The organism is Tardiphaga sp. GW821-FHT12E02, from assembly GCF_058807155.1.
Map to the genome: position 1 here is coordinate 4,557,164 of NZ_JBXAQK010000001.1, position 55,478 is coordinate 4,612,641.

Sequence of the window (55,478 nt, forward strand, 5' to 3'; positions counted from 1 at the left end):
ACCTCGGCAATCTCCGCAGCACTCATCTGCGCAAAGTCTTTCTTCTGCAGCACTTCGCGATCGGAGACGGAGAGCTTGATCTCCTGCTCCTGCGGCGCTTCCCGCTCCTCACCTTTCGACGGCTGCGCCATCGCCTCCTGAACACGACGCGAGGCCGGCGGCGGCTTGCGCTTGGCATCATCCGGCAGCGGCACGGAATCGAGCATCTGCTTCCAGTCTTCCTCGGCGCGGAAGAACAGGTCGAAGGCCTGCTGGAAGATCAGCGCGTGGTCGTGGCGCTTGACGAAGATGGTTTCGAGGGTAGTGAAGACATCAGCGCGCTTGCCGATCTCGATCAACTGCAACGCCGCAAGCGCATCGATGGCAGCACCGGGGCCGACCGGGAGACCTGCCTTGCGAAGCGCGCGGGCAAAGCCGATGACATTGTCGGCCATCTGCCCGGTCGGTGGATTGAGATGATCGATGGGCATGGCTTAGCTCTCTGACACTCCATCCAAAACTCCGCCCTCATGGTGAGGAGGCGCCGACTTCGGCGCCGTCTCGAACCATGACTGCACCTGGCGCCATCCTTCGAGACGCGGCCGAAGACGGCCGCTCCTCAGGATGAGGGCTGAGTGTGCGGTCGGCATAGCCTAGTCCGCCGTCGCTTCCTTGATCACCTTCGCCAGCGCATCGCCCTGCATGCGCTGGATGTCGTCCTGATATTTGAGCAGCGCGCCCAGCGTATCGCCCACCACCTGCGGTGTCAGCGAACGCGCGTCGAGCTCGGTCAGTGCCGTCGCCCAGTCGATGGTCTCGGCCACGCCCGGCGACTTGTAGAAATCCTGATCGCGCAGCTTCTGCACGAAGGACACCACCTGCTGCGACAGCTTTGCGGAAATGCCGGGCACGCGCGATTTGACGATGGCGAGCTCGCGATCGGCCGCGGGATAATCGACCCAGTGATACAGACAGCGCCGCTTCAGCGCGTCGTGAATTTCACGCGTGCGGTTCGAGGTGATGATGACGATCGGCGGGGCCGGCGCTTTCACGGTGCCGAGTTCGGGGATCGTGACCTGGAAGTCGGACAGGATTTCGAGCAGATACGCTTCAAAAGCTTCATCGGCGCGATCGAGTTCGTCGATCAGCAGCACCGGCGGCCCATTCACATCCGGCTCCAGCGCCTGCAGCAGCGGGCGCTTGATCAGATAGCGATCGGCAAAGATGTCGCTGGCGAGCTGGTCGCGATCGCGCTCGCCGGCGGCTTCCGCCAGCCGGATCGCGATCATCTGCGAGGCGCTGTTCCACTCATAGACGGCGGAGGAAACGTCGAGGCCTTCATAGCATTGCAGGCGGATCAGCTTGCGGCCGAGGGCGGCCGACATAACCTTTGCGATCTCGGTCTTGCCGACGCCGGCCTCGCCTTCGAGAAACAGCGGCCGCCCCATGCGCAGCGACAGATAGGCCACCGTCGCCAGCGAGCGCTCGGCAAAATAATCGCGCTTGGTGAGCAGATCGAGCATGCCATCGACGGAGGTGGGAAGCGCCGATGGTGCAGTCATGAAGAACCCTATCTCAAAAGTGCGGACCTGATGGATCAGGCCCGGTTGTTGGCATCATCGACCGCGCGCTTGGCCAGCACGCCGATCAGATGCGCACGATACTCGGCGCTGCCGTGCAAGTCACTGTTGAGGCCATCGGGCGAGACCGCGATGCCATCCAGTGCCTTCGGCGAGAAACGCTTCTGCAGCGCCGCTTCAAACGCTTCCACGCGGAAAACACCATCCGAACCTGCGCCGGTTACCGTGACACGCACGCCCGACGGCAGTCGCGCGACGAACACGCCGACCAGCGCATAGCGCGAGGCCTGGTTGCGGAATTTCTGATAGGCCGCCTTCTTCGGCAGCGGGAACGAGACCTTTGTGATGATTTCGTCCGGCTCCAGCGCCGTGGTGAACAGGCCCTGGAAAAACTCTTCCGGCTTCAGCTTGCGCTTGTTGGTGACGATGGTCGCACCAAGCGCCATCACGGCCGCGGGGTAATCTGCAGTCGGATCGTTATTGGCGAGCGAGCCGCCGATGGTGCCCTTGTGGCGCACGGCCGGATCGCCGATCAACGCGGCGAGTTCGGCAAGCGCGGGGATGGCTTCGGCGACGGTCGCCGAACTGGCAACGTCTGCATGTTTGGCGAGTGCGCCAATCACCAGCGAGCGCCCCTTGATCTCGATGCCGTCGATGCCCTCGATATGGGAGAGATCGACCAGATGCGGCGGGGCTGCGAGACGCTGCTTCATCACCGGCACCAGCGTGTGGCCACCAGCAATCAGCTTGGCATCTTCATTCTTGGCGAGCAGATTGGCAGCCTGCCGCACGGTCGACGGGCGATGATATTTGAATTCGTACATGAGGAGATCCCTGGGCGCGCTTCGCGTTTATCGTTGAACGTTCTCAGGCGAGGTCGGACTTTTCCATCGCCTTGGCACCCGCGGCGATCGACGCCACGATGTTCTGATAACCGGTGCAGCGGCAGAGATTGCCTTCGAGTTCTTCACGGATCACATGATCCTCGAGATCGTGACCCTTGCGGTGGACGATATCGATGGCCGTCATGATCATGCCCGGCGTGCAGAAGCCGCATTGCAGGCCATGATTCTCGCGAAACGCCTCCTGCATCGGATGCAGTGGCGCGCCGTCCGCAGCGAGGCCCTCGATGGTCTTCACCTCGTGGCCATCGGCCATCACGGCGAGTGTGGTGCAGGCCTTCACGGCCTTGCCGTCGAGATGCACGACGCAGGCGCCGCATTGCGAGGTGTCGCAGCCCACATGGGTGCCGGTCAGCCGCAGTTCTTCGCGCAGGAATTGCACCAGCAGGGTGCGTGGATCGATATTCTTGGCAACGGGATTGCCATTCACGATCATCGAGACTTTTGCCATATGCACTCTCTGTCATCCCTGCGGGCCATCGCATGGCTGCACGGTTCTTAAAATCGTTCCAAATGCATCATATGGACGAAGTTTTGGCTCCGCAACCGCGGGGGAACGCGGTGAGATGCGCGTTTTACGCGGACATCAAGAGAGTGTGATCGGGTGCGGTGCACCTGAAGCTCGGTGTCGTCCCCGCGCAAGCGGGGACCCATAAACACCGTAGCCGAAATAGACCCGCAGTCGTCACGACAGCGATTCCGCCATCTCGACAGCGGGTATGGGTCCCCGCCTTCGCGGGGACGACAACAGGCAGGTCTTACCCCTGCACGGCCTTGGCGAAATTGTTGAAAAACTCGTCGGCGATCTTCTTGGCGGAGCCATTGATCAGGCGCTGGCCGAGCTGGGCGAGCTTGCCGCCGATCTGAGCTTCCACATTATAGGCGAGTAGCGTGCCGCCATCCTTGTCGGTCAGCGCCACCGTAGCACCGCCCTTGGCGAAGCCGGCGACGCCGCCCTCGCCTTCACCGGAGATCTTGTAGCCATTCGGCGGATCGAGATCACTCAAGGTCACCTTGCCCTTGAAGCGGGCCGAGACCGGGCCGACCTTGATTTTTGCCGTGGCGCGGAAACCGCCCTCCTCGGTGGTCTCCAGCTCCTCGCAGCCGGGGATGCAGGATTTCAGCACGGCGGGATCGTTGAGCTTCTCCCACACCACATCGCGGCTTGCGGCCAGTTGCACTTCGCCGCTCATCGTCATGGCCATGGGCAATCTCCTGAATGTCTTGGAATTTAAAAGAGGCTTATCCCAAGTAATGCACGGATCGAGCAAAGGAAAGACCGGCCCGCAAACGGCCTGCTGCCTATTCGCAGTGCAACAGCCGCGCGGCTGCGGGCCTCTTCCGCAGCCTCTTGGAGACTCCGGCGGGAATGGCTAGGGTCCGGCCAAATGAGTACAGCCCTTTCCCCTCTTCTGGCACCGTTACTCTCGAGCGCCGCGATGCGCGCGATTTGTGACGACGCCACCACGCTGCAGCACATGCTGGATTTCGAGGCCGCGCTGGCGCGGGCGGAAGCCGCTGCCGGCGTGATTCCCGCTGATGCCGTCAAGGCCATCGAAGCCACATGTCGCGCTGATCGATTCGACACCGGCGCATTGGCCGATGCGGCGACGCGTTCGGGCAATCTGGCGATTCCGCTGGTCAAGGCGCTGACGGCCCTTGTGGCCAAGGCCGATGCGGATGCCGCACGCTATGTGCATTGGGGCGCCACCAGCCAGGACGTGATCGACAGCGCAACCATGCTGACTTTGCGCGCCGCGATCGATGCGCTGCTCGCTGATTGCGACCGCGCCATTGCTGGCTTTGCGAAACTGGCAGAGACACACCGCAACACAGCGGTGGTCGCGCGCACCTGGCTGCAGCATGCACTGCCGATGCCGTTCGGGCTCAAGCTCGCGGAATATGCCTCGGCGCTGCATCGCTCGCGCCAACGGCTTGCCCGGCTTCGCGCTGACGGACTGGCGCTGCAATTCGGCGGTGCCGCAGGCACGCTGGCGGCGCTGGGCGACAAGGGTCTGGCTGTCGCGGAGCAACTCGCAAAAGAACTGGACCTGCCGCTCCCCGACGCACCCTGGCACACGCATCGCGACCGCATCGCTGACTTTGCCTCGGTACTCGCCATTCTGTCCGGCACCTGCGGGAAGATTGCCCGTGACGTCTCGCTGATGATGCAGACCGATGTGGGCGAAGCCTTCGAGCCATCCGGCGAAGGCCGCGGCGGTTCATCGACCATGCCGCATAAGCGCAATCCGGTGGCCTCCGCATCAGCGCTTGGTGCCGCGACAATGGCGCCGAATCTCGCGGCCACGATTTTCGCGGCTCAGGTGCAGGATCACGAACGCAGCGCCGGGCCATGGCATGCGGAATGGCCGACGCTACCGACGCTGCTGCTGGTCACATCCGGCGCCCTCGCCGCCATCGTCGATATTGCCGAGGGACTTGAGGTCGATGCCGCGAAGATGCGCAGCAATCTCGATACCGCGCATGGGCTGATCATGGCCGAGGCCGTGACCTTTGCGCTGGCCGAGACGCTCGGCAAGAGCGACGCCCATCATCTGGTGGAAGCGGCCAGCAAGACCGCCGCTGCCGAGAAGAAGCATCTGCGCGATGTACTGACTGCAGATCCGAAAGTGACTGCGCAGCTCAGCACGGATGCGATCGCCAAATTATTCGAGCCGATGGATTATCAGGGCGCCTCGCAAGCCCTGATCGATCGTCTGCTCGCCTCACTCACGCATTAAGAACGACGGAGATTTCCGATGCCCATGATCGATGCCGACGGCTGCCTGCTCAATGTTTCCGTCGAAGGCCGCGACGGCGGGCCGACGCTGATGTTGTCGAACTCGCTCGGCTGCACCATGGCCATGTGGGAGCCGCAGCTGCCGGTGCTGACAAAACTGTTTCGCGTGATCCGTTACGATCGCCGCGGCCATGGCAAATCCGGCATGAACGGCCCGGTGTCGATGGAGCGCTATGGCAAGGATGTGCTGGCCATCCTCGACGATCTCAATATCGACAAGGTGCATTGGTGCGGATTGTCGATGGGCGGCATGGTCGGGCAATGGCTGGGCGCCAACGCGCCGGATCGCTTCAACAAGATGATCCTCGCCAATACCAGCTGCTACTATCCGGACCCGACCAACTGGCACAACCGCATCAAGGCCGTGCGCGAAGGCGGCATTGCGTCAGTGGCGGATGCCGTGATCGGTGGCTGGCTGACGGCGGATTTCCGCGAACGCGATCCGGACGCGACCGCCAAGATGAAGGCGATGCTGCTGGCGACGCCGGTGGACGGCTATCTCGCCGCCTGCGAGGCACTGAGCACGCTGGACCAGCGCGCGTTGCTGCCCAACATCAAAAGCCCGGTGCTGGTGATTGCCGGCAAGCAGGACAATGCGACGCCGGTGTCCGCCGGTGAATTCATCCGCGCAAATATCCCCGGCGCCAGCATGACGCTGCTGGATGCCGCGCATATTTCGAATGTGGAACAGAGCCACGCCTTCACGGAAGCCGTGGTTGGCTTCCTGACGCAGAGGTAACTACGTGTCGTCCCCGCGCAGGCGGGGACCCATAGCCTCCGACGAGGCGGTTGAAGCGGCAGAGTTACCACCATCCGTGTTTAATTTATAACCCTCGCGTGTATGGGTCCCCGCCTGCGCGGGGACGACGGCCGAGATGACGGAGCTTCACACATGGACGAACAACAACGCGCCGCGAACGGCACCGCCAAACGCCGCAAGATTCTCGGCGATGCGTGGGTCGATAAATCCGCCGCCGGCAAGAACAGTTTCAATGCCGACTTCCTCGACCTCATTTCGCGCTATGCCTGGGGCGAGATCTGGACGCGGCCGCAATTCGACGATCGCACACGCCGTGTGCTCGTGATCGGCACCATGGTGGCGCTCGGCCAGTGGGATGAGTTTCGCCTGCATGTGCGCGCCGCCCTCACCGAAGGCGGCTTCACGACCGATGACATCAAGGAAATCCTGCTGCAGCAGGCGATCTATTGCGGCGTTCCGGCTGTGAACCATGCCACCAAGGAAGCCGGTGCCGTGATCAAGGAACTGGGGCTGTCGATCTAGAATGCAGGGTGGGCAAAGCGTTACGCTGCGGTCGCCTTCTGCACGGACGGCGCTTCGCCCGGATCTTCGCTCGACCACGTCTGCGCCTGCGCCACGTCCCGGCGCAGCGGGGGCTCGAAAGCCATCACCACGGCCACGCCGAGGATCAGCAGCAATTCGGTGATGTGTAGCCGCATGGCGGCAAGCTCGCCGACCTTCCAGGCCATCACCATGCCTGCGAATGAAATCGCCCCGCCGATGCTGAGCGCCACGGCCAGCGCTTCGTCGCAGCCGCCCGCCTTGCGGATCTTCGGCTGCGTAATGAACACCAGAAAAACCGCAAAGAAAGCCACAACGGTCAGTTTGGCGAGCACCAGCAGCCACGCATAACGCACGGTGCCAAAGCTCGACAGTTGCAGATAGTCGTTCAGGAACAGCGCCAGCGAGATATTCGGCCGCTCGTAAAAGCCCTGGATCGGCGAGACCATGATGCGGAACGCATAAATGGTCCAGGTCGGGATGAAATAGCAGGCCAGCAGCGCGCCGGTGAAGGTGCTGATGCGCCAGCTCTGCACCGTGCCTTTGGCCGACAGATTGTCCTGGAAAATGCCGTTCTCTGCCATGCCGTCGCGGTCCATCGCTCATCTGCGACTCGCGGGCGAGCCGATATGGTTGACGCAGAGCTAACGCTCACGCCGTCTCTGCGACAACGTAAACCATTTGGTAACCTTAATTTTCAAAAGGCGTGGATATCGGGGCCAGCCGCCCGATTTGCGCTGGACAAAAGAAAAGCCCCGCCTTTCGGCGGGGCCTTCCTCAGGGGTTGCTGAGAACAACCCGCTCTAACGCTGCTGCTGATGACCCGGCGGGTTGCCCTGACGGCTCGGATCCTGATGCTGATCGGGCCGCTGCTGACCGCCCTGCTGGCCCTGATTCTGGCCGGGGTTTTGGGTCTGCTGGCCCTGATTGTTCTGGCTCTGGTTCGATTGGCGTTTGGACATGTATCCTTCTCCTGTGTTGAACCATCCAACGCACTGACAACGCCTCGCTAACGCAAGCGTTGCATTTCCGCCGTGGAGATTGCAGGGCCATTGCGCGGAGCAAATGTGACGGCGGAACCGTTTGCGCTGCAGCGAAAAACGGCAGGGACAGCACAACTTAGCCGCACGTCTGCCTGTTGCTGTTCCCGCATATGCACTGTTAGAAAATGGAACAGTGATCGCGAGATTCCGGCTGTCGGGGTTTTGGTATCGATTCACACGGACACGGCAGCACGATACGGGGTCTATGGATTATTTCGCCCAGCAACTGATCAACGGTCTCGTGCTCGGCTCGATCTACGGCCTGATCGCCATCGGCTACACCATGGTCTATGGCATCGTCGGCATGATCAATTTCGCCCATGGCGATATTTTCATGATCGGCGGGTTCATCGCGCTGATCACCTTCCTCATTCTCGTTTCCATCGGCCTCACCGCGGTGCCGGTGATCCTGTTGCTGGTGCTGCTGGTCGCGATGGCCGTGACCTCGCTCTATGGCTGGACCATCGAGCGCATCGCCTATCGGCCGCTGCGCCACTCGTTCCGCCTCGCCCCGATGCTGTCGGCGATCGGCATGTCGTTCGTGCTCACCAACTTCTCGCAAGTCGCGCAAGGCGCGCGCGTAAAACCGGTGCCGCCGATCATCACCGGCGGCTATACGCTGCATGAAGGCGCCGATGGCTTTGCCATCCGCATTTCCAACATCCAGATCATCGTTGTCATCACCACCGTGCTGCTGATGGCGCTGTTCACCTATCTCGTCGCGCGCACACGGCTTGGCCGCGACATGCGCGCCTGCGAGCAGGACCAGAAGATGGCGTCACTGCTCGGCGTCGATGTCGATCGCACCATTTCCATGACCTTCGTCATCGGTGCCGCCCTCGCCGCCGTCGCCGGCATGATGTACCTGCTCTATTACGGCCTCGTGGATTTCTTCATGGGCTTCGTCGCCGGCATCAAGGCCTTCACCGCCGCCGTGCTCGGCGGCATCGGCTCGCTGCCCGGCGCGATGCTCGGCGGATTGCTGATCGGCTTGATCGAAACGCTGTGGTCGGCCTATTTCTCGACCGAATACAAGGACGTCGCCGCCTTCTCGATCCTGATCGTGGTGCTGATCTTCATGCCGACCGGCCTGCTCGGCCGTCCCGAAGTCGAAAAAGTCTGAGACGGGACCCGGCGTGGCAGCGGTAGCGACATCAATCAAACCCACCCGCGGCCTCGATGTCGCATTTATCTTCAAGAAAGCCGTGATCTCCGCGCTCGTCGCGCTGGTGCTGTTCTCGCTGATGATCGGCGTACGCACCGAAGCCGGTTCGGACGGACAGCTCACCTACTGGACGCGCTTCGGCGATCTCGCCGCCATGGTCGCCACCGTATTTGTCGGCAGCATCGTGATCGAGCTGCTGCGCCACTGGTGGGGACCGGTGGACACCGTACGCATCGTGCCGCCTTCGGCCACCAAGGCGCTGTCGCTCGCGGGCCGCGCGCTGGTGCCGGTGCTGCTGATCTTTGCCTTTCTCGTGCCGGTGATCTTTTACAACGAGCGCTACATCCTCGATCTCGGCATTCTCGTGCTGACCTATGTGATGCTCGGTTGGGGCCTCAATATCGTGGTCGGCCTCGCCGGCCTGCTCGATCTCGGTTATGTCGCCTTCTATGCCGTCGGCGCCTATTCCTACGCGCTGCTGGCGACGACCTTTGGCCTGTCGTTCTGGATCTGCCTGCCGCTGGCCGGCATTCTCGCGGCGTTCTTCGGCATCCTGCTCGGCTTTCCCGTGCTGCGCCTGCGCGGCGATTATCTCGCCATCGTCACGCTGGCCTTCGGCGAAATCATCCGCCTGGTGCTCCTGAACTGGCAGTCGCTCACCGGCGGGCCCAATGGCATCTCGGGCATTCCGCGTCCGACCATGTTCGGCATTCCGCTGACGCCGGGTGATGACGGCCTCGCTGCCCTGCTCGGCATCGAATTCTCGCCGACCCACCGCATCGTTTTCCTGTTCTATCTGATCTTCGCGCTGGCGCTGATCACCAACTGGGCCACCATCCGGCTGCGCCGCCTGCCGATCGGCCGCGCCTGGGAAGCGCTGCGCGAGGACGAGGTCGCCTGCCGCGCACTTGGCATCAACACCACGACGACGAAACTCACGGCTTTCGCGATCGGCGCCATGTTCGGTGGCTTTGCCGGCGCTTTCTTTGCCACGCGGCAGGGTTTTATCAGCCCGGAGAGCTTCACATTCCACGAGTCGGCGCTGGTGCTGGCCATCGTCGTCCTCGGCGGCATGGGCTCGCAGCTTGGAGTCGCGCTTGCCGCGGTCGCATTGATCGGGGGCTTCGAGCTGTTCCGCGGCCTCGAACAATTCCGCATGCTGGTGTTCGGCATGGCCATGGTGCTCTTGATGATCTGGCGCCCGCGCGGGCTGATCGGCCACCGTGCGCCCACCGTCTATCTCGAGCGCAATCAGGCGATCTCCTCCGACCTCGTGAAGGAGGGCGCGGGTTGATCAACACCATTCTCAGCGTCGAAAACCTGACCATGCGTTTCGGCGGCATCGTTGCCGTCAACGACCTCTCCTTCACCGCGGATCGCGGCAAGATCACCGCGCTGATCGGGCCGAACGGCGCCGGCAAGACCACGGTGTTCAACTGCATCACCGGCTTCTACAAGCCGACCTCGGGCACCATTCGCCTGCGCCATACCGACAGCGAATGGCAGCTGGAGACGCTGAACGATTTTCGCATCTCGAAAGTGGCGAAGGTCGCGCGCACCTTTCAGAACATCCGGCTGTTTCCCGGCATGACCGCACTGGAAAACCTGATGGTGGCGCAGCACAACGCGCTGATGCGCGCGTCCGGCTACACCTTTCTCGGCCTGTTCGGCGTGCCCTCCTATCGCAAGGCGGAGAACGACGCGATCGATCTCGCGCGTTACTGGCTCGACCAGATCGGCCTGCTGCCCCGCGCCGATGATGCGGCGGGCAACCTGCCTTACGGCGACCAGCGCCGTCTCGAAATCGTGCGCGCGATGTGTACCGAACCGGCCCTGCTCTGCCTCGACGAACCCGCTGCCGGTCTCAATGCAAAGGAGAGCGGCGAGCTCAATGAACTCCTGCTGCGCATCCGCGCCGACCACGGCACTTCGATCCTGCTGATCGAACACGACATGTCGGTGGTGATGGAAATCTCCGACCACATCAATGTGCTCGATTACGGCGTCAAGATCGCCGACGGCACGCCGCAAGAGATCCGCGACGATCCGAAGGTGATCGCCGCCTATCTCGGCGCCGACGAGGAAGAAGCGATTGCTGTCATGGAGGGCGAGACGTGAAAACGCCGTTCTCTCAGCCGTCATTGCGAGGAGCCCTTGCGACGAAGCAATCCAGCTCTTCCTTCACTTGGCTTTCTGGATTGCTTCGCTGCGCTCGCAATGACGGCGAGGCCATCGCATGACCACCTCCCCTATGCTCGCCATCACCGGCCTGCGCGCCTCCTATGGCAAGATCGAAGCGCTGAAGGGCGTCGATCTTGCGATCCAGCACGGCGAGATCGTGGCTTTGATCGGCGCCAATGGTGCCGGCAAATCGACGCTGATGATGACCATCTTCGGCAAGCCGCGCGCACGTGCCGGCAGCGTCATCTATGACGGCACCGATATCACGGGCCTGCCGACCCACGAGATCGCGCGCATGCGCATCGCGCAGTCGCCGGAAGGCCGCCGCATCTTCCCGCGCATGAGTGTGGCGGAAAACCTGCAGATGGGCGCCGATGTCAACGAGATGACGCCCGCGCAATACAGCGAAAGCCTCGACAAGGTGCTGACGCTGTTTCCGCGCCTGAAGGAGCGCATGACCCAGCGCGGCGGCACACTCTCCGGCGGTGAGCAGCAGATGCTGGCCATCGGTCGCGCGCTGATGAGCCGTCCGCGTTTGCTGTTGCTCGATGAACCCTCGCTCGGCCTCGCGCCACTGATTGCCAAGCAAATCTTTGACGCCATCCGCGTGCTCAACAAGCAGGACGGCCTCACGGTGCTGATCGTCGAGCAGAACGCCAATCACGCATTGCGGCTCGCCCACCGCGGCTATGTCATGGTCAACGGATTGATCACGCTGTCGGGCACCGGCGCAGAGCTGCTGAAGGCACCGGAGATTCGCTCTGCCTATCTCGAAGGCGGACGGCACGGCTAGTTTTGTAGAGTGGGCAAAGCGCAGCGTGCCCGCCACCTTTCGCGACTTGTGCTGGTGGGCACGTCGCTTCACGCCTTTGCCCGCCCTACAGGTCTAGAGCGATACTAAACTGCGACATGGTGGACGTCGCACATCCGGCGCGGCGCGTAGCAAGCTGTTTTCGCTGCGCTTTCGACCGCTCTGCCGCAGCAGGCCGACTGCAACGCCCCAGTCATGCATCTTCACGTTCGTTGCCCGGGAACGGTACTCGCCATAGGCCACGATGGCTTCATCCTCGAGCGAGTTTTTCAACATGATCCTCACCACCCGCGCCTGCGCGGCATCGCTGGCCTTTCTGGCGCTGGCCGCGGCCCCGCCGGCAATCGCGCAGACCTTCACGGTCGATCCCGCCCTTCCCGCCTACGCGCCCAGCAGCGCAAAGCCCGCAGCCGGTGCGCCTTATCTCAGCGCCGATGGCGCGATCCGCATCGGTGGCGCGGTCCATGCCAAGGTCGCCGTCGAGCGCGCCAATGCGCTCTATGCCAAAACCCATCCCGGCGCGAAGCTGGTCGATGTCTCCGCCGGCGCGGAAACCGCAATTCCCAATCTCACTTACAACCGCATTCTGGTCGGCTCGATGGGACGCCCGATCAAGCTGCTGGAAGCCGCCGGCTTCAAGAGCGCGTTCGGCTCCGAGCCGGTCGAGATCAAGGTCGCCAATGCCGCCAATGACACGTCGCAGAAACTCGCGACCTCGCTGGCCGTCTATGTCCATCGCGACAATCCGCTGACGCAGCTCACCACGAAGCAAGTCGCGAAGATCCTCACCATCGGCAATGAGGGCGGAGACTTCTCGCGCTGGGGCCAGCTCGGCCTGACCGGCGACTGGACCAAGCGCCTGATTCATCCGCTCGGCACGCCGCAATATAGCGGCTTCGGCACCTGGATGATGGCCAACCGGCTGGACGGCAAGCCCTACAGTGCCGCTTACGAGGAATATTCCTCGACGGACGAATTGCTGAAGCGGCTGGAAAACGAGCCCGGCGGCATCACCGTCGCCGCGATCGGGCGCGGGACCGACAAGATCAAGCAGCTCGCCGTATCCGAAAAACCGGAAGGTCCATTCATCAAGGGCACGCCGGCAGAAATCCAGGCCAACGCATATCCCTATGGCCGCTATCTGTATTTCTACGCGCGCCGCGAAGCGAACGGCAAGGTCGATCCCGTCGCTGCCGATTACCTGAAGCTGCTGCTGTCAAAGGAAGGCCAGCAGATTTTTGCCGCCCAGTCCAACGGCTATATCCCCCTCAGCGCCGCCGACGCGGCTATCGAACGTGCAAAGCTCGACCAATGAAACAGACCCTTCCTCTTCTCGCTTTGCTGATCGCTGTCTCAGGCGCGCAGGCCCAGGATGCCAAGACGAAGCCAGCCGCCGCACCGAAGGATGCAAGCTATCTGCTGCCCGACGGCCGCATCGCGCTGCATGGCGATGAAGCGCTGGCGCCGGTGATCGATGCGCTGAATGCCAAATTCGCCGAGACGCATCCCGGCACAAAATTCGCTCCGATGCTCAAGGGCTCTGCGACAGCGTTGCCCGCACTGGCGGCCGGTGCCACGGCAATCGGCTTCGTGGTCGGCGAAGCCGCACGCCCCGACGTGCGCGCTTTCAAGGCGATCAACAAGCACGATCCGCTCAGCATCAAGATCGGCTATGCCGGCCATGGCCCACGCGCCGGCGGCAAGACGCCACCGGCCGTCTATGTTCACAGCTCCAATCCGCTTGCGGGCCTGACGCTGGCGCAGCTCGCCGGCCTGTTCACCTCGGGCTCGCCCGCGGGCGACATCAACACCTGGAACCAGCTCGGCGTCACCGGCGCCTGGGGCACCCGCCGCGTCCATCTCTACGGCCAGCGCGACGATGGCGACTTCTCCACCAGCCTGCGGCTGGCCCGCCTCGGCGGCATGCCATTCGCCGGGCACTACGAAGGACTGGCAGACGATGCCGCGGTGCTGCAGGCCGTGGCGCAGGATCCCTACGGCATCGCTATCGTCGACTGGGCCGAACAGAAGCCGTCGTCGGAGGGCGTGCGCATCGTTCCGCTCGCCAACGAGGCCGGCAAGCCATTCGCCGTGCCCGGCAAAGACGACGTCGCCAAAGGCGTCTATCCGTTGACGCCGGCGATCACGCTCTATGCGGCGCATCCGCCGAAACAGCCGCTGGATCCTGTGGTGAAGGACTATCTGGCACTCGCGCTGTCGGACGAAGGCCAGGCGATCATCGCCCGTTTCACGGACAATGCGACGGGATTTCTGCCGCTGGCGGCGGATGATCTGAAAGCACAGCGCGCAACGCTGAAGGATTGAAGCTCGCAGCTTGTCGCGATGCTCACCAACCTCTCCCTGCCCTTTCACGGGGAGAGGTTGGAAACCCGGCGGCGAAGTGACGCAGTCGGCCTTGGGGGCACCTTAAAATTGCCGATGACTTCGCGCGAAAATCGCCCCACACTCCGGTGTCATCCACCCGGCCGCACGGCCCCGTTCTGGATCATCGCGAGGATCATATGAAACCCATCAAGCTCATCGGTCTGGCATTCGCCGCATCGCTGCTCTCCTCCGCAGCGTTTGCGCAGGACATCAATGTCGCGGTGGCCGGCCCCATGACCGGCGGCGAATCAGCTTTCGGCCGGCAGATGAAGAACGGCGCCGACCAGGCCGTGGCCGACATCAATGCCGCCGGCGGCGTGCTCGGCAAGAAGCTGGCGCTGCAGGTCGGCGACGATGCCTGCGACCCCAAGCAGGCGCGCTCGGTGGCCGAGAAACTGGCGTCGTCGAAGGTGCCGTTCGTCGCCGGACATTTCTGCTCGTCATCGTCGATCCCGGCGTCGGAAGCCTATGCCGACAGCAATGTGCTGCAGATCACGCCGGCCTCCACCAATCCGCTGTTCACCGAGCGCAAGCTCGCCAATGTGCTGCGCGTCTGCGGCCGTGACGACCAGCAGGGCCTCGTTGCCGCCGACTACATTGCCAAGAACTACAAGGGCAAGAATGTCGCGATTCTTAACGACAAGACCACTTACGGCAAGGGTCTCGCCGACGAAACCAAGAAGGCGCTCAACAAGGCCGGCTTCACCGAAAAACTGTTCGAGAGCTACAACAAGGGCGACAAGGATTTCAATTCCATCGTCTCGCGCCTGAAGCGCGACAATATCGATCTGGTCTATGTCGGCGGCTACCATCAGGAAGCCGGCCTCATCCTGCGCCAGATGCGCGACCAGGGCCTCAAGACCGTGCTGATGGCCGGCGATGCCATGAACGACAAGGAATTCGCCTCGATCACCGGCCCTGCTGCGGAAGGCACGCTGTTCACCTTCGGGCCGGATCCGCGCAACAAGCCGACCGCCAAGGCGATCGTCGAGAAGTTCAAGGCGAAGAACATCGATCCCGAAGGCTACACGCTCTACACCTATGCCGCGTTCCAGGTCTGGACCCAGGCCGTCGCCAAGGCCGGCTCGACTGATCTGAAGAAGGTCATGGATGTGATCAAGGCCGGCGAATGGGACACCGTGCTCGGCAAGATGGCGTTCGACGCCAAGGGCGACATCAAGGCCATCGACTATGTCGTCTACAAGTGGGACGCGAAGGGGAATTATGCGGAGCTTGGCAAGGGAAGCTGAGCTTCACCGCCCTCTTCCCACTCCGTCCTCATCCTGAGGAGCGCGCCCCTTGGCGCGCGTCTCGAAGGATGGATGCGATCACCAATCATGGTTCGAGACGGCGCCGAAGAGGCGCCTCCTCACCATGAGGGCTGAGTTTCAGGCCTTAACCACTGCTATCCAAAATTCTGCAGCGCCGGAAACGTCTCCAGCAGCCAGATGCTGGCATTCGCGATGCCGCCGGTGAGAAACGCGATACCGGTGATGATCATCAGCACGCCCATCGCGCGCTCCACATGCACCAGATGCTTCTTCATCCGCGCGAACACGCTGGAGAAGCGCTCCACCATGAAGGCCGCGATCAGGAACGGGATGCCGAGGCCGAGCGAATAGACGGCAAGCAGCCCCGCCCCTTTGGTCACCGTCGCCTCTGCCGCCGCCACCGACAGGATCGCCGCCAGGATCGGGCCGATGCACGGCGTCCAGCCAAAGGCGAAAGCGAGGCCCATCGCATAGGCGCCCCAAAGCCCGACGGGCTTCGGCATGGTCATGCGGCCTTCGCGCATCAGCACGCCGATCCGGGTCAGGCCGAGGAAATGCAGGCCCATCAGGATGATCAGCACGCCGGCGACCATCGAGAGCTGCGCCGCATAGGCACGCACCAGGCTGCCGATCAGGCTGGCGCTGGCGCCCAGGATCACGAACACCGTGGAGAAGCCCAGCACGAACACCAGCGCGGAAATCATCACCGCGCGGCGGGACACCGCCTCCTGCTCGTCATTGGCGACATGCTCGATGGTGGCGCCGGTGAGATAGATAAGATAGGGCGGCACCAGCGGCAGCACGCAAGGTGACAGAAAGCTGACAATGCCGGCAATCAGGGCCGCTGGGATCGTGACATCCGTGATCATGCGGCTAGATGCACCGTGGGCGCGCCGACATGCAAGCGTGTTAGATCAAGGATGATGCAGTTGATACGGTTGTGATCGCACGTGATCGCGATCGCAGCATGGAATTTGCCGGGAGGAACCGCATGAAGAACCTTCTCACCGATATCGACGGCGTCCGCGTCGGCCATGCCGACGACCCTGCCCTCGCCTCCGGCGTCACTGCGATTCTGTTCGATCGACCGGCCGTCGCATCCGTGGATATCCGCGGCGGCGGTCCCGGCACGCGCGACGCCAGCCTGCTCGATCCCGTCAACACGGTGGACGCGATCCACGGGCTTGCGCTCTCCGGCGGCTCCGCCTTCGGCCTGGAGGCCGGCGGCGGCGTGCAGGCCTGGCTGGCCGAACAGGGCCGCGGCTTCCGGATCGGCAGCGCCGTCATCCCCATCGTGCCCGGCGCGATCCTGTTCGACCTCATCAATGGCGGCGACAAGAACTGGGGCCGCTTCCCGCCCTATCGCGATCTCGGCTACGCGGCTGCCGTCAATGCCAGCGACAGCTTTGCTCTCGGCAGCGTCGGGGCGGGGATGGGCGCGACCACCGTCAATCTGAAGGGCGGGCTCGGTTCGGCCTCCGCTGTCACGCCCGCTGGCGTGCGCGTGGCCGCGCTGGCTGCTGTGAACGCTGTCGGCAGTATCACCATGGGCGACAGCGCGCATTTCTGGGCCGCAGCCTTCGAGCAGAATGGCGAGTTCGGCGGCCGCGGCTTTCCCGGCACGATCACGCCAGACATGCATGCGCTGCGCATCAAAGGCGGGCCTGCGGCGAACGCCATCGAGAACACCACGCTCGCCGTGGTCGTCACCGACGCTATCCTCACCAAGGCGCAGGCGCAGCGCCTGGCGATGATGGCGCAGACCGGGTTCGCGCATGCAATCTATCCCGTCCACGCGCCGCTGGATGGCGACATCGTGTTTGCCGCAGCGACCGGCGAGAAGGAGATCGATCCCGTGGTGGGACTCACCGAACTCGGCATGCTTGCGGGCAATGTGATCGCACGGGCCATTGCGCGTGGCGTCTATGAAGCGACCGCCCTGCCCTTCGACGGCGCGCTGCCGGCATGGCGCGATCGCTTTCCAAACTAGCCATCACAAGCTCCTCCCTCATCCTGAGGAGCCGCGCAGCGGCGTCTCGAAGGATGGCGGTAGGCTCCGAGCCAGGCCAACTCATGGTTCGAGACGGCGCTTTGCGCCTCCTCACCATGAGGGTCCGAGAAATCCAAGGTATACTTCTAACCACCAAAGTAATTAACTACCGAATTTCATGTATTTGATCGTATAAACTTGCCTCCTTTAAGGTAAAAATTCCCTTTCGATTGCAGAGCTAAATTGAACGGCGCATCTTCACGCGTGTCCAAACAAGGGCACACAACAGTGGAGAGAACGTCATGAAGAAGATCGCTATCCTTGCCATCACTGCTGCCGCTCTCATGAGCGCACCGTCTGCAAACGCCAAAGGCCTCAATGTCGGTCTCGGCCTTGGGGTCGGCGTCAATGCCGGCGGTCTGCTCGGCGGCGTGCTGGGTGGCCGTGGCGGCCTTGGTGTCGGCGCTGGTGTCGGCGTTGGCGTCAATGCCGGCGGTTTGCTCGGCAAGCACGGTCTGGTTGGCGGCCTGCTGCGCAATGGCCTCCTCGTCAATGTCGGCGCTGGCGTCGGCCTTGGCGGACGTGGCGGGTGCGGCTGCTGATCCACAGCATCACACATGACGGCTGAGGGATCTCACTCTTCCCTCGGCAGCGAACGGGGGTACGCCCCCGTTCGCCCTCCAACGGATCACATGAGAGGGATCACATCGCCGGCTTCGCCACGAGATCGCCCTTCGGCTTCGTCGCTGTCGGCGCAAAGCTCTTCGACAGCGATGACGCGACGATATAGCCCTGCGCCTTCTCGCCATCGAGCAGCGTGCCGGTGATGCGGGTGAGATCGAAGCCGAGCTTGTAGCCGCTGCCGAGCTCACGCACGGCACCGATACCGTAAGTGTAGGTCGTCGCCCGATAGGGCGAGTCGAGATAGACCGAATCCGTATAGCCAGCCGCCGCCGTCAACGACCACTTGTCGTTCACCTGCCAGGTGCCCTTCGCCGTCAGCAGCGTATCGATGGTGATCGGCGAGAGCGGAAAGGTGGTTTCGCCGGCACGCCGCACGGCTGCCAATTCCAGCGTGAACGGCTTCGGGCGCCAGGTCAGATTGGCATCGAACAAAGTCGTATTCACATTGGTGAAGTCGATATCGTGCCAGATCCCATAGAGCTGCGACACCGACGCGAACATGCTGAGATCGCCATCGGCATAGCGCGCGAACAGGAATGGCTGGATGCGCTCATTGTTGCGGCGATAGCCGAACAGATCCAACTCTTCCGCATAGCGCCGCATCGACAGGTTCAACGAGACGCCGACCTCGCCCTTGCTCAGGATCACGCTGACACCGGGAATGATGGTGCCGCGCAGGACCTGATGCGGGATCGGCAGGAAATCCTGATAGATGATATTGGTCTGGTTCAATCGCGACAGACCGATCTCGCCGGTCACGAACCACTTGATCTTGCCCTTGATGCTTTCGAGCTTCACTGCCTGCGCGAGATCCATCGACTTGGTGTTGTAGGTGTCGATCTCCGAGAAGGACGTCGTCGAGATCACGCGAAAATCGTCGTCGCCCATGATGCCGCGCAGACCGAGCTTGACCACAAGCGCGGGATCGATGCCCGGCGCGATGTAACGGGTCGCATTCGCTTCGGCCGTTGCATTCCAGGTGATGTCATCCTGCTTGCCCGCTGCGATCAGGCCGACCTCGGTGCCGATGAAGGCGCTACCGATACTGCCGCTGCCGCGGCCACCACCGGTCGAGAACAATGGGTTGCTGTCATAGCCGCCGCGCAGCCGCATGGAGGCAAAAAGCTCGTCCTCCGCCCGCGCCGGGACGCTGAGTAGATAACTACCAATAGCGATAACAACTACTATGATACGCAACATACGACACCAGAACTACTTACAACTACTGGAAATCGTGCCGCGTTAACGTTAGCGAGAAATGAAGACCGGGCCGCCGCTGCCACATATGCGGCAATCTGGCAGCGAAAAGTCCGGACGCGCGCAGGCTGCTACCTACGGCACGAGCAGCGCAACGAAATGCAGCGGTATGAGTTTCTGTAGTTGATCAACAACGCAGTGACCGTGATGCCCTCGACAGCGATTCGCCATCTCAGCTACAGCCCCGCGACACGTGAAATGCGCGTCACGTTTACCAGCGGGCGTCGGTCTGCCTATGCGCAGGTGCCACCCGAAGTGCACGCGGCCTTCAGCACAGCGCCATCACGCGGCTTGTTTTTCAATCACCGTGTGCGGGATCGGTTTGCGTATCGAGAGCTTGAACGATCAGGCGGTGATCGACAGCGACGACGCCGCGGTTGAGATCTGCTGCGCCTGCTTGGCGATCATCTGCTCGATGGCATTATACGAGGTGCGTGCGGCTGCGGCAGTCGATGATGCCGGCACCGCCGAGGTGGATGTCACCTTGGAGCCATCGGCATAGCTGATCGAGGTCGTGGTGCTGCCATCGGCATTCACTGTCGTGCTGGTGGTTGCTTCCGCGGTATCGGAATCGCCGCCACCACCACCACCACCGCCGTATTGCGACTTGCCGGCGCCCTTCAGGGCCTTGCCGAGTTCGTCGATGCTGACCGAGCCGTCGCCATCCTTGTCGAGCTTGGCGAACACCTTGTCGGCATTGGCGACATTGGTGCCGCCGGCGCCGAGCTTGTCCTCGAATTCGGCCTTGCTGATCGAACCGTCGCCATCGCCATCGAGCTGATTGAACAGGCTCTTCAGCGCATCGGAGCGGGTCTTGGAATTCGCCGAGACATTGGTCTGGCTTTGCGCATCAAGCAGCGCGCTCATGGTCGAGGTCGAAAGACTGCCGCTGGATGCAGCTGTGCCGGCCGTCGCGGTTGATGGCGATGTAAGCGATACCGGCGTGCCCAATTGGAACGAGGAGCCCTGTGACAGCCCTGTCGTCGTTTTGGACGACGACGAAGACGAAGACGACGTCTTCTTCGCTGTCAGAGACTGCAGAAGGTCCATGGCCGATGTGGCAAGCGCTGCGACGCCGAGCATCGTCGATCTCCATCCGGGCCGGCATGGCCCAGGCCAATATCAGCAAACCCTGTGCCAGCGGAAAAACGATGTGATATCAACGGCTCGCGCGAGCTCACAGCTCCCTTGGACCGGGCAATCCCTGCCCCTGCGGCAGATTTTGCCGGAACTCCACAGCCCCGCGCGTGCTGCGTTGCTGCCCACAGGCCGCCCATGTTACGCGAGGCGACGCCACCACCCTTTCAGGAAGTCCGACCATGTCCCAGAGCTTCGCGCCCCGTCCGCTGGCCATCGCCCCGTCCATTCTGGCGGCTGATTTCGCCAAGCTCGGCGACGAGGTCCGCAGCGTGGACACGGCCGGCGCCGACTGGATTCATCTCGACGTGATGGACGGCCATTTCGTGCCGAACATTTCCTATGGCCCCGATGTCATCAAGGCGCTGCGCCCGCACACCAAGAAGATCTTCGACGCGCATCTGATGATCGCGCCGGTCGATCCCTATCTCGAAGCCTTCGCCAAGGCCGGCTGCGACCACATCACCGTCCATGCCGAAGCAGGTCCTCATCTGCATCGCTCGCTGCAGGCGATCCGCGCGCTCGGCAAGAAGGCCGGCGTGAGCCTCAATCCCGGCACGCCGCTGAGCGCCATCGAATATGTGCTCGATCTCGTCGATCTCGTGCTGGTGATGTCGGTCAATCCCGGCTTCGGCGGCCAGGCGTTCATCCCGTCGGCGATCAACAAGGTCACCGACCTGCGTGCCATGTTGGCCGGCCGTCCAATTGATATCGAGGTGGATGGCGGCGTCTCGGCGGCGAATGTCGGCGCGCTCGCGGCTGCGGGGGCGAATGCGTTTGTCGCGGGCTCGGCCGTGTTCAAGGGCGGCACGATGGAGAGCTACAAAGCGAATATTAATGGTATCCGCAGCGAAGCAATGAAAGCGCGCGGGGAGATGATATAGCGCCGCCACGTGGAAATCGTGAGGCTGCGATGCGTATTCGGCTGATATCAGTTCTGGCTGCTCTTCTTTGTCTGATCGGGCCTGCGCTCGCCGCAGAACCGTCGCGCATTGATGACCCCGACCGTTTCTCAAGCCAGATCTTCAAGCTGATCAGCCAAATCAAATCTCATGATGCCGCAACCCAGCTTGCCAAGGCCATCGGAAGCCCGGAACAGTCAGCGGAGCTTGAAAAATCACTGAAAGAATTCGAAGGAAAGAAATTCGACTTCGGCAAAAAGGTCTACGACAAGGACTATCAGGGCGCATTGCGCCAAATCGTCTACTACGCGTATTTCGAGAATTTCGGGTTCCTCTACTTTCGCTTCACATTCAAAATGACCAGCAAGGGATGGTATCTTGCGAATTTCTTTTTCAAGGAATCGTCGCAGGAACTGTTTCCGAAGGATCTGATCGAAGGCCCGATGTAGCGGGGTCCGGATTCGCGAACCGACATCCGGGCGACGGCCTGAACTTTCCGTCGCGGTCTGCGACCAACGCAGATGGCACACCTCACTTATCTCCGCCGACTGCTGCTCGCCCCGGTCTTTGCGGCCGCACTTTCATGCAGTGCACACGCGGGGGACGCCGCCGCGCGAAAAGTGATCGGCTTTTCGGCGGACGGCACGCATTTCGCCTTCGAGCAATACACGCAGCTTTACGACGCCACCGACGTCATCGCCGAAATTCAGGTGATCGACACACGCATCGACGATTTCGCGAAGGGCTCACCCTTTGCTGTTCGCACCAAAGATGACGACGAGCGCGAGGTGGACGCTGTCCGCGCCGATCTCGCGAAGACGGCGAAGCCGATGCTCGACAGGCTGAAGATCAGCGAGCCCGGCACGCGCTTCGCCGGCAAGCCATCGATGGATCTCGACGAGATCGGCATCTACCAGATGGACCCGAAGCCGCTCGCCACCACGCAGGACATCACTTTGCCCGATGGTCGCAAGCTGGTGCTCACATTGTCCGACCAGGCACTCGGCAAGGCCTCCTGCTACGGCGCCGGCGGCCGCGGCACCTTTGGCAGCGTGATCGTCACCGGGCTCAAGCTGCAGCTGGCCATCGACGGCGCAGCGCCCGTGATTTTGCAGCAGGACAAGCAACTGCCGAAACGCCGCCGCTGCGTCACTGCCTACGGTATCGCCGAGGCGTATCATCATCAGGCGAAGGACGGCACGCAGACGCTGGCGGTGCTGATCGAGACGGTGGACGCCCATGAATTCCACGCTGGCCCGAACCGGCGCTTCATGGCGGTGACAACCAAGCTGCCAAAGGGGTAAATTCCGCAGGAAAATCAGTGATCCCGGCACTTTCCGAGGTGGTTTCCCCCGGCCCGATCTGCTAAAGCGCGGCGTAACCCCTGACATTGCAGAGACGCCTATGATCCCGCGCTATACCCGTCCCGAAATGGCCTCCATCTGGGAGCCGCAGACCCGCTTCAAGATCTGGTTCGAGATCGAGGCGCATGCCGCCGATGCGCTGGCTGAACTCGGCACCATCCCCAAGGACGCGGCGAAGACGATCTGGGCCAAGGCCAAGGACGCCACCTTCAATGTGGAGCGCATCGACGAGATCGAGCGCGAGACCAAGCATGACGTCATCGCCTTCCTGACCCACCTCGCCGAAATCGTCGGTCCCGAAGCGCGCTTCGTGCATCAGGGCATGACCTCGTCGGACGTGCTCGACACTTGCCTCAATGTGCAGCTGGTGCGCGCCGCCGATATTTTGATCGCCGATATCGACCGCCTGCTGGCGGCGCTGAAGACCCGTGCCTTCGAGCACAAGATGACGCCGACCATCGGCCGCTCCCACGGCATCCATGCCGAGCCGGTCACCTTCGGCCTCAAGCTCGCTTTTGCCTATGCCGAATTCACCCGTAACCGCGAGCGCCTCGTCGCCGCCCGCAAGGAAGTCGCCACCTGCGCGATCTCCGGCGCCGTCGGCACCTTTGCGCAGATCGATCCGCGCGTCGAAGAGCATGTCGCCAAGGCGATGGGCCTCGAGCCCGAGCCGATCTCGACCCAGGTGATCCCGCGCGATCGTCACGCCATGTATTTTGCGACGCTTGGCGTCATCGCCTCGTCGATGGAGCGCCTCGCGGTGGAAATCCGCCACATGCAGCGCACCGAGGTACTGGAAGCCGAGGAGTTCTTCTCCGAAGGCCAGAAGGGCTCGTCGGCGATGCCGCACAAGCGCAATCCGGTGCTGACCGAAAACATCACCGGCCTGTCGCGCATGGTGCGCGCCTATGTGACGCCGGCGCTGGAAAACGTGGTGCTGTGGCACGAGCGCGATATCTCGCACTCCTCCGCCGAGCGCATGTTCGGCCCGGACGCCACCGTTACGCTCGACTTCGCACTGAACCGCATGGCCGGCGTGATCGAGAAGCTCCTCGTCTATCCCGCCAACATGCAGAAGAATCTCGACCGCCTCGGCGGCCTCGTGCATTCGCAGCGCGTGCTGATCGCGCTGACGCAGAAGGGCGCGAGCCGCGAGGACAGCTACAAGATGGTCCAGCGCAACGCCATGCCGGTCTGGCGCGGCGAAGGCGACTTCCAGACGCTGCTGAAGGCCGATGCCGACGTGAAGAAGTATCTCAGCGACGACGAGATCGCCGAGAAGTTCGACCTCGGCTATCACCTCAAGCATGTGGACACGATCTTCAAGCGCGTGTTCGGCAGCGCGTCTTGACTCAATCCCTCGTCCTGAGGAGCGGCCGCAGGCCGCGTCTCGAAGGATGGCCGCAAGCTCAGACGCTCCATGGCTCATGGTTGGAGACGGCGCTTCCGCCTTCGCTCTTCGAGCTACGGCGGACAAGTCGCGCCTCCTCACCATGAGGGCGGCGGGTGTGCCCCGCGTCGTCGCCGTCAGCCTTCGGCGCGGCCATCACTTCAGCAAGACACCGGCGCTGAGCATTCGCCTGCTCAGTGGCCTCGGTGTCGAAGGCGACGGCCATATGGGCGCGACCGTCCAGCACCGCTACGACCGCCGCCGCGATCCGACCAAGCCGAACCTTCGTCAGGTACACCTGATCCCGTCCGAACTGTTCGACGAACTGCACACCAAGGGGTTTGCGGTTGCGCCGGGCGATCTTGGCGAGAACATCACGACATCAGGCATCGATCTCGCCGGTCTACCAACCGGCACGCGATTACAGTTCAGCGACGCGGCGATGATCGAGCTCACCGGCCTGCGCGAGCCCTGCGTGCTGATGGACAGGTTTCAGCAAGGGCTGAAAGCAGCGACGCTGGATCGCGATACCGAGGGTGGCCTGATCTACAAAGCCGGCGTCATGGCCGTGGTGCTGACCGACGGCGAGGTAGCACCGGGCGATGCGATCTGGATCGAGATGCCGGATGGCGAATGGAAGCCTTTGCAGCCCGTATAGCGCGTAGCAGGCGTGTAGGGTGGGCAAAGCGTAGCATGCCCACCTTCACCAGCCGTGCCTTTGGGGGGCACGCTGCGCTTTGCCCACCCTACAATCGATCGCCCTTCCCGAAAAAGCCAGAATGTCCGTATCTTGCTCAGCAACCCCGCAGTAACCATCCTCCCCTAGCCTCTCATGATGCCCACGCGCCCCACCATCCTCGTTTTCGACTCCGGCCTCGGTGGACTCACCGTGCAGCGCGAGATTGCGAAGGCGCGGCCGGATGCGCGCTATGTCTATGTGGCGGATGACGCATTCTTTCCCTATGGGCAGCACAGCGAGCAGGCACTGATCGAGCGCGTCGTGCCGCTGATGGGCGAACTGATCGGCACGCATCGACCCGACATGGTGGTCATCGCCTGCAACACCGCCTCGACCATCGTGCTCAGCCATCTCCGCGCAGCTTACAGCGTGCCCTTCGTGGGTACCGTGCCGGCGATCAAGCCGGCTTGTGCGGGCTCGGTGACCAAGCGCGTGTCCGTCCTCGGCACCTCGGGCACCGTCAAGCGCGAATACACGCAAACGCTGATCCGCGAATTCGGCGGCGGCTGCATCGTCACGCTGGTTGGCTCGACCAATCTCGCCTCGCTGGCCGAGAGCGCACTGAGCGGCGGCAGCGGCGTGAGCGATGCGGATCTGTTCGCCGAGATTGCGCCATGCTTCGTGCAGGACGCCTCCGGTGCACGCACGGACACCGTGGTCCTGGCCTGCACGCATTACCCGCTGCTGCTGGCGGAGCTCACCCGCCTTGCTCCATGGCCTGTAGCCTGGATCGATCCTGCGCCCGCGATCGCACGTCGCGTGGTTGGCCTCATCGGTGATCTCCAGTCCGGCGCCCCGCATGGCGATGCCGTGCTGCTTTATACCTCCGGCAAGCGCCATGCCTGGCCGGAAACGCTGGCGCCATTCTTTGGTGGCCAGGTGGCAGCCTAGCGAGATCGCTCGACTTTCCCCGGCGCACTGCTAGCCTTCCGTTACGCCGTTCCAGCAAGAGAACGGCAAAGGGAGACCCACATGCTCAAGACCAGCTTTCTGAAGCCACTGTTGCTCGGCGCCACGATTGCCGCCTTTGCCGCCGGCACGGCCTCCGCGCAAGGCATCAAGCGCACGCCGCTGCAGGACATCAAATATCCCGCAGGCCACCACATCGTGACCGTGGTTGCCGAGATCGGGCCGAACCAGCTCGCCGGCCGCCACACCCATCCCGGCGTCGACACCGGCTATGTGCTGGATGGCGAAGCCACGCTGCTCGTCGAAGGCCAGCCCGACAAGGAGCTCAAGACCGGTGATTCCTATGCCGTGCCGGCCGGCATCCCGCATGACGTGAAAACCGGTGCCAAGGGGCTCAAGCTGCTGGCCATCTATGTGGTCGAGGACGGCAAGCCGGTGGCAACGCCAGCGCCGAAATAGGGCTAAATCTGCGGGAACCGGCTATTATCCGGCCCAATCGCCGGTTTTGGCCTCTGCAGGCCCCTAAATTGGCGTGCGGGCCGTCAAAATGGCAAAAAGCCCTGTCGTTGAATTGACATAACGGGCCCTGCCCCCTAGAAACCGCCTTGCTCGCGGGCCGTTTTCGGCCCGCGAAGCGTTTCGCACCCGTGGTTCTCCTCCCAGCTTTGGGAATGAACCTGTCGGTGCCGGAATATCCTTCAAAAGATCATCCGGCATACAGGAGGGCGCGTCTCCTCATCCACCATTGAACATCGAGGACGCGATGACAAAGCGTAGTGAAGCTAAGTATAAAATCGACCGCCGCATGGGCCAGAACATTTGGGGTCGTCCCAAGTCTCCGGTCAACAAGCGCGAATACGGCCCCGGCCAGCACGGCCAGCGCCGCAAGGGCAAGCTCTCGGACTTCGGCACGCAGCTGCGCGCCAAGCAGAAGCTGAAGGGCTATTACGCCAACATTTCCGAACGTCAGTTCTACGCCGTCTATGTCGAGGCTTCGCGCCTCAAGGGCGACACCGGTGAAAACCTGATCGGCCTGCTCGAGCGCCGCCTCGACACCGTGGTGTATCGCGCCAAGTTCGTCGCCACCATGTTCGCCGCCCGCCAGTTCATCAATCACGGCCATGTCCGCGTGAACGGCAAGCGCGTCAACATTTCGAGCTACCTCGTGAAGGTCGGCGATGTGATCGAGGTGAAGGAATCCTCGAAGCAGCTCGCAGTCGTTCTCGAAGCCTCGCAGCTCGGCGAGCGCGACGTGCCGGATTACGTCGAAACCGACCACAACAAGATGACCGCGCGCTTCATCCGCATCCCCGCACTGTCGGACGTTCCGTTCGCCGTGCAGATGGAACCGCATCTGATCGTCGAATTCTATTCGCGCTAACTGTTCTAGCGACGAAGACGAAAAGGCCCCGGTTTTCCGGGGCCTTTTTTGTTGGCGTATACGCCCACCCTGCCGTCGCCCGGCTTGACCGGGCGATCCAGCAAACTCAGGCCGCGAGTATACTCACATCCGAAAGGTGTCTACTGGATCACCCGCTTTCGCGGGTGATGACAGGCGCGTGTAGAAGCCCTGACGATCACAGGATAGGCTGCCTCTAAACAACACGGACGTCTTCATGCCCTTCACTCCTGCCCGCCCCGATCCATCGCAGCCAGCCGTTCGCATCAATCTGCTGTCGGATACGCAGACCAGGCCGACGCCTGAAATGCGCGCGGCGATGGCAGCGGCAGAAGTCGGCGATGAACAGGTGGGCGACGATCCGACCGTCAACGCGCTGTGCGATCGCGTCGCCGATCTGCTCGGCAAGGAAGCCGCCGTATTCATGCCGTCAGGTACCATGTGCAATGTCGCCGGCCTGCTTGCGCATTGCCGGCCGGGTGACGAGATCCTCGCCCATCGCACCGCGCATATCCTGTCGCGCGAAGGCGGTACACACGCCGCGCTTGGCGGATTTCAGATTACCGGGCTCGATGGCGACGACGGCAAGTTCACACCGGAGACACTGCGCGCAGCGCTACATCCGCGCACGCGCTATGAGGCAGCACAAACGCTCGTCAGCGTCGAGCAGACGGCCAATATCGGCGGCGGCACGATCTGGGCGAGAAGCGATCTCGATGCGATCGTCAGTATCGCGCGCGAACGCGGCATGGCCACGCATATGGATGGCGCACGGCTGCTGAATGCCTGCGTCGCCACGGGCATCAATGCACGCGACATGTCCAACGGCTGGGACTCGGTGTGGATCGATTTCAGCAAAGGGCTCGGCGCGCCGATTGGTGCCGTGCTCGCCGGAACGCGCGACTACATCGATGCGGTATGGCGCTGGAAACAAGGGCTCGGTGGATCGATGCGGCAAGCCGGTATCGTGGCGGCCGCGTGCATCCACGCACTCGATCATCACATCGATCGACTGGCCGACGATCACGCCAATGCACGGACGCTTGCGCGCGGGCTTGCGCAGATCGATGGGGTTCAAGTGCAGGAGCCGGAAACCAACCTCGTCTTCTTCGATCCCGCGGGCGCGGGCATCAGCAGCGCTGACATGGTGAAGGCACTGCGGATGAAAGGCGTATCGCTGGCCACCATGGATGGCCGCATCCGCGCCTGCACACATCTGGATGTCACCGCGGCGATGATCGAGGAGACGCTCGGATTGGTACGGGAGATCGTGCGGGCAGTATGATCCCCACTGTCGTCGCCCGGCTTGACCGGGCGATCCAGTACACACCGGCAAGCGTCTTAGTCACAACAACCTGTGTCTACTGGATCACCCGCTTTCGCGGATGATGACAAGGCGAGTGCAACATCGCTACTTCAGCGCATCATACACGATCTTGCGCACATCCACTTCCATGCGCCAGCGCTGCGATGGCGCCTGGGTCATGACCAGAACGAACATGTCGTCCGCAGGATCGACCCAGAAGAAGGTGCCGCCGACACCATCCCAGCGATATTCGCCGAGCGGTCCCGGCTCCTCCGCAATTTCCTTCGTGCGCACGGCAAAGCCATAGCCGAAGCCGCTGGCCGCACCGGGAAAGTAGTAATAGTCGCGCGCAACGCCACTACCGGGGCCGATGTGATCGCGCGTCATCTCCTTCACGCTTGCAGCCGTGAGATAGCGCCTGCCGTCCAAGGTCCCGCCATTCAGCAACATCTGCAGGAAGCGCGCATAATCTGCGATTGTGCAGACAAGACCGGAGCCACCGGCCTCCCAGCGCATGATTTCGGCAGGATCGTGCATGCCGACCACCGGCCCGACCATGCGGTCGGACGCAAAAGGCTCGGCAACACGTTCGCGATGATTCAAGTCAGTGATGTAGAATGACGTGTCGGTCATCCCCAGCGGCGCGAACAAGCGATCGCGCAGGACATGATAGAGCGTGTCGCCGGAGACGACCTCGATCACGCGTCCGAGAATGTCGGTAGAGTGCCCGTAGTTCCACAGCGTGCCCGGCTGCTCCGCCAGCGGCAGTTTCGCAATGCGCTCCGCCCATGAGGCATTGTCCCAATCGCGCCCGAACACATCCAGCTGCGCATAGCGTTTTCGCGCGGGGTCATCGCCATAGAAGCCGTAGGTGATGCCGGATGTGTGCTTCAGCAGATCGGCAATGGTGATCGGACGTTGCAGTGGCACGAGCCCGAAGCTGGCATGTTCGTCACCGCCATTCGCGTCGAGGCCCACTTTGGCCTTTGCAAACGCCGGAATGTATTTCGACAGAGGATCGTCAAGCTTGAGCTTGCCGTCCTCGACCAGCATCATGATGGCAACGGATGTGATCGGTTTGCTCATGGAATACAGCCGGAAGATCGAATCCGCCGTCATCGGATGACCGCTGTCGCGATTGCCGAATGTATCGAAATAGACCGGCTTGCCATGCTGCTGCACCAGCACGACGGCGCCGGGAATTTTACGCTCCGCGACCATTCCGACGAAGTAATCGTCGAGCTTGAGCAGCTGGTCCGGCGAGAACGTGCGCGCAACGGATTGCGCTTTCTCGGCTTGGGCAAACGAGATCGGCACGACACTCGCGCCGACGCAGCACAGCGTCAGCAGCAGGATGGCAGCGGCGCTATTTCTCCAGCGCTTCATAGACGAGCAGCTTGAGCGAGCGCTGGATGCGTTGACGTTCTGACGGTGTCTGTTCGAGCAGGATCATGAAGAAATCCTGCTTGGGATCGATGATGAAATAGCAGCCGGAGGCGCCGTCCCATTTCAACTCGCCGAGCGATCCCGGCGGTGGTGGTTTTGCGTTGCCGGCATCGGTACGCACGGCGAAGCCATAGCCGAAGCCGAAGCCATCACCCGGGAAATACAGAGCATCGCGCGCAATGCCACTGTCCTTGCCGATGTGATCGGTGGTCATGTCCTTGAATGTGGCCGCGCTCAGATAGCGCTTGCCGTCATATTCGCCGCCATTGAGCAGCATCTGCGCGAATTTGCGATAATCCGACAGGGTCGAGACCATGCCGCCGCTGCCGGATTCCCATTTCTGGTAGGTCTCGGGGCGGTTCTGGCGGCCCGTGCGGAAATCGCGATCCCAGCCCATCGGCTTGGCGAGCAGCGCTTCCTTGGCCTTTTCCTTCACATAGAAACCTGTCGAGGTCATGCCGAGCGGCTTCAGCAGCTTCTCTTCCTCGAAGCCGAGCAGCGTCTTGCCGGAGACGACCTCGATGACGCGACCAAGAATGTCGGTGGAGTGGCCGTAGTCCCACATGGTGCCGGGCTGAAATTCCAGCGGTAGCTGCGCGATGCGGTCGGCGAATTCCTTATTGTCGAAATCGCCATTGTAGATATCCGCATTGCCGTAGGCGCGGCGCACAAGGCTGTTGCCATAAAAGCCGTAGGTGACGCCGGACGTATGCAGCAAGAGATCGCGGATGGTGACCGGCCGGTTCGGCGCCACGATCTCCAGCCCCTTCTCGCCATTCTCCAGCTTCTTCTCGACGCCGACCTTGGCTTTTGCAAAAGACGGAATGTATTGCGAGACGGGATCGTCCAGCTTCAGCCTGCCCTCGTCGATCAGCATCATCGCCGCAAAGGACGTGATCGGCTTTGACATGGAATGCAGGCGGAAGATCGTATCCGCGCTCATCGGCTGCTTGGTGTCTGGATCGCGTTCGCCGAAAAAGCGCTCATAGACCGGCTTGCCGTGCTGCTGGATCAGCACGATGGCGCCGGGGATCTTGCCGTTGTCGATCTGCGTCTTGAAGAATGCGTCGATGGCCTTGAGCTTCTCCTGCGAGAAATGCGCGCCGGCCGGGATATCGAACGTGCCTTCGGCGGCAAAGCGATCTTCCGCTGCGGCGAAGGTCTGGAACAGAAACGCACTGGCACCGGCGGCGAACACCGCGCCGGCAGCCAATACGCGCATCACACTCCGTCGCTTCATCGCACATCCTCGTGACCAGACCGCGCGAAGTCTAACGGCGGACCGACCTCAGGCAAGAGGCTCGCCGAGTTCGCGTCGATACAATTCGGCAGATGGTTGAGAGAAACAGCAAAAGGTGACGGCGCGGACAACGGGTGTCGCGCGCAGGGTGTCGATGACGGTGCGTATCGCGATGCCGGCGGCCCGCTCGGCCGGGAAGCCATAGACGCCGGTGGAAATCGCCGGAAACGCCACCGTTGCAAACCCATTCGCCTCGCAAAGCTCAAGCGAGCGCCGGTAGCTGGAGGCGAGCACCGCGTCCTCACCTTGCCCACCGCCATGCCAGATCGGACCCACGGTGTGAATCACATGCCGCGCAAGCAAACGGTATCCGAGGGTGATTTTGGCGTCGCCGGTGGCACAGCCGCCAAGCGTGCGACATGCGGCGAGCAGATCCGGTCCGGCGGCCCGATGGATCGCGCCATCCACGCCACCGCCGCCAAGAAGCGTCTCATTGGCGGCGTTGACGATGGCATCCACGCGGAGCGTGGTGATGTCGGCAACGACGACGCCAAGCGTCGCCGTCCCGATGTGTCGTTGAAAGATCAGGCCGAGGCCTGGGCTTCGATGACGCCCTTCTCAGCCAGCAGGGTCTGCAACTCACCCGCCTGGAACATCTCACGCACGATGTCGCAGCCACCGATGAATTCGCCCTTTACATAGAGCTGCGGAATGGTCGGCCAGTTCGAATAGGTCTTGATCCCGTCGCGCAGGTCGGCGGATTCGAGAACGTTGAGGCCCTTGTAGCCGACGCCGACGTGATCGAGGATCTGGACCACCTGGCCCGAGAACCCGCATTGCGGAAACTGCGGCGTGCCCTTCATGAACAGCACCACGTCGTTGGTCTTCACTTCGTTCTCAATGAATTGCTCAATGCTCATGATCGCATCCTTGCTCGCACCCTGGTCGCGGCCGGCCCGTCCGGCGCAGCGGCCCTCGCCTGCCCATATATGTAGCCGAAACCGTTTCGCATCCCAAGCCGAAAGCCGATTTTCACCCGCATTTGCGGCCCGGCCGGCCGCCCGGCGGGCGCTTTTCCGCAGCTTTGTCCAAGCCATCAGGACACGGATTTATATGACGGGGAGCCTTTCATCCCGTTTGGGGCACCCTATCTAGGACAAACCGTTTCTGCGGAACCCATCCGGAAGACTGACGTTCTCCCCTCAAATCGGAGACTTACGTGACGCCCTCAGCATCCGCCCAGCCCGCAGCTCCGATTGCCAGAAGCGGCCTCGCCCAACAACTGACCGAGGCCTATCTCGCGGTCCGCAACGAGACCGAGCGGCGCGCCGCGCCGCTATCGCCGGAAGATCAGCTGATCCAGTCGATGCCCGATGCAAGCCCGGCCAAATGGCACCGCGCGCATGTCACCTGGTTCTGGGAGCAGTTTCTGCTCGGCGAACATCAGCCGGGCTACAAGGTCTTCCATCCCGATTACGCCTATCTGTTCAATTCCTATTACGTCTCCGCCGGCCCGCGCCACGCGCGCGCGCAGCGCGGACACCTGACCCGCCCGAGCGCCGATGAAGTCACCGCCTATCGTCGCCATGTCGATGATGCCGTTGTGACGTTTTTCGAGACCGCGAGCGATGAGAAACTGGCGTCGTTGATCCCGTTGCTCGACGTCGGCATGAATCACGAGCAGCAGCATCAGGAGCTGATGTTCACCGACATCCTGCACGCCTTCGCCCAGAACCCGATTCCGCCGGCCTATGACGCCGGCTGGCACTTCCCGGCCACGACACGGGATGGCGATGCATGGACGACGCTGACTGAAGGCATCCATACCATCGGGCATCAGAGCGACAGTTTCCATTTCGACAATGAGAAGCCCGCCCATCGCGCCCTTGTCGGCCCGGTCAAGCTGCAGCGCAATCTCGTGACGAATGCCGAGTGGCGCACCTTCATGAATGACGGCGGTTACGACAAGGCGACGCTGTGGCTGATGGATGGCTTTGCGGCTGCCGCGCGCGAGGAATGGCAAGCCCCCGGTCACTGGCGAAAGATCGACGGCGAATGGCAGATCATGACGCTGGGTGGTCTGCAGCCGATCGATCCCGACGCGCCCGTGTGCCACATCAGCTATTACGAAGCCGATGCATTCGCGCGCTGGAACGGCAAGCATCTGCCGACCGAAATGGAATGGGAAGTCGCGGCCCGCGCCAATAATCTCAACGATGCTTATGGCATCGTCTGGCAATGGACGCGCAGTTCGTATGCGCCCTATCCCGGCTATCGCGCCATCGAAGGCGCGCTCGGTGAATACAATGGCAAGTTCATGGTGAACCAGTATGTGCTGCGCGGCTCGTCACTGGCGACGCCGGACGGCCACAGCCGCGTCACCTATCGCAATTTCTTCTACCCCCACCATCGCTGGCAATTCACCGGCCTGCGCCTCGCAGACTACGGCAATTGAGCATCACCCCGCATCCATCGCGATTGCGTTGAGGAGAGTATCATGAACGTCCACGCCCCGCTGGCTTTGGCCGAGCTCGATCCCGCGACCACGGCTTTTGCTGCGGATGTGACCGAAGCACTGTCGCAGCAGCCGAAAAAGCTGTCGCCGAAATACTTTTATGACGAAGCCGGCTCGCAGCTGTTCGAACAGATCACAAAACTTCCGGAATACTACCCGACCCGGACCGAGCTTGGCATTCTCCGCGCCCGCGGCAAGGACATCTGCTCGATCATTCCGAAGGATGCCGCGCTGGTTGAATTCGGTGCTGGTGCGACAACGAAGGTTCGCCTGCTGCTCGAACAATGCTCGTTCGGCGCCTATGTACCCGTCGATATCTCAGGTGATTTTCTCGCCGACCAGGCGAAGGAGCTGCGCAAGGATTTCCCTGCGCTGAATGTGCTTCCGGTGAATGCCGATTTCACCGCGTCTTTCGATCTGCCTGACACAGTGAAGGCGATGCCGAAGGTCGGCTTTTTTCCCGGCTCCACGCTCGGCAATTTCGATCCGCACGAAGCCTGCGCCTTTCTGAGGTCAGCGCGCGAAATCCTTGGCAAGGATGCCTTGATGCTGATCGGCATCGACCTTGAAAAGGACGAGCGCGTGCTGCAGGCGGCTTATAACGATGCCGCCGGCGTCACCGGTGCGTTCAACAAGAATGTGCTGGTGCGCATCAACCGCGAACTCGGCGGCGATTTCGATCTCGACGCCTTCGTGCATCGCGCGATCTACAACAAGGAGCGCCATCGCATCGAGATGCACCTGATCGCCAAGGAGCCCCAGACGGTGCATCTGCTCGGCCGCAGCTTCAAATTCCGCGCGGGTGAAAGCATTCACACCGAAAGCAGCTACAAATACTCGATCGAGCGGTTTGCAGCGCTGGCGCGTGGCTCGGGCTGGGAGCCGAAATCGTCATGGACCGATGCAGAGGATCAGTTCTCGGTGCATGCCCTGGTGGCGGTGGAGTAAGCGCGGCCTCGCGCAATCTCTCACTGTCATCGCCCGGCTCGACCGGGCGATCCAGTACACGCTGAAGACAGTGGCAAGCACGGCTGGCGATGAATACTGGATCACCCGCTTTCGCGGGTGATGACAAGCCGAGCTAGCCTTCCGGCACGCCCGTCTGCAGCGCGAGCGCGTGCAGCACGCCGCCCATCTGGCCCTTCAGCGACTGATAGACGATCTGGTGCTGCGCCACGCGCGACTTGCCGCGAAAACTCTCCGACAGCACCGTGGCCGCGTAGTGATCGCCGTCGCCGGCGAGATCGCGGATCGTCACCTGCGCGTCGGGAATCGCGGCCTTGATCATGGTCTCGATATCGCGGGCGTCCATCGGCATCAGTCGGGTCTCCAGAAGTCTCGAATCGCGGCATGATTGTGCCGCCGGGGTCTCCAGCCTATCGCGTGCAGCGCGGCATTCCCATGATGATAATCCGGGATCGGCCCCTTTTAAAGGCGGGTCGGATGTCACATCTGAAAGGACAGCAATTTGACCGTCACGAGGGTAGCCCCATGAAAGTCCCCGGCCCGGACCATCCCATCTCGATTACGCCCTCCGGCAAGCATATCCGCGTGACCGCCGGAGATGTGGTCATTGCCGACACCACCAAGGCGGTGACGCTGAAGGAAGCGACCTATCCCGAGGTGTTCTACATCCCCCGTGCCGACGCCAATATGGATGCCGTGACGCGCACCGAGCGCGTGACCCACTGCCCCTATAAGGGTGACGCGAATTATTACAGCATCAAGACCGCGGACAAGGTGCTGGACAACGCGATCTGGACCTATGAAACGCCGTTTCCGGCGATGGAAGAGATTAAAGATTATCTCGCTTTCTATCCGGACAAGGTGAAGATCGAGATTTTGCCGGCCTGACCCCCGCGAATTGCCGGGACGCGCTTCGCCCCTTATCATGGCGTCCAATTGATAATGCGACGGCCGCGCCACTGGCGCGGCACAGCAGGGGCTCGCCGGACCACCATGTCAGACCGTAACGCTGCGCTGGATCGCGCCCGCACCTTCGTCACGCTGCTCGTGCTCGCGAACCATGCCGTGGTCGCCTACACCGCCTTCGGCCGCTATTACCCCAATCACTATCTCTGGTCGACCGCGCCCATCGTCGATGACCAGCGCTGGTTCGGCTTCAACGTCCTGACGCTGTTCAACGACACCTTCTTCATGTGTCTGATGTTCATGCTGTCGGGCCTGTTCGTCTGGCCGAGCCTGAAGCGCAAGGGTATTCTGGATTTCGTGCGCGATCGCGCGCTCCGGCTGGGACTGCCCTTCCTGGCGATGATCCTCCTGCTGATGCCGATCGCCTATTACGCGTCGTTCAGCCTCTCCACCAACAAGACCGGATTTGTCGAGTTCTACATCAACAATTTCAAGCAGGGACAATGGTTCGCCGGCCCAGGATGGTTCATCTGGTATCTGCTGTTTCTCGATCTGGTGGCGATCCCGGTCTTCCTGTTCGCGCCGAGATTGGTCGATGGCATCAACCGGCTGTCGATCCGCGCCTTCCAGCGGCCGTGGCTGTTCATCGCCGCGCTCGCGATCATCGCCGTGATCTCTTACGTGCCGTTCCTGTTCACGGTCGGCGCCGTGCGCTGGTTCAGCCTCGGCCCGCTGCAGGTGCAGTTCAGCCGCATGGCGATCTATGGCGTGTTCTTCTTTGCCGGCATGGGCATCGGCGCCGCCAATATCGATCAGGGCCTGCTGGCCCGCACCGGCGCTCTCGCCAAGCAGTGGCTCTGGTGGACCATCGCAGCCGCTGCGTCGTTCGGCTCGCTCGCCTATCTGATCAATTTCCGCCGCATGAAGCTGTCCAACCTCACTGGCGCCCCGCCGGTCTGGTGGCAGTCGAGCTATGGCGTGATTTACGCCATCGCCTGCACGCTGATCTGCCTCGCCGTGCTGGCGCTGTTCGTGCGCTTCGGCCAGCGCGAGAAAAGCATCTTCGATCCGCTGCGCGGCGATGCCTATGGCATCTTCGTGCTGCACTACATCCCGATGCTGTGGTTGCAATGGGCGATGCTGAAAATGCCCTGGGGCGCGCAACCGAAGGCCCTGATCGCCTTTGCCGGCACGCTGGCCATCAGCTGGGCCGCCACGCGCGCGCTGCGGCAGATCCCGGGCATGACGCGGGTGCTGTAGCGCCCTTCACACGCAAATCACGACGACCTTCCAGGAGACCAGCATGCGTGCGCGCAACGGCGACAAGATCAATCTACTCTTCAATGTCACGCCGGCCGTGCTCGAAGACTATCGCGATCCCATTCTCGCAGCCCTCCAGCGCAAGAATATCGACGCCCGCGCCGGGCTGCTCGGCGAGATCGCGCCTGAGGACGTGGACTACATCATCCACGCAACCGGCGGCCCCATCACCGATTTTGCGCCTTTCATCAACACGCGCGCGGTCCTGAGCCTGTGGGCCGGCGTCGAGAAGATCGTCGGCAACACCACGCTGACACAGCCGCTGTGCCGCATGGTCGATGACGGCTTGCGGCAGGGTATGGTCGAATGGGTCGTCGGCCACGTGCTGCGCGCACATCTCGGCATCGACCGCTATGTCTGCGAGAAGCCGCGGACATGGGAGCAGCATGTCCCGCCCCTCGCCACCGACCGCTCGGTCACGGTGCTGGGCCTCGGCGAGCTGGGATCGGCAGCCGCAACGGCGCTGGCACAACTCGGCTTTCGCGTTACCGGCTGGAGCCGCAGCCCGCGCGATGTGGCAGGCGTTCGCTGCCTGGCCGGCGCGGAGAGCCTCGCGCAGGCACTGGCCTCGGCTGAGATTCTTGTCGGGCTGCTGCCGCAGACGCCGGAGACCATCGATCTCCTGAATGCCGAACGGCTGGCGCTGCTGCCGAAGGGCAGCTTCATCGTCAATGCCGGCCGCGGCACGCTGATCGTCGATGGCGCCTTGATCGCAGCCCTCGACAGCGGACAGGTGGCGCAGGCGACGCTGGATGTGTTCCGCACCGAGCCGGTGCCGGCGGATCATCCGTTCTGGTCACATCCCAGCGTGACCATCTCGCCGCATATTGCAGCAGCGACGCGGGCTTCAACGGCGGCGGAAAAGATCGCGGAGAATATCGCGCGGTCAGAGAGCGGCGAGCCACTGCTGCATGCCGTGGATCGCGGCTTGAATTATTAAAACTCAGTTGTCATCGCCCGGCATGACCGGGCGATCCAGTACACGCACTGCCAGTAATGACCTTGACTGCGGTGATTACTGGGTCAGCCGGTCGAGCCGGGTGACGACAAGCATAGACTGACGCCTTACGCCACCTTGCCGCTCATATAGTTCGGCAGCCAGCTCTCATGGGCATGCACGAGCGCCTTGATATCGACCGCCTTCTCGCCGTCGATCGCCACCGTGTGTCCGCCGGTGACGCCGATCTGCACGCAGGGCACGCCGACATTCTTCAGCTTCGACAACACCGTCAGCAGATCATTCTCCGCCACCGTCACGATGTAGCGCGCCTGATCCTCGCCGAACCAGAACGCATGCGGCACGATCGATGATGGCGCCGCATCAAGCTTGGCGCCGATACCCGACGCCATTGCCATTTCGGCGACCGCGACCAGCAGACCGCCATCGGCGATGTCATGCACCGCCGTCGCGGTGCCGGCATGGATCATGCCGCGCACCACGTCACCGTTGCGTTTTTCGGTGGCGAGATCGACCGGCGGCGGGGCGCCCTCTTCCCTGCCGCAGACATCGCGCAGATAGACGGACTGGCCGAGCCAGCCTTCGGTCGCGCCGATCAGCAGGATGGCTTCGCCGTCCTTCTTGAAGGCCAGCGTCGCCGACCTGGTGAAATCATCGAGCACGCCGACACCGCCGATCGACGGGGTCGGGAGAATGCCGCGGCCGTTGGTTTCGTTGTAGAGCGAGACATTGCCCGACACGATCGGGAAGTCGAGCGCGACACAGGCTTCGCCGATGCCCTTCAGGCAGCCGACCAGCTGGCCCATGATCTCGGGCCGCTCGGGATTGCCGAAGTTCAGATTGTCCGTCACCGCCAGCGGCTTGCCGCCGACCGCGGTGATGTTGCGCCAGGCTTCGGCCACCGCCTGCTTGCCGCCCTCGACCGGGTCGGCCTCGCAATAGCGGGGCGTCACGTCCACCGACATCGCAATGCCCTTCGGGCCGTCCTCGATCCGCACCACCGCCGCATCGCCGCCGGGGCGCTGCACGGTGTTGCCGCCGATGACATGGTCATACTGTTCCCACACCCAGCGCTTCGAGCACAGGTCCGGCGTGCCGATCAGTTTGACCAGTGCGTCGAGCAGCGAGGCCGGCGCGGTCACGTCGCGCGCGGCGATCACCGGCAATTTCGGCGACGGCACATGCGGGCGATCATAGAGCGGTGCTTCATCGCCGAGCTCCTTGATCGGCAGGTCGGCCATGGTCTTGCCGCCATGCTTGACGACGAAACGCAGCGTCGGCGTGGTGTGGCCGACGATCGCGAAATCGAGGCCCCACTTCTTGAAGATCGCCTCGGCCTCTTTTTCCTTTTCGGGCTTCAGCACCATGAGCATGCGCTCCTGGCTCTCCGACAGCATCATCTCATAGGCCGTCATGCCCTCTTCGCGCGTCGGCACCGCATCGAGATTGAGCTCGACGCCGAGATCGCCCTTGGCGCCCATCTCGACGGCCGAGCAAGTCAGACCCGCCGCGCCCATGTCCTGGATCGCGATCACGCAATCGGCAGCCATGATTTCAAGGCACGCTTCCAGCAGCAGCTTTTCGGCAAAGGGGTCGCCGACCTGCACGGTCGGGCGCTTCTCTTCCGACGCATCGTCGAATTCGGCCGAGGCCATCGACGCGCCGTGAATGCCATCGCGGCCGGTCTTGGAGCCGAGATAGACGATCGGCATGTTCACGCCGGAGGCAGCTGCCAGGAAGATCTTGTCCGCGTCCGCGAGACCGACGGCCATCGCGTTGACGAGGTTGTTGCCGTCATAGCGGGTGTGGAAGCGCGTCTGGCCGCCCACCGTGGGCACGCCGAACGAATTGCCGTAGCCGCCGATGCCGGCGACCACGCCGGACACCAGGTGGCGCGTCTTCGGATGTTCCGGCGCGCCGAAGCTGATCGCGTTGAGACAGGCGATCGGCCGCGCGCCCATGGTGAAGACGTCGCGCAGGATGCCGCCGACGCCCGTGGTCGCGCCCTGATAGGGCTCGATATAGCTGGGGTGGTTGTGGCTCTCCATCTTGAACACGATGGCCTGGTTGTCGCCGATGTCGATCACGCCGGCATTCTCGCCCGGTCCCTGCAGCACCCAGGGCGCCTTGGTCGGCAGGCCCTTCAGATGGATGCGTGAGGACTTGTACGAGCAGTGCTCGTTCCACATGGCCGAGAAGATGCCGAGCTCGGTGAAGCTCGGCTCGCGCCCGATCAGTTTCAGGATGCGCTCATACTCGTCGGGCTTGAGGCCGTGGGAGGCGACGAGTTCGGGAGTGATCTGAGGCTCGGTCATGCTGTCTCTTGGCTCTGGGAAGGCCCCTTCATAGAAAGATCAGACCTGTGGGAAAAGGCCTTATTCAGGCCCGTTCCCCCCATGTCCCAAGCTTTGCCCGAAAAGTGCCGTCCGGCCCTCCGCGGGCCTGCATATCGCCCTGCGCGGAGGCTGGATTGCGCCCGCCGGACGGATCGGATTTAACACTTTTCGCCGCCAATCCAAGGAGTTCCCCACCGTGAATGTGCCTGCCGACGCAACCCTGCCGTTCCGCGCCGATGCTTTTACCGAAACCGAGGGGGAATTCGCCGGCTGGACCACCTGGAAGCGCGATTCCTTCGAATCGGTGTCCGGCCCGTTCTGGCACAAGGTCGAGGCCGACGGCTCCGTCCGCTGCGCCTTCCGGGTCGAACCGCGGCATCTCAACGGCATGAAGAACGTCCATGGCGGCTGCTTCATGACCTTCGCCGATTACTGCCTGTTCGCCCTCGCCTCGCGCGAACTCGCTGGCCCCGGTATCACCGTCTCCTTCGCCTGCGAATTCCTTGACGCCGGCAAGGTCGGCGACCTCATCGAATGCGATGGCGAAATGACCCGCATCGGCGGCTCGCTGATCTTCCTCCGCGGCGTGCTGCATACGGGCGGGCGAAAACTGTTCACCTTCTCGGGCACGATCAAGCGCGTGAAGAAGCGCGCGAAGCCGGCGGCGATCGCGGCGGAGTGAGCGCCGGCCGCAGCACCCATCTCAATCCGGCAGCAGGCCCAGATTGGACGCCAGCAACACCAGCGCTTCCATGATCATGTGGGAGCAGAGTTGCGCGGCCATGCCGTTGACGTCCTGCGGCGGGCTGACCGTGTTGAAATCCATCGCCACGATGTTCAGCCCGGACAGGCTGCGCAGCAATTCGATCCCCTCGCGGGCGGTGAGCCCGCCCCATGCCGGCGTGCAGACCCCCGGCGCCACCGACGGATCGAACACATCCATGTCCCAGCACAGATAGACCGGCCGGCCAGCGACCGCGTCGCTGAATTCCGCGATGGTCTGCGCAAAACCGCGGCGCATCAGGTCTTCGATGGTGATGACGCGGAAGCCGAGCCCGCGCGTATGCTTCAGCACGCCGGAGCAATAGGTGAAGCCACGCACGCCGATATGCCAGGAGGAGGATGCATCCACCAGGCCTTCCTCGGCGGCGTTGGTGAACTGCGTCGCCGCGTTGTAGCGATCATCCGGCGTATAGGGATAGGCATCGGTGTGGCTGTCGATATGCAGTGCCACCAGGCCCTTGTGCTTGCGTGCCGCGGCCCGCATCAACGGCAGCGACACTGACCCGTCGCCGCCGATGCCGATCGGCACCGCGCCCGTCTCGACGATGCGCGCGGCCGCGGCCTCGATCCGCACGAATGCGTCATCGATACGGCCCGGCACCAGCGCCACGTCGCCGGCATCGACCGCGCCGAGCAGCGACAGCACGTCGACATCGGCGAGCGATGGATGATAGCGGCGGATCAGCCGCGACTCGCGGCGCACTTCCAACGGCCCCTGCCGCGCACCCACCCGGAACGGATGTGTGCCGCAATCGAACGGCACGCCGAGAATGGCCGCGCGGCAGCCGGGCTGCGGCAGCCCCGCGGGCAGGCCCATGAAGGTTTCGGGGCCGACGAATTCTGCTGCGTCACTCATGCGCCACTCGCTTGCTGTGTGAGGAAATCGAACGCCGTCAGCGCATGCACGCGGGAGACGATGCCCAGTTCGGCGATATCAGCATATTCGTCGGGCGCGCCCATATTGTAGGGCGTCGGGCCGTAGACGACGGTCGGGATGTTCGCCATCCGGAACCAACGCGAATCCGAACCACCGACACGCATGTTCACGGCAGGCGCGCGTCCCATCACGTCGGTCGCCGCCTTGGCGCAACGACGGATGAGTTCGTTGTCCGGATCGGTGTAGTTCGGCTCGAAGCAGCGCAGCACGCGCCAGGTGATGCCGGGCAGATCGAGGCCCTGCTTCAAACTGGCCAGCACCACATCGGCCGTGATCCCCACCGGGAGCCGGATATCGAGCGCCGCATGCGCCGTGGACGGAACGAGGTTGGGCGATGTGCCGCCGGAGATAATGCCGAGATTGACCGTTACGGCCGACAACACATCAGCTTCACCGGCGCCACAGAGTGGTTCGGAGATTGCCTTTGCGCCGGCAATCGCGCGGCGCACCTGCTCAGGCATATTCACCGGAAGATCACGCAAGGTGCTCACGCGGTCCAGCGCGACGCGCAAGCGGTCGAGCGCATTGGCGCCGAGATGCACATGAGCGCCATGGGCCGCCTTGCCCTCCGCGGTGACGTCGATCCAGATGAATCCCTTCTCGCCGAACCGCGCCACCATGGGCGATCCGGCATCGCCGATGATCGTCGCAGCGCCGGTCGCGTGCGGGACCTGATCAAGCAGCAGCTTGGTGCCGAGCGGGCCCATAGTCTCCTCATCGCCTGCCAGCGTCAGCACCGCTTCGCCCTGCCAATGCGCACGCTGTTCGGCCAATGCCGCCATCGCCCCAATCGATGCCGCGATCCCGCCCTTCATGTCAGCCGCGCCGCGGCCGTAAAGCCGGCCATCACGCGTTTCGCCCGCCGGATTGACCGACCACCGCGCCGCATCGCCAACGGGATAAGTGTCGAGATGGCCGTTGAACACGACGCGCCGCCCCGGCCCCGCACCTCGGATCCGCGCCACCACATTGACGACGGATGCCGAGCCCGGATGCAATTCGATCTCTGCGCCCGGCACATGCGTCTTGATCAGATCCGCGGCCAGCGCCGCTACCGCGCGGGTGTCGCCGTCCGGATTGGGCGAAGGCGTGGCGATCAGCGGCAAAGCGAGATCGATCACTTGATCGACCCGGTCGCGCGCGACAGCCGCGCGCGCGGTTTCAGCGGCGGGCAAGGCGCGCCTCCCAGATACGGATCGAATGGGTCAGCGGCCAGCAGATCACGAAATAGATCACCCCGATGAAAGTGAAGATCTCCAGCGGCCGGAACGTCGACGACGACAGCTCCATGCCGCGCCGCGTCACCTCGCTGACCGAGATGACGGACGCCAGTGACGAATACTTGATCAGCTGAACGAAGTTGGCTGCCAGCGGCGGCAGCACGCTGCGAATGGCCTGCGGCCCCACGATCCGGACAAAGCTCTGCAGCGGCGTCAGACCCAGCACCTGCGCCGCCTCGCGATGCCCGACCGGCACCGTGGCGATGCCGGCCCGAAACACTTCGGAGATGAAGACTGCCGAATAGAGCGAGAGGCCGAGGATCGACGCCGAGAGGGCGTCGATCTGGATGTTGAACACGATCGGCAGCACGTAATAGACCCAGAGCAGTTGCACCAGGATCGGCGTATTGCGAATGATCTCGCCCACGGTCAGCGCCGCGATCCGCGCCAGGCGGAAGCGCGACATCTGCATGAGCGCGATCACCATCCCGAGCACGGTGGCCACGATCAGCGTGACCACCGACAGGAACAGCGTCATCTGGATGCCGTCGGCGATGAAGCCGAAATTCCTCGGGATGACGTCCCAGCGAAAGCTATAGGTCTGCATGAGATGGCCTTATGGCGCGACGATCGGGCCGAGCTTGTTCTTCTCGGCCGCGGCTTTCAGGCGTCCATCGAGCTTGATGGTCTGGACGAACAGGTTCATGTAGTTCAGCCAGATCTGGTCGCCGTGGTTCATCACATAGGCATAGGGCGTCACCGACAGCGGCTCCGGCGGCGACAGCGTGACCGACCAGTCGAACTGCGCATTCATCTTGGTCGATGCGGGAAAGTCGGTGGCCATGACATCGACGCGGCGCGACATCAGTTCGGCCTGCACCGTGGCCGGCGGCGCCACGGCGACAAGCTTTGCATTCTTCAGATGCGCGCGCAGGAACGGCTCGATATAGCTGCCGAGCGCCGTGCCCACATTCACGCCGGGCTTGTCGATATCCGCCCATGACTTGACCTTGCCGTCCTTCTGCACGACCGCATAGATGCCGCTGATGAGATAGGGCTGCGTGAAGGCCACCGCCTGCGCGCGCTTCATGGTGGCGCCGACACCGAACATGCCGAGATCACATTTGTTGGCCTGCAGATCCGCGATGAAGGTGCTGAAGCTGGTCTCGACATATTCGAGCTTGACGCCCAGATCCTTCGCCAGCTCTTCGGACAGATCGATGTCGATGCCTTCGAGCTTGCCGGTGTCCGGATTGCGCAGCGAGATGGCATAGTAGTTCGGCCAGATGCAGACCTTCACCTTGCCGCTCTTGGTGATTTCATAGAGACGGGACTGCGTTTGCTGCGCGCTGGCCTGTCCCACCGTCAAAGACGAGACAGCCAGGGCAGCGACAAGGGTCAGAAGCTTTTTCATGGTCATCAATCCTCAAAATGCGTCAGGAAACGCCTGGCTCGTTCGGTGGTGGGATTTTCGAAGAAAAGCTGCGGGTTGCCCTGCTCGACGATGACGCCCTCGTCCATGAAGACGACACGGCTGGCGACACGGCGCGCAAAGCCCATTTCATGCGTGACGACGAGCATCGTCATGCCTTCGAGCGCCAGCGTGCGCATCACCTGCAGCACTTCGCGACGCAATTCCGGATCGAGCGCGGAGGTCGGCTCGTCGAACAACAGGATCTTCGGCTGCATCGCCAGCGCGCGGGCGATCGCCACGCGCTGCTGCTGGCCGCCGGACAATCGCGCGGGATAGGAATCGCGTTTGGCTGCCAGCCCGACTTTCTCCAGCAGGTTTTCCGCGATGGCGATGGCCTCGTCGCGGCCTGTGCCGCGCACCCGCATCGGTGCCTCGATGATGTTCTGCAGCACCGTCATATGCGGCCACAGATTGAACTGCTGAAACACCATGCCGATTTCGGGCCGCACCTTCTTGGCGGCAGCGCGCACATTCGACGACGGATCCGCTTGCGCCACCGTCGCCCCATCCATCAGGATGCGACCATCGGACGGAGCCTCGAGCAGCGCCATGCAACGCAGCAGCGTCGTCTTGCCTGAACCGCTTGGCCCGATGATGCAGGTCGATTCGCCCATGCCCAGCGCCAGATCGACGCCGTGAAGGACCGTGTTGGCTCCAAAACGCTTCACCACGGCCTCTGCGGCCAGCAACGGGCCGGATGCGGGGCTTGGTGAACTGATCTCGGTCATGGCGGCAGACGCTCCAAACATGTCTTCGAGACATAAGCAAATCTGATGCCAGATATGGGAATTCGGTGATTACGGATCTTCCGACGATATTTTGCAGACAATCCGCCCATAAAACGTATAGATGAAATTTATGGATCTGAGGCTGATCGAGATTTTCAACGCCGTAATGCAGCACCGCTCGGTGACCGAGGCAGCACGCGCGCTCGGCGTGACCCAGCCCGCCGTCAGCGCCGCGCTGAAACGGCTGGAGCAGAATGTCGGCTTCGCGCTGTTTCGCCGGGAAAGCCGGCATATCGTCCCGACCGCCGAAGCGTTGCTCCTGCATACGGAAGCGGTGCAGGCGCTGGCGGGCTTTTCCGAACTGGAAGACGCCGCAGCAGGGATTTCAGCCGGGCAACGCGGCGTCCTGACCATTGCCAGCAGCCCGGGCCCCGGCATTGCCTGGCTTCCGCAGATCGTCAGCCGCTTCCGCCGCGACCGCCCGGCGACCCGAATCCGGCTGCTGACGCGCAGCTCCGACAATGTCCGCAGCCTGGTGTCATCGCGCGCGTTCGACATCGGCATTGCCGAGCCGCCATTCGACCGCACCAACATGGTGTTGAAGCGCTACCGCTTCCGGCTGCAATGCGTATTGCCCGCATCTCATCCATTGGCTGCCCATGAAACGCTCACCCCCGATCTGCTGGAAGGAAGCGATCTCATCATCACGCCGGGCAGCCGCACCTCCTACGCCGCCATCTCGCGCGCTTTTGAGGCCAGCGGCACGCCGTTCCATCCAGCGATCGAATGCGAGTTCTTCGCCATCGCCCTTAATCTCGTGATCGACGGCGCCGGCATCTGCCTGGTGGACGCCTTGAGCATTGCCGACACGCTGCGGCGGACGGGACCAACCGGCGCGCTGGTGGTCCGGCCATTCTCGCCGCTGGTTCATTACGAAGTCGGTGTCCTGAAACCGACAACCGGCGAGCTCAGCGTGCTCGCCAAACAGTTCGTCAAACTGCTCGACGACTACACAGCGCCGCATCTAACCCGATCATGATAGAGACGCGCGGCTGAGCGCATCGCTCAATTCATCAAACGTCCAGCCCATCCAGAAACGCATCCGCCTCCGCAATCACCGCCGCCTTGCGCCCCTCGTCCCATCTGGCCAGCGTGCGGTACGGCATCGCCATCCGTTGATTGCCGCGCAACGTCGCCGCGTTGCGGATCAGGAAGGCCCAGTAGAGGAAATTGAACGGGCATGCCTTCGGTCCGGATTTGAGCTTTACGTCATAGACGCAGCTCGGGCAGAAATCCGACATCCGGTCGATATAGGCGCCGGATGATGCGTAGGGCTTCGACGCCAGCAGGCCGCCATCGGCGAATTGCGACATGCCCTGCACATTCGGCAGCTCGACCCATTCAAACGCATCCGCATAGACGACGAGATACCATTCGGCGATCTCCTTCGGCGCGATGCCGGCGAGCAGCGCAAAGTTGCCGGTCACCATCAGCCGCTGGATGTGATGCGAATAAGCCGTCCGCTTCGTCTGCCCAATTGCTTCGGCCATGCAATGCATGTCGGTCTCGCCAGACCAGTACAGCCACGGCAGCGGCCGCGTCGCGTTCAGCGCATTGGTTTCCGCGTAGTCCGGCATCTTCAGCCAATAGACGCCGCGGACATATTCACGCCATCCGAGAATCTGCCGGATGAATCCTTCCACCGCATTCAGCGGCGCGCGCCGTTCGATATATTCGCGCTCCGCCGCGATGCAGACCTCGCGTGCCGTCAGCAAGCCCGCATTGAGATAGGGCGAAATGACCGCGTGAAACACAAAAGGTTCGCCACTCGCCATCGCATCCTGATACTTGCCAAAATTCGGCAGCGCATCGCGCAGAAAATCGTCGAGGGAGCGCAGCGCATCCTTGCGTGTCACCGCCCATTCGAAACTGTCGAGATCACCGAAGTGATCGGCGAAGCGCGCGCGTACGAGCGCCATCACATCTTGCGTCACCCGGTCCGGCGCAAAGCCGAAGCGCGGCGGCAGCGCCTGTGCCTTCGGCAGGCGCTTGCGGTTGTCGTGATCGAAATTCCACTGTCCGCCCGCAGGCGCATCGCCTTCCATCAAGAGATCCGTCTCGCGCCGCATCTCGCGATAGAAGAACTCCATGCGCAGCACCTTGCGCTCCGCCGCCCAGGCAGCAAAGCGCGCGGTGCTCGCCAGAAAGCGATCGTCCTCGCGAATCTCGACGGGGACGCCCGGATCGAACGCCTTCAGATCCGCCAGCAGGCGCCACTCGCCGGGGGACGTGACGATCACCCGCTCCGCCTGATGTCGCGCGACAGCACGCTGCAATTCGCCTGTGATGGAGCCGGTATTGCCGGCATCGTCGAGCCTGATGTAATCGACCGCGATGCCTTCGGCTCGCAGCTCTTCGGCAAAGTGCCGCATCGCCGACAACACAAAGACGATCTTCTGCTTGTGATGCTTGACGTATGTGGTCTCGCCCGCGACCTCGGCCATGACAACGACGTCGCCGTCTTCATAGTCCTGGAGCGATGCGACATTGCGGGTTAGCTGATCGCCGAGCACGAGCCGCAGACACCTCACGGGCGGTCACCATTGACCGGCGCAGCGGCGGCCCGGTTGCGTCGCAGATCGCCCTTGCAACGCTCCGAACAGGTCTTCACCTGCTCCCAGTCCCGTGCCCACTTCTTGCGCCATGCGAACGGGCGCCCACAGGCGGCGCAAAGCTTCTGTGGCAAGTCGGATTTGAGACGCATCTTCGACATGATACTTCGTCCGTCCACGCTTCCCGACACCAATGGGTCGCAGGCGTCGAAGTTCCGTGATTGACGGACTGCAGGGTGGGCAAAGCGAAGCATGCCCACCACGTCCTTCGTAAGCGACAGGGGAGCAGGCCTCAGTGGCTCACATGCTGCGCAGGCTGCTTGCCATCGTTCCACTTGCCATCGATCGCACGTTCGATTTGCGCGGCCAGCTGCAGCAACAGACCGTCATTGGCCTGCTTCGCCTGCGCCTGGATGCCGAGTGGCAGGCCATGCTCCTGCGACGCCAGCGGCAACGAGATGCCGGGAATACCGCAAAGATTGGCAAGCGGCGTATAGGCGAAGAACTGCCAGAGATTGGCGAACCAGTCATGCACCGATGGATTGTCGCTCATCGACAGATATTCCGTCGTGCCGATCTTCGGCGTCGGCTTCGCCGTGATCGGCGTCAGGATGATGTCATAGCGCTCGAAGAAATTGCCGAAAGCGCGTGATGTCGTGTTGAACACCGCCTGCATGGCGGCACGCTCGGTATAGGACGTGTTGAGGCCATCTTCCCAGATCTTGATATTGATCGGCTCCAGCAGGTCCGTGGTCGGTTTGTCCAATCCTAGCCGTGCCAGATGGCCCGCGATCACCTGCGCGAAATTGCTGATATAGCAGGTCGTCTGTGCGGCGAAGGCGGCGCGGAAATCGACGTCAGGCACGGCCCACTCGACGTGATGCCCGAGTCCTTCGAGCAACTTGCCGACACGCGCCAGCTCGGCGACGAAATGCGGCGGCGATTTGTAGTCGCCCCATTCATGCGACAGCGCGATGCGGAGCTTGCCGGGATCACGCTTGATCAATTCGCTATAGGGCTCGGCTGGCGACCAGAACGGCATGAATTCGCCGGGCGCGCCGCCGCGCACATTGTCGACGAAGGCCGCGGTGTCGCGCACCGTGCGGCTGGTGCATCCCTGGATCGACACCAGACCGGTCAGATCCGACATGGCCGGCGCCAGCGAATACACGCCGCGCGACACTTTCAGCCCGATGGTACCGCAGACGCCTGCAGGAATGCGGATCGAGCCGCCGCCATCGGTGGCATGCGAGATCGGCAGCACGCCGGCCCCCACCATCGCTGACGAGCCGGCCGAAGAGCCGCAGCTCGAATAGTCAACGTTCCACGGATTGCGCGTGACATAGAACTTGTTCTCGGCAGAAGAACACACGCCGAATTCCGGCGTGGTGCTGCGGCCGATGATGTTGAGGCCGGCCTTGCGGATCTTGCCCGTCAGGAAGCTGTCCGCCGCAGGACGATTCCCCTGCATGATCTGCGAGCCGAATTCCTGCAGCCGCCCCTTCAGCGTCGGCCCGAGATCCTTCATCAGATACGGCACGCCGCCGAACACGCCGTCCGGATTCATCCCGTCCTTCAGGGGATCGGCGACCACATCGTCGAACACTTCGACAACGGCGCTGAGCGCGGGATTGGTCTTGGCGATACCGGCAGCAGCCTGTGCCGCGAGTTCGGCGGGCGTCACCTCGCCCTTGCGCACGCGCTCGGCCAGCGCCACCGCGTCATGCTTCGCCCACTCGTCCCAACCCATCGCCAAAGTCATGTCGTGCATCCGTTCAACAAGGTGATCGCTGAACGAAGCTAAGCTGCCGGCGCTGCTGCTGTAAACCGGCGACGCGCCGACGCATGGAGCCTATGCGCAAGCTGTGCCGCAGGGCGGATGAGCGCAGCGTCATCCGCCACGGAGTTTCAGCAATGCAGTCGGCCGGCGGATGACGGCTTCGCCTCATCCGCCCTACGGCCGAGCACTAACGCGTCACCGGCTCACTGGTCGGATTCAGAAAAGCCTTGATGTCCGCCGACGCCTCGTTGAGTTGCGCATCCTGATCGTAAACGTCGTTGCGGAATTGCACGATACCGTCGCGCGCCATCCAGGCGGTGAGATAGACCCAGGCCACCGGCACCGGCTTGGTCAGCTTGATATCCAGGCGCTGCCCCGTCGCAATGCCGAGATCGATCTGCGTGCGATCCCAGTTCGCCGTGTCCTTCAGCAGCCATGCGGCGAGATCGCGCACATTGTCCACGCGGGCGCAGCCATGGGAATCGAAGCGATAGTCATTGGCGAACAGATTGCGCTGATTGGTGTCATGCATATAGACGGCGTAGGAATTCGGCATGTCGATGCGCACGCGGCCGAGCGCATTCCACTCGCCCGGATCCTGGCGCACGGTGACATCGGGCACCTTGCCCTCGCTCCAGTCCACGCTCGCGGGATCGAGCGCATTGCCGCGGCCATCCAGCACCTGCATATGCATGCGCGCGAGATAGCCGGGATCTTTTCGCATGCGCGCGGAGATCTCGTGTTTGGTGATCGAGGACGGCACCGTCCACGTCGGGTTGAGATTGACGTTGTTGATCTGCGACGTCACCGTCGGTGACGGCTTCTCGCTCTTGCCCACCACGACGCGATAGCGCCGCACCACCTTCTCGCCCTCGATGGCTTCGGCATAGGCCGCGGGGATGTTCACGACGACATAGCGGTCGCCGAACTTGAAGCCGAGCGCCTGCATCCGCTGCAATGACGCTTCCAGCTGCTGGATGCGCTTCTCGACCGGTATATTGAGCGCCGCCAGCGTGCGCGGGCCGACCAGGCCGGTGGCGAGCAGCCCGTTGCGTAGCTGGAAGCGTTTCACGCCGGCGATCAGTTCATCGTTATAAGGGCCGGTGTTCTCAACGGTGAACAGATCGCCGGTGATGACGAGCCGGCGCCGCAGCAGATCGACATCCGCGCCTTCGGCGCCTGCCGCATATTTCGCTTCCGCTGGAATGGCCGGCCAGCCGCCCTTCGCGGCAATGGCCTTGTAGCGCTTGATCGCATCTTCGGTGCGCTGCGCAGACTGCGGATCGAACACCGGCTCGCTATATTGCGCGAGGATCGCGGCCGAGCGCTGCTCGGGCGTCATTCCCTTGATGTCGATGATGGCATTGGCATTCGGCGCCTTGGCGGGCGCCGGTGCAGGCGCCTGCGCGAACGCTGTGGATGCACTCGCCGCCACGGCGACGATCATGGTGGTGAACCGCAATGTCATTGTTCAAATCCGATGTTGCCGGAGCAATAACCCGAGCCTGAAATGAAATGTTCACGCTTTGATTAAGATCTGAATAAATGCGGTTACCGAGAGGTTAACACCCCCTCTTCGTCATTGCGAGCGTAGCGAAGCAATCCAGAAAGCCAAGAACTGGATTGCTTCGTCGCTTTGCTCCTCGCAATGACGGAGCGACTCGCCCTATTCCCACCAATTGCGCTGAAACATCGGCCGCTCATTCTGGCCGCTGCGGCGGCGCATCGCATTGTTCTGCGGCGCGCGCTCGCGCGGGAAGAACATGCTGAAACCATCGTCGTAATCGCCGCTCGCCACGTCCATTTCGGGGCGCGGCGTCGGCTTGCGGGTGACGAAACCACCCTGCGGATGGTTGTTCAGCACCGTAACGAATTCGGTGCGGTAATTGGTTTCGGCGCTCAGCGGTTCGTCAGAGATCACGATCGAGGAACGCGGCAGGGCCGTCGGCCCGATCCGGTCGAGCACTTCCTGCGGAATGGTGATGCGATCGAGCGCGCTCCTGGCGCTGTCGCCCTCGTCGATGGTGACGGCGCTCCAGCGCAGGCCTGTGCCGTCCTGCGCCATCGCCGTGAACACATGCGTGCCGATCGGCCGGCCCGCATCGCGGATGGTGACCGGCACTTCGATGCTGAAGTCGAACACCTCGCCGCCGCCATCTGGCGCCGGCTTGTGGGTGTTGCGGCGAACATAGAGCTTCTGCGTTTCGCGGCTGATATAGATCGAGACCGGTTCGGCAGCGAGCTTTGCGTCGAGGGCCGCGGTGGCGGTGGCCGCCTTCTTGGCATCGGCAGCCTTGGCTGCGTCCTTCGCTGCGGTGGCAGCATCGAGCTTCGCCGTCGTATCAGCCTTGGCAGCCTCCAGCTCCGTGGCCAGTTCCGCAGCCTTCACCGCCGCCTTATGCTTCAGGTCCTCCGCGCGGGCTTTCGCCTGATCGGTCGAGGCAGCGGCGAGCGCCTTGTCGGCGGATGCGAGCTGGGCATCGGCACGAAGCTTGGCGGCCTCCAGCTTGCGCAGCGCCGCCGGTAGCGGCTTGGCCTCGCGGGCGGTCGATGTGGCAAGCTTCTTCGCCTCGGCAGCCGCTGTGGCCGCCTCTGCCGCCGCGCGCGTCGCAGTCTCGGCCCGCGCCGGAACCGCAGCAATCACCTCGAGCTTCGGCACCAGCAGTGCCGGATGAACAATATCCATCGGAGCCGCGTCGATCGGCGAGACGATCACCCGCATCCCGATCCGCGTCTTGTCGAACATCTTGTCGGCAAAACCGAATGGCATGCGCACGCAGCCATGGGAGGCGGCATAGCCCGGCAGCGGGCCGCCATGGAGCGCGACACCGTTCCAGGTGATGCGCTGCATGTTCGGCATCGCCGCATCGTCATACATGTTGGAGCGGTGGTCCTTGTTTTTCTCCAGGATCGCGAACACGCCGGACGGCGTCTCGCGTCCCCCTACCCCGGTCGAGACCGGTGCCCGCGCGATCCAGCCTTCGGCGTCGTAGAACGTCACTTGCTGGCTCTTGATCGACACGATGGCCATGATCGGCTCGCCGGCATTGCGCGGCGCCATCGCCTCGACGAGCCGCGCGGGGCGCGTCTGCTTGGCGGCAGCATTTGCCGCAGGCGGCATCGCCACGACGGCGAGCGCCACGACGGCAGATACCATCATGCAGCGCGTTGCCACGGTGGATCGTACCGTCGCCAACCGAATTTTCATGCAATGCCCCAAATCAAATGCCTGGCTGGACGCCAATCTTGCAAATGTTGATTGCGATTTTATCAACTCGCCCTGGCGCCCTTATGGAACGACCCAAGGCCAAATCACCTTGCTTGCCCTCTTATATGACAGCGCGCGTGGGCGAAAGATGGCCTGCTGCCACACCTGCCGTCCAATGACCGTAGGGTGGGCAAAAGCGCAGCGTGCCCACCACCAAGTGCCGTGCGCGTGAAGGTGGGCACGCTGCGCTTTGCCCACCCTACAGAAGCTCCCTTCCGTTTACTGCATGCTCACCAGCGTCATGTCGAGGAACCAGGATTGCGGCGAGACGAAGCCCTTCACATTCTTGGTCATCGCGCGCGGATTGAGATCGTGGACGATGTAGAGCCAGGGTGGATTGTCCACGAGGCGCTCATGCGCCTTGCGTGTGGCGTCGGTGATCACCTTGGGATCGGTGGATTCCGCCAGCGCCTTCAGCGCGTCCTCGAACACGTCATCCTTCCACTGCTCGAAATTGAAGCCGTTCGGCGAGAAATTCGCCGCCGCAAAATAGCGCGCCATGATGCCGACATCCGACGACGGCGACGAGATATTGAGGCCCATCGCACCCTTCAGGTTCGGATTATCCGGCGTCAAGCGTGCGGCCGTGAGCAGCACCGTCCATTCCACCACGTCGAACTCGACATTGACGCCGCAAGCTTCCTTCAGGTTCTGCTGCATGAATTCGTTCATCGGCATCGGCAGCATCTGGCCGGACCCCGAGGAAGAAATCTGCACCTTGAAGGACAGCGGCTTTTGCGGCGTGAAGCCGGCTTCGGCGAGCATCGCCTTGCCCTTGGCCGGATCGAATTTGTAGCGGTTCGCAGGACTGCCGAAATTCGGATCGGACGCCTTCAGCCAGCCCGATGACGGCTCGGCGGTGCCCGCCAGCAGGCTCACCAGCCCCTCGCGATCGACGCAATAGTTCAGCGCCTGGCGCACGCGCACATCCTTGAACGGCGAATTGGCGGCGCCGATATTGTAGAACCACGGCCAGACATGCGGATAGGAGCCCGTGGTGATCGTGAAGCCCGCGGATTTCAGCGAGGCAATCCCGTCCGGCGGCGGCACTTCGATCCAGTCCACCTGCCCCGACCGCAGCGCAGCCAGCCGCGCATTCGCTTCCGGCACCGGCATCAGCACGACCTTGTCGACTTTGGCTTTCTTCGCGGCATCCCAGTAGCCGTCATTGCGCAGCAGCTCGACGCGCTCGCGCGGCACCACGCGGCTGATCTTGAACGGACCGGTGCCCGCCGCCGGCAAGGTCGCCACCTTGCCCCAATCCTTGCCGGCTTTCTCGAACGAGCTCGGCGAAGTGAACAGCAGATAGACGGCCATATAAGGGAAGTAGGATGCGGGTGTCGTCGTGGTGATCGCCACCGTCGCATCGTCGATCTTCTTGTAGGAGCCCATCAGCGGCACGCGCGCCCGCGACATGCCCGAGGCTGCCGCCTCGAATTGCGGACTGTCATTCTTGAAATAGCGGTCGAGATTCCAGATCACCGCATCGGCATTGAAATCGCTGCCGTCGTGAAATTTGACGCCTTTGCGCAGATGGAAGATCCAGGTCTTGGTGTCGCCCGGCGCCTGCTCCCATTTCTCCGCAAGGCCCGGACGCAATCCGGCAAGCTGGTCGGTCTTGGTCAGGTCCCACAGCACGAGACCTTCGAAGATCGGATAGCCCATGAAGCGAATGCCCTCGAAGCCGTTATTCGGCAGCCCGGTGGCAGTGGGGATATCCGCCGCCGTCATGGCGATGCGCAGCGTACTTTCGGCCAAGGCCGGTTGTGCCAGCAGCGTGGCTGCAAGCGCGAGGATAGTGGATGTCTTGCGGATCAACATGACGTCTCCTGCTATGGGCAAAGGCAAGGAGACGTGAGCAAGTTTCGGGCCAGCACACTTTTGTCATCACCCGCGGAAGCGGGTGATCCAGTAGACACCGGCCGATGTGATGAGCACGAACTTTTGCGTCTACTGGATTGCCTGGTTGAACCGGGCAATGACGGTGAGAATACGCAGCCGCCTATTTCTATTGCAGCAGCTTGTTGTATTTCGCGACATCACGCGTCACGATTTGCTGCAGTACATCCGGTGCATGCTCATTGGCATCGGGCGCGACTGTGGAGAGATCGCGAAACCGCTTCTTCACGACCTCGCTCTCCACGGCCACGCGTGCAGCTGCATTGAGCTTTGCAATGATCTCCGGCGGCGTGCCCTTCGGCGCGAACAGTCCGTTCCAGCCTTGCGCCTCGAAGTCCGGCAACCCTGCTTCGGCCGAGGTCGGCAAATCAGGCAGCGAGCCCAGCCGCACAGTGGAGCCGACCACGATCGCCTTCACGAGCTTGTCGTCGATCGCCTGCGAGACGGATGCGGCGGAATCGCAGACGCCATCGATCTGGCCGCCGATCGCATCGGTCAATGCCGGCGCGGCACCGCGATAGCCGACCAGGGTGACATCGATGCCGGCCGCCTGCACGAAACTCTTGCAGATCAGGTAATTCGATGAACCGACGCCG

The 55,478-nt window shown here is 62.7% G+C and carries 58 protein-coding genes (2 of these 58 running past the window's edge); 29 read left to right on the top strand and 29 right to left on the bottom strand.

The features are described 5' to 3' along the window. The 5 genes from AC1RQ5_RS21705 to AC1RQ5_RS21725 form a co-directional block, all read right to left on the bottom strand. Nucleotides 1–470 carry the beginning of a vWA domain-containing protein gene (locus tag AC1RQ5_RS21705; RefSeq protein ID WP_398474757.1) on the bottom strand. Its footprint begins 733 nt before the window's first position, so only the first 470 of its 1,203 coding nucleotides appear in the window; the start codon lies at nucleotides 468–470; its stop codon lies beyond the left edge, outside the window. Between the two features lie 162 nt (nucleotides 471–632). Next, complete coding sequence (locus tag AC1RQ5_RS21710; RefSeq protein ID WP_493201701.1) at nucleotides 633–1,541, bottom strand: AAA family ATPase; 909 nt, start codon at nucleotides 1,539–1,541, stop codon at nucleotides 633–635. Between the two features lie 35 nt (nucleotides 1,542–1,576). Further along, nucleotides 1,577–2,383, bottom strand: coding sequence for an FAD binding domain-containing protein (locus tag AC1RQ5_RS21715; protein ID WP_398474761.1), 807 nt, complete (start codon nucleotides 2,381–2,383; stop codon nucleotides 1,577–1,579). A gap of 43 nt (nucleotides 2,384–2,426) precedes the next feature. Then, nucleotides 2,427–2,912, bottom strand: coding sequence for a (2Fe-2S)-binding protein (locus AC1RQ5_RS21720; RefSeq protein WP_398474763.1), 486 nt, complete (start codon nucleotides 2,910–2,912; stop codon nucleotides 2,427–2,429). Between the two features lie 307 nt (nucleotides 2,913–3,219). Further along, the gene (locus AC1RQ5_RS21725) at nucleotides 3,220–3,666 is read right to left on the bottom strand and encodes an SRPBCC family protein (RefSeq protein ID WP_493201704.1); all 447 of its coding nucleotides are present in this window, start codon (nucleotides 3,664–3,666) and stop codon (nucleotides 3,220–3,222) included. Between the two features lie 183 nt (nucleotides 3,667–3,849). On the opposite strand from AC1RQ5_RS21725, the gene AC1RQ5_RS21730 reads away from it, so the two are divergent. The 3 genes from AC1RQ5_RS21730 to AC1RQ5_RS21740 all read left to right on the top strand — a co-directional run bounded on the left by AC1RQ5_RS21730 (nucleotide 3,850) and on the right by AC1RQ5_RS21740 (nucleotide 6,543). Next, nucleotides 3,850–5,202 (top strand): 3-carboxy-cis,cis-muconate cycloisomerase, encoded by a 1,353-nt coding sequence (locus AC1RQ5_RS21730; protein ID WP_493201705.1) that lies wholly within the window; start codon nucleotides 3,850–3,852, stop codon nucleotides 5,200–5,202. Nucleotides 5,203–5,220: 18 nt separating this feature from the next. Next, a complete protein-coding gene (gene pcaD, locus AC1RQ5_RS21735; RefSeq protein WP_493201707.1) occupies nucleotides 5,221–6,000 on the top strand; it encodes a 3-oxoadipate enol-lactonase in 780 nt (259 codons plus the stop codon). Nucleotides 6,001–6,153: 153 nt separating this feature from the next. Then, nucleotides 6,154–6,543: a carboxymuconolactone decarboxylase family protein gene (locus AC1RQ5_RS21740; RefSeq protein WP_493201709.1), complete on the top strand. Its 390-nt coding sequence runs from the start codon at nucleotides 6,154–6,156 to the stop codon at nucleotides 6,541–6,543. A gap of 20 nt (nucleotides 6,544–6,563) precedes the next feature. On the opposite strand, the gene AC1RQ5_RS21745 is transcribed toward AC1RQ5_RS21740, so the two are convergent. Both AC1RQ5_RS21745 and AC1RQ5_RS21750 read right to left on the bottom strand, forming a co-directional pair. Further along, nucleotides 6,564–7,145, bottom strand: a complete 582-nt coding sequence (locus tag AC1RQ5_RS21745; protein ID WP_493203509.1) for a hypothetical protein — start codon at nucleotides 7,143–7,145, stop codon at nucleotides 6,564–6,566. A gap of 219 nt (nucleotides 7,146–7,364) precedes the next feature. Continuing rightward, entirely contained in the window at nucleotides 7,365–7,523 is a 159-nt protein-coding gene (locus AC1RQ5_RS21750) for a hypothetical protein (protein ID WP_398477598.1), read from the bottom strand. Between the two features lie 286 nt (nucleotides 7,524–7,809). Between AC1RQ5_RS21750 and AC1RQ5_RS21755 the strand changes: the two genes are divergently transcribed. The 4 genes from AC1RQ5_RS21755 (at nucleotide 7,810) to AC1RQ5_RS21770 (ending at nucleotide 11,743) form a co-directional block, all read left to right on the top strand. Beyond that, entirely contained in the window at nucleotides 7,810–8,727 is a 918-nt protein-coding gene (locus AC1RQ5_RS21755; RefSeq protein WP_398477600.1) for an ABC transporter permease subunit, read from the top strand. 13 nt (nucleotides 8,728–8,740) lie between these two features. Continuing rightward, nucleotides 8,741–10,063, top strand: coding sequence for a high-affinity branched-chain amino acid ABC transporter permease LivM (gene livM, locus AC1RQ5_RS21760; protein WP_398477602.1), 1,323 nt, complete (start codon nucleotides 8,741–8,743; stop codon nucleotides 10,061–10,063). 32 nt (nucleotides 10,064–10,095) lie between these two features. Beyond that, the gene (locus AC1RQ5_RS21765) at nucleotides 10,096–10,887 is read left to right on the top strand and encodes an ABC transporter ATP-binding protein (protein ID WP_493203511.1); all 792 of its coding nucleotides are present in this window, start codon (nucleotides 10,096–10,098) and stop codon (nucleotides 10,885–10,887) included. Nucleotides 10,888–11,005: 118 nt separating this feature from the next. Continuing rightward, on the top strand, nucleotides 11,006–11,743 hold the full coding sequence (locus AC1RQ5_RS21770) for an ABC transporter ATP-binding protein (protein WP_493201712.1): 738 nt from the start codon (nucleotides 11,006–11,008) through the stop codon (nucleotides 11,741–11,743). A 93-nt stretch (nucleotides 11,744–11,836) separates the two neighbouring features. On the opposite strand, the gene AC1RQ5_RS21775 is transcribed toward AC1RQ5_RS21770, so the two are convergent. Further along, nucleotides 11,837–12,037: a hypothetical protein gene (locus tag AC1RQ5_RS21775; protein WP_493201713.1), complete on the bottom strand. Its 201-nt coding sequence runs from the start codon at nucleotides 12,035–12,037 to the stop codon at nucleotides 11,837–11,839. Here AC1RQ5_RS21775 and AC1RQ5_RS21780 point away from each other — a divergent pair. From AC1RQ5_RS21780 to AC1RQ5_RS21790, 3 genes are all read left to right on the top strand, one after another. Beyond that, nucleotides 12,036–13,076 (top strand): PstS family phosphate ABC transporter substrate-binding protein, encoded by a 1,041-nt coding sequence (locus tag AC1RQ5_RS21780; protein ID WP_493201715.1) that lies wholly within the window; start codon nucleotides 12,036–12,038, stop codon nucleotides 13,074–13,076. The two genes, AC1RQ5_RS21775 and AC1RQ5_RS21780, sit on opposite strands and share 2 nt — an antisense overlap. Next, entirely contained in the window at nucleotides 13,073–14,086 is a 1,014-nt protein-coding gene (locus AC1RQ5_RS21785) for a PstS family phosphate ABC transporter substrate-binding protein (protein WP_493201717.1), read from the top strand. The genes AC1RQ5_RS21780 and AC1RQ5_RS21785 overlap by 4 nt, the downstream gene beginning before the upstream one ends. A gap of 197 nt (nucleotides 14,087–14,283) precedes the next feature. Next, complete coding sequence (locus tag AC1RQ5_RS21790) at nucleotides 14,284–15,396, top strand: branched-chain amino acid ABC transporter substrate-binding protein (RefSeq protein ID WP_398477610.1); 1,113 nt, start codon at nucleotides 14,284–14,286, stop codon at nucleotides 15,394–15,396. 155 nt (nucleotides 15,397–15,551) lie between these two features. Here AC1RQ5_RS21790 and AC1RQ5_RS21795 read toward each other — a convergent pair whose 3' ends face one another. Beyond that, complete coding sequence (locus AC1RQ5_RS21795) at nucleotides 15,552–16,286, bottom strand: cytochrome c biogenesis CcdA family protein (RefSeq protein WP_398477612.1); 735 nt, start codon at nucleotides 16,284–16,286, stop codon at nucleotides 15,552–15,554. Between the two features lie 122 nt (nucleotides 16,287–16,408). On the opposite strand from AC1RQ5_RS21795, the gene AC1RQ5_RS21800 reads away from it, so the two are divergent. Next, nucleotides 16,409–17,407 carry a P1 family peptidase gene (locus AC1RQ5_RS21800; RefSeq protein ID WP_493201720.1) on the top strand — a complete coding sequence of 333 codons (999 nt, stop codon included), beginning with the start codon at nucleotides 16,409–16,411 and terminating at the stop codon, nucleotides 17,405–17,407. Between the two features lie 302 nt (nucleotides 17,408–17,709). Further along, entirely contained in the window at nucleotides 17,710–18,009 is a 300-nt protein-coding gene (locus AC1RQ5_RS21805; RefSeq protein WP_398477616.1) for a hypothetical protein, read from the top strand. Between the two features lie 100 nt (nucleotides 18,010–18,109). Here AC1RQ5_RS21805 and AC1RQ5_RS21810 read toward each other — a convergent pair whose 3' ends face one another. After that, on the bottom strand, nucleotides 18,110–19,204 hold the full coding sequence (locus AC1RQ5_RS21810; RefSeq protein ID WP_398477618.1) for an outer membrane beta-barrel protein: 1,095 nt from the start codon (nucleotides 19,202–19,204) through the stop codon (nucleotides 18,110–18,112). 291 nt (nucleotides 19,205–19,495) lie between these two features. On the opposite strand from AC1RQ5_RS21810, the gene AC1RQ5_RS21815 reads away from it, so the two are divergent. Next, nucleotides 19,496–19,729 (top strand): KTSC domain-containing protein, encoded by a 234-nt coding sequence (locus AC1RQ5_RS21815; RefSeq protein ID WP_493203513.1) that lies wholly within the window; start codon nucleotides 19,496–19,498, stop codon nucleotides 19,727–19,729. Here AC1RQ5_RS21815 and AC1RQ5_RS21820 read toward each other — a convergent pair. Continuing rightward, nucleotides 19,694–20,431: an EF-hand domain-containing protein gene (locus tag AC1RQ5_RS21820; protein ID WP_493201723.1), complete on the bottom strand. Its 738-nt coding sequence runs from the start codon at nucleotides 20,429–20,431 to the stop codon at nucleotides 19,694–19,696. The genes AC1RQ5_RS21815 and AC1RQ5_RS21820 overlap by 36 nt on opposite strands. Before the next feature lie 236 nt (nucleotides 20,432–20,667). Here AC1RQ5_RS21820 and rpe point away from each other — a divergent pair, with 236 nt between their 5' ends. From rpe to AC1RQ5_RS21865, 9 genes are all read left to right on the top strand, one after another. Continuing rightward, entirely contained in the window at nucleotides 20,668–21,369 is a 702-nt protein-coding gene (rpe, locus tag AC1RQ5_RS21825; protein WP_398477622.1) for a ribulose-phosphate 3-epimerase, read from the top strand. A 29-nt stretch (nucleotides 21,370–21,398) separates the two neighbouring features. Then, nucleotides 21,399–21,836 carry a hypothetical protein gene (locus AC1RQ5_RS21830; RefSeq protein ID WP_493201725.1) on the top strand — a complete coding sequence of 146 codons (438 nt, stop codon included), beginning with the start codon at nucleotides 21,399–21,401 and terminating at the stop codon, nucleotides 21,834–21,836. A gap of 72 nt (nucleotides 21,837–21,908) precedes the next feature. Beyond that, a complete protein-coding gene (locus tag AC1RQ5_RS21835; protein WP_493201727.1) occupies nucleotides 21,909–22,691 on the top strand; it encodes a DUF2259 domain-containing protein in 783 nt (260 codons plus the stop codon). A gap of 100 nt (nucleotides 22,692–22,791) precedes the next feature. After that, nucleotides 22,792–24,102, top strand: coding sequence for an adenylosuccinate lyase (purB, locus tag AC1RQ5_RS21840; RefSeq protein WP_398477628.1), 1,311 nt, complete (start codon nucleotides 22,792–22,794; stop codon nucleotides 24,100–24,102). Between the two features lie 157 nt (nucleotides 24,103–24,259). Next, nucleotides 24,260–24,799, top strand: a complete 540-nt coding sequence (locus AC1RQ5_RS21845) for an MOSC domain-containing protein (RefSeq protein ID WP_493201728.1) — start codon at nucleotides 24,260–24,262, stop codon at nucleotides 24,797–24,799. A 177-nt stretch (nucleotides 24,800–24,976) separates the two neighbouring features. Next, nucleotides 24,977–25,771 (top strand): glutamate racemase, encoded by a 795-nt coding sequence (gene murI, locus AC1RQ5_RS21850; protein ID WP_398477632.1) that lies wholly within the window; start codon nucleotides 24,977–24,979, stop codon nucleotides 25,769–25,771. Nucleotides 25,772–25,852: 81 nt separating this feature from the next. Further along, nucleotides 25,853–26,248, top strand: a complete 396-nt coding sequence (locus AC1RQ5_RS21855; RefSeq protein ID WP_398477634.1) for a cupin domain-containing protein — start codon at nucleotides 25,853–25,855, stop codon at nucleotides 26,246–26,248. Between the two features lie 304 nt (nucleotides 26,249–26,552). Beyond that, complete coding sequence (gene rpsD, locus AC1RQ5_RS21860; protein ID WP_398477636.1) at nucleotides 26,553–27,170, top strand: 30S ribosomal protein S4; 618 nt, start codon at nucleotides 26,553–26,555, stop codon at nucleotides 27,168–27,170. Nucleotides 27,171–27,405: 235 nt separating this feature from the next. Beyond that, entirely contained in the window at nucleotides 27,406–28,473 is a 1,068-nt protein-coding gene (locus tag AC1RQ5_RS21865; protein WP_493201731.1) for a threonine aldolase family protein, read from the top strand. A gap of 126 nt (nucleotides 28,474–28,599) precedes the next feature. Here AC1RQ5_RS21865 and AC1RQ5_RS21870 read toward each other — a convergent pair whose 3' ends face one another. The 4 genes from AC1RQ5_RS21870 to grxD are packed head-to-tail and all read right to left on the bottom strand — an operon-like array spanning nucleotide 28,600 to nucleotide 32,100. Then, complete coding sequence (locus tag AC1RQ5_RS21870) at nucleotides 28,600–29,880, bottom strand: serine hydrolase domain-containing protein (RefSeq protein WP_493201733.1); 1,281 nt, start codon at nucleotides 29,878–29,880, stop codon at nucleotides 28,600–28,602. After that, the gene (locus tag AC1RQ5_RS21875; protein ID WP_493201735.1) at nucleotides 29,861–31,180 is read right to left on the bottom strand and encodes a serine hydrolase domain-containing protein; all 1,320 of its coding nucleotides are present in this window, start codon (nucleotides 31,178–31,180) and stop codon (nucleotides 29,861–29,863) included. Before AC1RQ5_RS21875 ends, AC1RQ5_RS21870 begins: the two co-directional genes overlap by 20 nt. 48 nt (nucleotides 31,181–31,228) lie before the next feature. Then, on the bottom strand, nucleotides 31,229–31,765 hold the full coding sequence (locus AC1RQ5_RS21880) for an O-acetyl-ADP-ribose deacetylase (RefSeq protein WP_493203515.1): 537 nt from the start codon (nucleotides 31,763–31,765) through the stop codon (nucleotides 31,229–31,231). Further along, nucleotides 31,765–32,100, bottom strand: a complete 336-nt coding sequence (gene grxD / locus AC1RQ5_RS21885) for a Grx4 family monothiol glutaredoxin (RefSeq protein WP_398477644.1) — start codon at nucleotides 32,098–32,100, stop codon at nucleotides 31,765–31,767. Before grxD ends, AC1RQ5_RS21880 begins: the two co-directional genes overlap by 1 nt. Before the next feature lie 299 nt (nucleotides 32,101–32,399). Here grxD and egtB point away from each other — a divergent pair, with 299 nt between their 5' ends. Next, a complete protein-coding gene (egtB, locus tag AC1RQ5_RS21890; protein WP_493201737.1) occupies nucleotides 32,400–33,635 on the top strand; it encodes an ergothioneine biosynthesis protein EgtB in 1,236 nt (411 codons plus the stop codon). 42 nt (nucleotides 33,636–33,677) lie between these two features. Then, the gene (gene egtD / locus AC1RQ5_RS21895) at nucleotides 33,678–34,643 is read left to right on the top strand and encodes an L-histidine N(alpha)-methyltransferase (protein ID WP_493201739.1); all 966 of its coding nucleotides are present in this window, start codon (nucleotides 33,678–33,680) and stop codon (nucleotides 34,641–34,643) included. A 133-nt stretch (nucleotides 34,644–34,776) separates the two neighbouring features. Here egtD and AC1RQ5_RS21900 read toward each other — a convergent pair whose 3' ends face one another. After that, the gene (locus tag AC1RQ5_RS21900; protein WP_211909409.1) at nucleotides 34,777–35,013 is read right to left on the bottom strand and encodes a BolA/IbaG family iron-sulfur metabolism protein; all 237 of its coding nucleotides are present in this window, start codon (nucleotides 35,011–35,013) and stop codon (nucleotides 34,777–34,779) included. A gap of 173 nt (nucleotides 35,014–35,186) precedes the next feature. Between AC1RQ5_RS21900 and AC1RQ5_RS21905 the strand changes: the two genes are divergently transcribed. From AC1RQ5_RS21905 to AC1RQ5_RS21915, 3 genes are all read left to right on the top strand, one after another. After that, a complete protein-coding gene (locus AC1RQ5_RS21905; protein ID WP_398477651.1) occupies nucleotides 35,187–35,549 on the top strand; it encodes a DUF427 domain-containing protein in 363 nt (120 codons plus the stop codon). Between the two features lie 105 nt (nucleotides 35,550–35,654). Next, entirely contained in the window at nucleotides 35,655–36,827 is a 1,173-nt protein-coding gene (locus tag AC1RQ5_RS21910) for an acyltransferase family protein (RefSeq protein ID WP_493201742.1), read from the top strand. A 43-nt stretch (nucleotides 36,828–36,870) separates the two neighbouring features. Next, entirely contained in the window at nucleotides 36,871–37,827 is a 957-nt protein-coding gene (locus AC1RQ5_RS21915; protein WP_493201744.1) for a 2-hydroxyacid dehydrogenase, read from the top strand. A 125-nt stretch (nucleotides 37,828–37,952) separates the two neighbouring features. On the opposite strand, the gene purL is transcribed toward AC1RQ5_RS21915, so the two are convergent. Beyond that, entirely contained in the window at nucleotides 37,953–40,160 is a 2,208-nt protein-coding gene (gene purL, locus AC1RQ5_RS21920; RefSeq protein ID WP_493201745.1) for a phosphoribosylformylglycinamidine synthase subunit PurL, read from the bottom strand. Nucleotides 40,161–40,377: 217 nt separating this feature from the next. On the opposite strand from purL, the gene AC1RQ5_RS21925 reads away from it, so the two are divergent. Next, complete coding sequence (locus tag AC1RQ5_RS21925; RefSeq protein WP_493201747.1) at nucleotides 40,378–40,863, top strand: PaaI family thioesterase; 486 nt, start codon at nucleotides 40,378–40,380, stop codon at nucleotides 40,861–40,863. Between the two features lie 21 nt (nucleotides 40,864–40,884). On the opposite strand, the gene AC1RQ5_RS21930 is transcribed toward AC1RQ5_RS21925, so the two are convergent. The 5 genes from AC1RQ5_RS21930 to AC1RQ5_RS21950 are packed head-to-tail and all read right to left on the bottom strand — an operon-like array spanning nucleotide 40,885 to nucleotide 45,323. Further along, nucleotides 40,885–41,820, bottom strand: a complete 936-nt coding sequence (locus tag AC1RQ5_RS21930) for an arginase family protein (RefSeq protein WP_398477662.1) — start codon at nucleotides 41,818–41,820, stop codon at nucleotides 40,885–40,887. Then, nucleotides 41,817–43,076, bottom strand: coding sequence for a M20/M25/M40 family metallo-hydrolase (locus AC1RQ5_RS21935; RefSeq protein ID WP_493201748.1), 1,260 nt, complete (start codon nucleotides 43,074–43,076; stop codon nucleotides 41,817–41,819). Before AC1RQ5_RS21935 ends, AC1RQ5_RS21930 begins: the two co-directional genes overlap by 4 nt. Beyond that, nucleotides 43,063–43,728, bottom strand: a complete 666-nt coding sequence (locus AC1RQ5_RS21940) for an amino acid ABC transporter permease (protein WP_398477666.1) — start codon at nucleotides 43,726–43,728, stop codon at nucleotides 43,063–43,065. The genes AC1RQ5_RS21935 and AC1RQ5_RS21940 overlap by 14 nt, the downstream gene beginning before the upstream one ends. Nucleotides 43,729–43,737: 9 nt before the next feature. Then, nucleotides 43,738–44,535, bottom strand: a complete 798-nt coding sequence (locus AC1RQ5_RS21945; RefSeq protein WP_493201750.1) for an ABC transporter substrate-binding protein — start codon at nucleotides 44,533–44,535, stop codon at nucleotides 43,738–43,740. A gap of 5 nt (nucleotides 44,536–44,540) precedes the next feature. Beyond that, a complete protein-coding gene (locus AC1RQ5_RS21950) occupies nucleotides 44,541–45,323 on the bottom strand; it encodes an amino acid ABC transporter ATP-binding protein (RefSeq protein WP_398477670.1) in 783 nt (260 codons plus the stop codon). Nucleotides 45,324–45,453: 130 nt separating this feature from the next. Between AC1RQ5_RS21950 and AC1RQ5_RS21955 the strand changes: the two genes are divergently transcribed. After that, the gene (locus tag AC1RQ5_RS21955) at nucleotides 45,454–46,362 is read left to right on the top strand and encodes a LysR family transcriptional regulator (RefSeq protein WP_493201753.1); all 909 of its coding nucleotides are present in this window, start codon (nucleotides 45,454–45,456) and stop codon (nucleotides 46,360–46,362) included. A 34-nt stretch (nucleotides 46,363–46,396) separates the two neighbouring features. Here the strand turns inward: AC1RQ5_RS21955 and AC1RQ5_RS21960 are convergent, their stop codons facing one another. The 7 genes from AC1RQ5_RS21960 to AC1RQ5_RS21990 form a co-directional block, all read right to left on the bottom strand. Then, nucleotides 46,397–47,914, bottom strand: coding sequence for a cryptochrome/photolyase family protein (locus tag AC1RQ5_RS21960; RefSeq protein WP_493201755.1), 1,518 nt, complete (start codon nucleotides 47,912–47,914; stop codon nucleotides 46,397–46,399). Continuing rightward, nucleotides 47,911–48,096: a DUF2256 domain-containing protein gene (locus tag AC1RQ5_RS21965; protein WP_493201757.1), complete on the bottom strand. Its 186-nt coding sequence runs from the start codon at nucleotides 48,094–48,096 to the stop codon at nucleotides 47,911–47,913. Before AC1RQ5_RS21965 ends, AC1RQ5_RS21960 begins: the two co-directional genes overlap by 4 nt. Before the next feature lie 131 nt (nucleotides 48,097–48,227). Next, nucleotides 48,228–49,697 carry an amidase gene (locus AC1RQ5_RS21970; protein WP_493201759.1) on the bottom strand — a complete coding sequence of 490 codons (1,470 nt, stop codon included), beginning with the start codon at nucleotides 49,695–49,697 and terminating at the stop codon, nucleotides 48,228–48,230. A 205-nt stretch (nucleotides 49,698–49,902) separates the two neighbouring features. Continuing rightward, entirely contained in the window at nucleotides 49,903–51,183 is a 1,281-nt protein-coding gene (locus AC1RQ5_RS21975) for a L,D-transpeptidase family protein (RefSeq protein ID WP_493201761.1), read from the bottom strand. A gap of 198 nt (nucleotides 51,184–51,381) precedes the next feature. Then, complete coding sequence (locus tag AC1RQ5_RS21980) at nucleotides 51,382–52,923, bottom strand: L,D-transpeptidase (protein WP_493201763.1); 1,542 nt, start codon at nucleotides 52,921–52,923, stop codon at nucleotides 51,382–51,384. A gap of 279 nt (nucleotides 52,924–53,202) precedes the next feature. Continuing rightward, nucleotides 53,203–54,804, bottom strand: a complete 1,602-nt coding sequence (locus tag AC1RQ5_RS21985; protein ID WP_493201764.1) for an ABC transporter substrate-binding protein — start codon at nucleotides 54,802–54,804, stop codon at nucleotides 53,203–53,205. Nucleotides 54,805–54,991: 187 nt separating this feature from the next. Next, nucleotides 54,992–55,478, bottom strand: the 3' portion of a protein-coding gene (locus AC1RQ5_RS21990) for a tripartite tricarboxylate transporter substrate-binding protein (RefSeq protein ID WP_398477732.1). The gene runs 428 nt beyond the window's last position; only the last 487 of its 915 coding nucleotides appear in the window; its start codon lies beyond the right edge, outside the window; the stop codon is at nucleotides 54,992–54,994.

Bases quoted from the DNA above. Each gene is read 5' to 3' on its own strand.
- AC1RQ5_RS21710 (WP_493201701.1), bottom strand. From the start codon at position 1,541: ATGACTGCACCATCGGCGCTTCCCACCTCCGTCGATGGCATGCTCGAT.
- AC1RQ5_RS21715 (WP_398474761.1), bottom strand. From the start codon at position 2,383: ATGTACGAATTCAAATATCATCGCCCGTCGACCGTGCGGCAGGCTGCC.
- AC1RQ5_RS21720 (WP_398474763.1), bottom strand. From the start codon at position 2,912: ATGGCAAAAGTCTCGATGATCGTGAATGGCAATCCCGTTGCCAAGAAT.
- AC1RQ5_RS21725 (WP_493201704.1), bottom strand. From the start codon at position 3,666: ATGGCCATGACGATGAGCGGCGAAGTGCAACTGGCCGCAAGCCGCGAT.
- AC1RQ5_RS21730 (WP_493201705.1), top strand. From the start codon at position 3,850: ATGAGTACAGCCCTTTCCCCTCTTCTGGCACCGTTACTCTCGAGCGCC.
- pcaD (WP_493201707.1), top strand. From the start codon at position 5,221: ATGCCCATGATCGATGCCGACGGCTGCCTGCTCAATGTTTCCGTCGAA.
- AC1RQ5_RS21740 (WP_493201709.1), top strand. From the start codon at position 6,154: ATGGACGAACAACAACGCGCCGCGAACGGCACCGCCAAACGCCGCAAG.
- AC1RQ5_RS21745 (WP_493203509.1), bottom strand. From the start codon at position 7,145: ATGGCAGAGAACGGCATTTTCCAGGACAATCTGTCGGCCAAAGGCACG.
- AC1RQ5_RS21750 (WP_398477598.1), bottom strand. From the start codon at position 7,523: ATGTCCAAACGCCAATCGAACCAGAGCCAGAACAATCAGGGCCAGCAG.
- AC1RQ5_RS21755 (WP_398477600.1), top strand. From the start codon at position 7,810: ATGGATTATTTCGCCCAGCAACTGATCAACGGTCTCGTGCTCGGCTCG.
- AC1RQ5_RS21765 (WP_493203511.1), top strand. From the start codon at position 10,096: ATGCGTTTCGGCGGCATCGTTGCCGTCAACGACCTCTCCTTCACCGCG.
- AC1RQ5_RS21770 (WP_493201712.1), top strand. From the start codon at position 11,006: ATGACCACCTCCCCTATGCTCGCCATCACCGGCCTGCGCGCCTCCTAT.
- AC1RQ5_RS21780 (WP_493201715.1), top strand. From the start codon at position 12,036: ATGATCCTCACCACCCGCGCCTGCGCGGCATCGCTGGCCTTTCTGGCG.
- AC1RQ5_RS21775 (WP_493201713.1), bottom strand. From the start codon at position 12,037: ATGTTGAAAAACTCGCTCGAGGATGAAGCCATCGTGGCCTATGGCGAG.
- AC1RQ5_RS21785 (WP_493201717.1), top strand. From the start codon at position 13,073: ATGAAACAGACCCTTCCTCTTCTCGCTTTGCTGATCGCTGTCTCAGGC.
- AC1RQ5_RS21790 (WP_398477610.1), top strand. From the start codon at position 14,284: ATGAAACCCATCAAGCTCATCGGTCTGGCATTCGCCGCATCGCTGCTC.
- AC1RQ5_RS21795 (WP_398477612.1), bottom strand. From the start codon at position 16,286: ATGATCACGGATGTCACGATCCCAGCGGCCCTGATTGCCGGCATTGTC.
- AC1RQ5_RS21800 (WP_493201720.1), top strand. From the start codon at position 16,409: ATGAAGAACCTTCTCACCGATATCGACGGCGTCCGCGTCGGCCATGCC.
- AC1RQ5_RS21805 (WP_398477616.1), top strand. From the start codon at position 17,710: ATGAAGAAGATCGCTATCCTTGCCATCACTGCTGCCGCTCTCATGAGC.
- AC1RQ5_RS21810 (WP_398477618.1), bottom strand. From the start codon at position 19,204: ATGCGGCTGCGCGGCGGCTATGACAGCAACCCATTGTTCTCGACCGGT.
- AC1RQ5_RS21815 (WP_493203513.1), top strand. From the start codon at position 19,496: ATGCCCTCGACAGCGATTCGCCATCTCAGCTACAGCCCCGCGACACGT.
- AC1RQ5_RS21820 (WP_493201723.1), bottom strand. From the start codon at position 20,431: ATGCTCGGCGTCGCAGCGCTTGCCACATCGGCCATGGACCTTCTGCAG.
- rpe (WP_398477622.1), top strand. From the start codon at position 20,668: ATGTCCCAGAGCTTCGCGCCCCGTCCGCTGGCCATCGCCCCGTCCATT.
- AC1RQ5_RS21830 (WP_493201725.1), top strand. From the start codon at position 21,399: ATGCGTATTCGGCTGATATCAGTTCTGGCTGCTCTTCTTTGTCTGATC.
- AC1RQ5_RS21835 (WP_493201727.1), top strand. From the start codon at position 21,909: ATGGCACACCTCACTTATCTCCGCCGACTGCTGCTCGCCCCGGTCTTT.
- purB (WP_398477628.1), top strand. From the start codon at position 22,792: ATGATCCCGCGCTATACCCGTCCCGAAATGGCCTCCATCTGGGAGCCG.
- murI (WP_398477632.1), top strand. From the start codon at position 24,977: ATGCCCACGCGCCCCACCATCCTCGTTTTCGACTCCGGCCTCGGTGGA.
- AC1RQ5_RS21855 (WP_398477634.1), top strand. From the start codon at position 25,853: ATGCTCAAGACCAGCTTTCTGAAGCCACTGTTGCTCGGCGCCACGATT.
- rpsD (WP_398477636.1), top strand. From the start codon at position 26,553: ATGACAAAGCGTAGTGAAGCTAAGTATAAAATCGACCGCCGCATGGGC.
- AC1RQ5_RS21865 (WP_493201731.1), top strand. From the start codon at position 27,406: ATGCCCTTCACTCCTGCCCGCCCCGATCCATCGCAGCCAGCCGTTCGC.
- AC1RQ5_RS21870 (WP_493201733.1), bottom strand. From the start codon at position 29,880: ATGAAGCGCTGGAGAAATAGCGCCGCTGCCATCCTGCTGCTGACGCTG.
- AC1RQ5_RS21875 (WP_493201735.1), bottom strand. From the start codon at position 31,180: ATGAAGCGACGGAGTGTGATGCGCGTATTGGCTGCCGGCGCGGTGTTC.
- grxD (WP_398477644.1), bottom strand. From the start codon at position 32,100: ATGAGCATTGAGCAATTCATTGAGAACGAAGTGAAGACCAACGACGTG.
- egtD (WP_493201739.1), top strand. From the start codon at position 33,678: ATGAACGTCCACGCCCCGCTGGCTTTGGCCGAGCTCGATCCCGCGACC.
- AC1RQ5_RS21900 (WP_211909409.1), bottom strand. From the start codon at position 35,013: ATGCCGATGGACGCCCGCGATATCGAGACCATGATCAAGGCCGCGATT.
- AC1RQ5_RS21905 (WP_398477651.1), top strand. From the start codon at position 35,187: ATGAAAGTCCCCGGCCCGGACCATCCCATCTCGATTACGCCCTCCGGC.
- AC1RQ5_RS21910 (WP_493201742.1), top strand. From the start codon at position 35,655: ATGTCAGACCGTAACGCTGCGCTGGATCGCGCCCGCACCTTCGTCACG.
- AC1RQ5_RS21915 (WP_493201744.1), top strand. From the start codon at position 36,871: ATGCGTGCGCGCAACGGCGACAAGATCAATCTACTCTTCAATGTCACG.
- purL (WP_493201745.1), bottom strand. From the start codon at position 40,160: ATGACCGAGCCTCAGATCACTCCCGAACTCGTCGCCTCCCACGGCCTC.
- AC1RQ5_RS21930 (WP_398477662.1), bottom strand. From the start codon at position 41,820: ATGAGTGACGCAGCAGAATTCGTCGGCCCCGAAACCTTCATGGGCCTG.
- AC1RQ5_RS21940 (WP_398477666.1), bottom strand. From the start codon at position 43,728: ATGCAGACCTATAGCTTTCGCTGGGACGTCATCCCGAGGAATTTCGGC.
- AC1RQ5_RS21945 (WP_493201750.1), bottom strand. From the start codon at position 44,535: ATGAAAAAGCTTCTGACCCTTGTCGCTGCCCTGGCTGTCTCGTCTTTG.
- AC1RQ5_RS21950 (WP_398477670.1), bottom strand. From the start codon at position 45,323: ATGACCGAGATCAGTTCACCAAGCCCCGCATCCGGCCCGTTGCTGGCC.
- AC1RQ5_RS21955 (WP_493201753.1), top strand. From the start codon at position 45,454: ATGGATCTGAGGCTGATCGAGATTTTCAACGCCGTAATGCAGCACCGC.
- AC1RQ5_RS21965 (WP_493201757.1), bottom strand. From the start codon at position 48,096: ATGTCGAAGATGCGTCTCAAATCCGACTTGCCACAGAAGCTTTGCGCC.
- AC1RQ5_RS21970 (WP_493201759.1), bottom strand. From the start codon at position 49,697: ATGACTTTGGCGATGGGTTGGGACGAGTGGGCGAAGCATGACGCGGTG.
- AC1RQ5_RS21975 (WP_493201761.1), bottom strand. From the start codon at position 51,183: ATGACATTGCGGTTCACCACCATGATCGTCGCCGTGGCGGCGAGTGCA.
- AC1RQ5_RS21980 (WP_493201763.1), bottom strand. From the start codon at position 52,923: ATGAAAATTCGGTTGGCGACGGTACGATCCACCGTGGCAACGCGCTGC.
- AC1RQ5_RS21985 (WP_493201764.1), bottom strand. From the start codon at position 54,804: ATGTTGATCCGCAAGACATCCACTATCCTCGCGCTTGCAGCCACGCTG.